Here is a 55,090-nt window from a genome sequence, read left to right as displayed (position 1 = left end):
CACTTGCAGCTCATCACGGTACTTGGCCAGCACCGGTTCGCGAGCGTCGATCACATACAGGCCGGCGTCCGAGGCCAGCAGTTGGCGCAGCACCTTGGCTTCCTGTTCAAAGCGCTGGCGGGCTTCGCTGCCTTCCAGGAACCGCGCCAGACGGGCCGGGCCGTCCAAGCGTTCACCGGGGCGATCCAGGCGTTCCAGGTAGTCGAGCAGGGCGATGGCATCTTCCAGGCCGGGGGTGTCATAGAGATCGAGCAAGGCTTCGCCGTCGACCGACAAGCGCGCGCCTTCGACATGCCGCGTGGTGCTGGGGCGATGGGAGACTTCACCGAACCCGACGTCACGGGTGAGGGTGCGCAGCAACGAGGTCTTGCCGACGTTGGTGTGGCCGACCACCGCGAGTTTCAGTGGCTTAGTCATGACCGGTCTCCAGCCAGTTCAACGGCGCGCAGTCGGCGAACGGCAGCTCCAGTTGTTGCAGCGCGCTGTGCCAGTCGCCCAGGCGCTCGGCATCCAGCGCCTGGCCGGGCGGGGCTTGCAGCAGCCAGACACGGGTGTCGGCGGCGCTGCGTGCAAGTTCGGCGATCAGTGCCAGGCTGCCACGGTCCGGCGAGCGGCGCGGGTCGCAGACGATGGCCAGGCGCGCGGGCGGGAAGCGGCTGAGTTGCTCCAGGAGCTTGTTGCGCGATTCGCGGCTGTCGAGGATGCCGGCGTTCTTAACCTTCGCCGGCAACTTGGGCGGCCAGGGATGTTGATCGTCCAGTTCGATGGCGACGAGCAAGGCGCCGTCGCTGTCCAGCTCACTGACGCCTCCGGTGACGTGGTGCAGTTGTTCCGGCGCGGCGTCGTTGACGCCAAGGCGCTCGCTGCTGGGCATCAGGCGTTCGCGCAGTGGGCTGTAGCCGGGCAGGTTGAGGTCTAGGTGCAGGGCGGCGCGCCCGCGTTTCCAGCGCCAGAGGCACAGCAGGGCGAGGATCAAGCGGGGCAGCAGGCCGTAGACCAGCAAGACGCCGACCAGCCAGGCGGCCCAGGCCTGGCGGGCGCTTTCGATGTTCAGGGCGGAATCGCCGCTGGCGCGGATCATCTCGACGGTCGGTACGTTGAAGCCCAGCAGGGCGGGCAGGGTGCCGAGGGCCTGGGTCACGGCGACGAAGGTGTCGGCGCCGAGGATGGTGGTTTCCCACACAAAGCCGTAACGGCGGGTGGCGAGCAGCGTCAGCAGAATCACCAGCGCGCTGAGCAGCGCCAGCAACCACAGGCTGTTGACCAGCACACCGACCGCCCAGCGATTGAGTTTCTGCCGTTGCAGCAACAGCAGCAACGCCGGGGCCAGTTGGGCAGCCTTGGCATCGCGCGCCAGTTTTTCACTGAGCCACAACCACAAGCGCCCGAGGCTGGCGCCGTGCTCGCCGGCAAACAACAGCCCCAACGCCCAGCTCAACAGCAGGATCAGGTTCAGGCCGAGCAGGCTGCCCAGGGCCCAGAACACATTCACCGGGGTCAAGCCGTTGCCCAGCGCAGCAAAGGCCAGGCCCGCGCCGCTGATGACGGCCACCACCGCCAGCAGCACCAGCGCCAGGCGTGCGCCTTGCAGCCAGCGCGTGAGGGCGGCGGTCAGGCCATCGCGCTCGGCCAGGTGCAGGGCGCGCTGCTGGATGCGCGTCGGCAGGTCGCCGCCCGCGGTGCGGGCGAGGCGATTGGCTTCCTGGTCTTCCAGGGGGCCGGCGTGTTCTTCACGCAGGCGCACGGTTTCCGTCAGCCAGAGTTTGTGCAGGGGGGTCAGTGCGGTCACGCGTCTTCCTGTCGTGCAAGTGAGCTTGGAGCATAACCGCTGGTTCGTGGCTCTGGTATTCTCGTCGCCATGAAAAAAACTCTCCCTTTAAGCCTGATCGCAGCCCTCGGTGAAAACCGCGTGATCGGCGTCGACAACAGCATGCCCTGGCATTTGCCGGGGGATTTCAAATACTTCAAGGCCACCACGCTCGGCAAGCCGATCATCATGGGGCGCAAGACCTGGGACTCCCTGGGCCGACCGCTGCCGGGGCGCTTGAACATTGTGGTCAGCCGTCAGACCGACCTGGCGCTGGAAGGTGCGGAAGTTTTTCCGTCACTCGATGCCGCCGTGGCGCGGGCTGAAGCCTGGGCGCTGGAGCAGGGCGCGGATGAGCTGATGCTGATCGGCGGTGCGCAGTTGTATGCGCAGGGGCTGGAACAGGCGGATCGCCTGTACCTGACACGCGTGGCGCTGAGCCCGGAAGGGGATGCGTGGTTTCCGGCGTTTGATGCGAGCCAGTGGAAGTTGGTTTCCAATCTGCCGAACCCAGCCGAAGGTGATAAGCCGGCTTACAACTTCGAAGTCTGGGAAAAAGCCTAAAAGCATCGGGGGCAAGCCCCCTCCCACATTGAAGTGCATTCCAACTGTGGGAGGGGGCTTGCCCCCGATGGCGGCCTATCAGGCCTGCGCTAACTCCGCATGCTCATCCGCATCCAACAACGCTTTATCCGTCTGCCCCATGATCTGGCTGGTAATTGCCCCCGCCGTCATCGAACCATTCACGTTCAGCGCCGTACGGCCCATGTCGATCAGCGGCTCCACGGAAATCAGCAGCGCCACCAGTGACACCGGCAACCCCATGGCCGGGAGCACGATCAACGCGGCAAAGGTCGCGCCGCCGCCCACGCCCGCCACACCGGCCGAACTCAGGGTCACAATCGCCACCAGGGTCGCGATCCACAGCGGGTCCAGCGGGTTTATGCCCACGGTCGGCGCCACCATCACCGCCAACATGGCAGGGTAGAGGCCGGCGCAGCCGTTCTGGCCGATGGTCGCGCCAAATGAGGCGGCGAAGCCGGCGATGGAGTGCGGGATACCCAGGCGGCGGGTCTGCGCCTCAATGCTCAGCGGGATGGCCGCCGCGCTGGAGCGGCTGGTGAAGGCAAAGGTCAGCACCGGCCAGACTTTGCGGAAGAGGCGCAGCGGGTTGATCCCGGCCAGGGACAGCAACAGGCCGTGCACCACAAACATCAGGCCCAGGGCCAGGTACGACACCACCACAAAACTGCCGAGCTTGATGATGTCCTGCAGGTTGGAACCGGCGACGACCTTGGTCATCAGCGCCAGCACACCGTACGGGGTCAGCTTCATCACCAGGCGCACCAGGCGCATCACCCAGGCTTGCAGGGTGTCGATGGCGTTGAGCACCTTCTGGCCTTTTTCCACGTCATCCTTGAGCAGTTGCAGCGCGGCAACCCCAAGGAAGGCGGCGAAAATCACCACGCTGATGATCGACGTCGGCTTGGCCCGGGCCAGGTCGGCGAACGGGTTGGCCGGCACGAACGAGAGCAGCAACTGCGGGATATTCAGGTCGGCGACCTTGCCGGCGTAATCGCTCTGGATCACTTGCAGGCGTGCCATTTCCTGGGTGCCGGCCACCAGGCCTTCGGCGGTGAGGCCGAACAGGTTGGTCAGGCCGATACCGATCAGCGCTGCAATCGCGGTGGTGAACAGCAGCGTACCGATGGTCAGGAAGCTGATCTTGCCCAGGGACGATGCGTTATGCAGGCGCGCCACGGCACTGAGGATCGAGGCGAATACCAGCGGGATCACGATCATTTGCAACAGTTGCACGTAGCCGTTGCCGACCAGGTCGAACCAGCCAATGGAGGCTTTGAGCACGGGGTTGCCGTCGCCGTAAATGGCGTGCAAGGCCGTACCGAACGCTACACCGAGGACCAGGGCGAACAGAACCTTCTTGGCGAGGCTCCAGTGGGTGCGACGGGTTTGTGCCAGGCCCAGCAACAGGGCCACGAACACCAGCAAGTTGAGAATCAGGGGCAGATTCATTGAAGCTCCGTTGAGAAGGCAGCCAATCGCGTGAGCCTGCGATTGCGAACCGGAAATCCTAACAGCTTGAAATATATTGATTTAATACCGATATGGAATGGCGACTGTCGTTTTTGGAATAAGCTGCTGACGCTCCGGCGTATGCCCGTGACGGAATCAGGACGCATACCGTCGTGCTCGCGTTGGGAACTGTCACAGGGATTTGTTAGCGTCCATGTCTTTCACTCAGGGAGACAACGCCTATGAAGCTCGCGCCGAAATTACTAGCCGCCGCATTCTGCCTCGGACTCGCCAGCCAGGCGTTCGCCGCCACCGAGTTGAAACACTGGCCGGCACCCGCCGCCAAACAACTGAACGAGATGATCGCCGCCAACGCCAACAAGGGTAACTTCGCGGTGTTCGACATGGACAACACCAGCTACCGCTACGACCTCGAAGAATCCCTGCTGCCCTACATGGAAAACAAGGGCCTGATCACCCGCGACAGCCTCGACCCGTCGCTCAAGCTGATGCCGTTCAAAGACACCGCCGACCATAAAGAAAGTCTGTTCAGTTACTACTACCGCCTTTGCGAAGTCGACGACATGGTCTGCTACCCGTGGGTTGCGCAGGTGTTTTCCGGCTTCACCCTCAAGGAACTCAAGGTCCAGGTGGATGAACTGATGGCCTCCGGCAAACCGGTGCCGGTCAGCTATTTCGAAGGCGACGTGGTCAAGCAGTCCGAGGTACAGCCGCCGAAGGTCTTCACCGGCCAGGCCGAGCTGTACAACAAGCTGATGGAAAACGGCATCGAGGTGTACGTGATGACAGCCGCGTCGGAAGAGCTGGTGCGCATGGTCGCCGCCGATCCGAAGTACGGCTACAACGTCAAACCCGAGAATGTCATTGGCGTAACGACCTTGCTCAAGGACCGCAACACGGGCGAACTGACCACCGCACGTAAACAGATCGCCGCCGGTAAATACGACGAAAAAGCCAACCTCGGCCTGGAGCTGACCCCCTACCTGTGGACCCCTGCCACCTGGATGGCCGGCAAGCACGCGGCGATCCTCACCTACATCGATGAATGGAAAAAACCGGTGATCGTCGGCGGCGATACGCCGACCAGCGACGGTTACATGCTGTTCCACGATGTGGACGTGGCCAAGGGCGGCATCCACCTGTGGATCAACCGCAAGGACAAATACATGACCCAACTCAACGGCATGATCGCCAAGCATGCCGCGGCGCAAGCCAAGGAAGGCTTGCCGGTGACGGCGGACAAGAACTGGGTGATCGTCAAGCCTGACGAGATTCAGTAACACCGGGTCGCCTGCATCCCAGGCAAGCCAGCTCCCACCTTTTAATGTGTTCACACATCAAAAGGTGGGAGGGGGCTTGCCCCCGATGGCGGACTCAAGGGCACTACAAAATCCAGCCTAAAATAGATATCAATTGCGAACAAATCTCATCCTCTGCTAGCGTGCGCACTTCCTGAACCCTCCGTTCTTCTCAAGGTAGTGCTGTGCCCTCCTGGAATTCGCAGATCGCGCGCCTGTTCGCGGAGCAGAAGAAAGCCCTCGAAGCCTTCGTCACTCGCCGCACCGGCAGCGCCCAGGTGGCCGCCGACCTGACTCAGGAGTCGTTCCTGCGCCTGGCTCGCATGGACTGCGGCGAAAAGATCGACAACCTTCCAGCCTTCCTCTTCACCATCGCCAGCAACCTGGTGCGCGATCACCAGCGCCAGGCCATCCGCCGTGAGCGCCTGGACGCGGGCGAGCCCAGCGAAGAGCTGCCGTGCAGCAATCCGGGTGCCGACGAGCAATTAGCCGCCTACCAACAGGAACAACTGATGCAGGATGCGATCCTGGCGTTGCCCCCAGCGACTCGGCAGATCTTCCTGCTTTATCATGTCGACGAACTTTCCTACCGCGAGATTGGCGAACGCCTGTCGATCACGGCACGCAGTGTGGAATACCAACTGCGTCGCGCCTTGATTGAATGCCGCGCGTACATCAAGACGCGGCTTGCCTGCGATGAACAAGGACGTCGCTCATGACCGCCACCTCCACTGCCGACGTGTTGTTTGACGAAGCGTCCGGCTGGTATTTCCGCCTGCAGGCCGAGGACGTGACGCCGGCCGACATGGACGCCTTTGCCGCCTGGCTGGGGCAAGGCCCGGCCCAGGATGACGCCTGGCAGGAAGTGCAGGCGATGCTCGGTGGACTGCGCGAACCTGCGCGGGTGATTCGCCGCGCCGAACAGGCCGCCTGGCGCAAACCGGCGCGAGCCTGGCAGCGTTGCGCGTGTGCTGCGGCGGTGTTGCTGGCCGTGGGGCTTACCGTGCAGAACACGCCATGGCTCGATCGCCTGCGCGCGGACTACGCCACCGGCACCGGCGAGTCGCGCAGCATCGAACTGGCCGACGGCTCGCACCTGCAACTCAACACCGACAGCGCGGTGCAGATCCGCTTGAGCGGGGGCGAACGGCAAATCCGTTTGCTGCGTGGCGAAGGCTTTTTCGACGTCACCAAGGATTCGACACGGCCGTTCGTGGTGCAGTCCGGCGACGGCTGGGTGAAGGTGGTCGGGACGCAGTTCAGCGTTGCGCGGCGCGATGCGCAGACGCGGGTGCAGGTGGCGCAGGGCAAGGTGCAGGTCAGTGCCGGCAGCGGTGAACCGGTGTACCTGGAGCCAGGGCGGGCCGTGGAATATCAAGGCCAGCGCCTGGCCGAGGTGCATGCTTTCGACCCGGCCAGCGGCTTTGCCTGGCGCCAACGGCAACTGGTGTTCCGCCAGCAGCCGCTGTCGGAAGTGGTGAGCGAGTTGAATCGCTATTGGCCCGGCAAGACTCTGGTGCTCGGTGATGCGCTGCGCAACCGCGTGGTGTCGGGTGTGTTTGAAATCGACAAACCCGAAGCCGTGATCAAAGCGCTGGAGTACACCCTTAACCTGCGTGCCGAGCACTACACCCCATATTTACTGGTGTTGCGCGAAGGCAAGGCATCGTAATCGCAACTTTTTGAAAAAACTTTCAGGGTTTCTCCCCAGGCACTCGTCCTTGATCACTGAGGCGTAAATAGTAAGCACTCTCAAGTAGTGCGGCGCCGATCACAGACTTTTTGCACCGGGGAGCACCATCCATGGCACATCGATTCGCCGCACGGTCCTTGTTGGCACTGGCCATTTCCATGGCCTGTGGCACTGCGCCGCTGTATTTGCAGGCCGCCGACACCACCCAGGCCCAGACCTACCGTTTCGATATTGCAGGGCAAAGCCTGGACGGTGCGCTGGCGGCGTTTTCCGCGGTGACGCGAGTTCAGGTGCTGGTGTCGGGTGAGTTGACCCAGGGCGTGCTGTCGCCGGGTGTCAAAGGCAGCCTCGGCCAGCGCGAAGCCTTGGGGCAACTGCTCGGCGGTACCGGGCTGAGTGCGGCGTTTATCAACGCGGACACCGTGACCCTGGAAAAGCGCATGGACACAGGCTCCGCCATCGAAGTCGGCGCCACCACCATCAGCGCCGAACACTTGGGCGCCACCACCGAAGGCAGCGGCTCCTACACCACCGGCGCAGTGACCCTGGGCAAGGGCGAACAGAAACTCAAGGACATCCCGCAATCGGTCAGCGTCATGACCCGCAAGCAGATGGACGACCAGAACACCACCAAGCTCTCCGAAGTGGTCAAGCGCACGCCCGGCCTGACCGCGACCAAATCCCCGGGCCCCGGCATGTTCATCTTCTCCCGTGGCTTCGAGATCGGCACCCTGCAATACGACGGCGTCGGCATCCCGCGTAACACCTACGCGCTGGGCAGCTACCTTACCGAAAACATGGCGATCTACGACCGCGTCGAAACCTTGCGCGGTCCGGCCGCTTTGCTGCAAGGCGCCAACAGCCCCGGCGGCACCATGAACCTGGTGCGCAAGCGCGGCCAGCAGGCGCCTACGGTGACCGTCACCGCCAAGGCCGGTTCGTGGGATCACTATGGCACCCAGGTGGATGCGGGGGGGCCGCTGAACGCCGAAGGCACGTTGCGCGGCCGCTTTGTGGCGGATTACGACACCACCGATTCCTTTGTCGACTATGCCGGCGGCTGGAATCAGACGGTCTACGGGGCGGTGGACTACGACTTCACGCCTGACACCACCGTGGGTGTTGGTATCAGCAACCAGAAAGGCCATTCACGCCCCAACTTCATGTCGCTGCCCCGTTACGCCAACGGCAACGATATTGGCCTGTCACGCTCCACCTTCGTCGGTGCCAGCTGGAACCGCGCCGTCAACAACCAGACCCAGGTGTTCGCCGACATCGAGCATCGCTTCAACGACGACTGGAAAGTGAAAGCCGCCCTCGTGGCGATGGACGAACATAACGACGCGACATACCAAGCGACGTGGGACGCCATCCCCAACCCCGGCGACACCGGTAACGTGCGCTATGTGGACTGGGTTACCGACTTCAATACCAAAAGTCGTGGTGCGGATGTGTATGTCAACGGCGAGTTTGAAGGCCTGGGTTTCCAACAGGAGATGGTGTTGGGCGCCAACTATTCCAAGCTCACCACAGACGACCAATGGGCCCGTGCGGCGACGGCTGGCGCCGATATTTTCAACATCGACCACAACCGTCCGCAGCGCGATAAGTACCAGCTGTTTCAGGCAGGAAATGCGTCGAGGAGCTGGTACGACATTCGTCAGAAAGGCATCTACGGCACCTGGCGCGTGAAAGTGCTCGATCCGCTGACCTTGATCGTTGGTGCACGTACCAGTTGGTATGACTATTCCTACATCGACCAGAGTGGTTCCAGGGGGGGGTACGGCAGTCCGTCCGGAAGCGCCACTCAGACGAATGGCAAGGTCACGCCGTATGCGGGCCTGGTATATGCCCTCAATGACCAATGGTCTGCCTATGCCAGTTACGCCGATGCGTTCGAACCACAAACCAACCGGACAACTTCCGGCTCCTTGCTCAAGCCTATCGAGGGCAAGAACTACGAGCTGGGTCTCAAGGGTGAGTTGGCGGATGGTCGTCTGAATACCTCGTTCGCGATCTTCCGTTATGATCAGGAAAATCGCGGCGTCCAAGACCTTCAAGGGCCGATGAACTGCGATGGCTGGTACTGCTCGGTCGCCTCGGGCAAGGTCCGAAGCCAAGGCTTGGAAGCCACATTGAGCGGCGAAGTGCTGCCGGGTTTGCAACTGGTCTCCAGTTACACCTACAACACCACCAAATTCCTCAAGGACGACACCTACGAAGGCAAGGTCTTCAGCACCTGGACGCCCAAGCACTTGCTCAAGGTCTGGGGCGATTACCAATTGCCGGGGGACTGGAATAAAGTCAGCGTCGGCGCCGGGGTGACCGCGCAAAGCAGTACCGTGGCCTACGACCGCACCTTCAGTGTGCCGGGCAATGCACTGTGGGATTCGCGGGTGGCCTACAAGATCAACCAGGAGTTCACCGTCGCGGCGAACCTGTACAACATGTTCGACAAGAAGTATTACATCCCTGCCTACAACGCGAACTGGGGCAGCAACTACTACGGTGATCCGCGTAATGTGATGTTTACGATGACCTACACGCCGCAGTTCTGATTACATCCGGATATAAAAATGCCCCGCATTTGGCGGGGCATTTTCATGTGTGGCGGTTAGCCCTTACAGCCCATCCAGCATTGCCTTGTTACGTACCGCACCCTTGTCGGCACTGGTCGCCAACAAGGCATAGGCCTTCAACGCGGTCGTGACTTTGCGCGGACGCTTCTCCACCGGCTTCCAACCTTTCTTGTCCTGCTCGACCCGGCGCGCTGCCAGCTCTTCATCGCTGATCAACAGGTTGATCGAGCGGTTCGGAATGTCGATCAGGACCTTGTCGCCGTCCTGCACCAGGCCAATCGCACCGCCGGCAGCGGCTTCAGGTGACGCGTGGCCGATGGACAGGCCCGAGGTGCCGCCGGAGAAACGGCCGTCGGTGAGCAGGGCGCAGGCTTTGCCCAGGCCCTTGGACTTCAGGTACGACGTCGGGTAGAGCATCTCTTGCATACCCGGGCCGCCTTTCGGGCCTTCGTAGCGGATGATCACGATGTCGCCTTCCTTGACTTCGTCGGCGAGGATGCCGCGTACCGAGCTGTCCTGGCTTTCGTAGATCTTGGCGCGGCCTTCGAAGACGTGGATGGATTCATCCACGCCGGCGGTTTTCACCACGCAGCCGTCGAGGGCAATGTTGCCGTACAGCACGGCCAGGCCGCCTTCCTTGGAGTAGGCGTGCTCGACACTGCGGATGCAGCCGTTTTCACGGTCGGCGTCCAGGGTGTCCCAACGGGTCGACTGGCTGAACGCGGTCTGGGTCGGGATACCGGCCGGGCCAGCCTTGAAGAAGGTGTGCACGGCTTCGTCGTCAGTCAGGGTGATGTCCCACTTGGCGATGCCTTCGGCCAGGGATTTGCTGTGCACGGTCGGCAGGTCGGTGTGCAGCAGGCCGCCACGGGCCAGGGAGCCTAAGATCGAGAAGATCCCGCCGGCGCGGTGCACGTCTTCCATGTGGTACTTCTGGATGTTCGGCGCGACCTTGCACAGTTGCGGCACATGGCGGGACAGGCGGTCGATGTCGCGCAGGTCGAAATCGATCTCGGCTTCCTGGGCCGCAGCCAGCAAGTGCAGGATGGTGTTGGTGGAACCGCCCATGGCGATGTCCAGGGTCATGGCGTTTTCGAACGCCTTGAAGTTGGCGATATTGCGCGGCAACACCGACTCATCGTTCTCGCCGTAGTAGCGCTTGCACAGCTCGACGATGGTGCGGCCGGCCTGCAGGAACAGCTGCTCGCGGTCGCTGTGGGTGGCCAGGGTCGAACCGTTGCCCGGTAATGCCAGGCCGAGGGCTTCGACCAGGCAGTTCATCGAGTTGGCGGTGAACATGCCGGAGCACGACCCGCAGGTCGGGCAGGCGCTGCGCTCGTATTCCGCGACCTTCTCGTCAGAAGCGCTGGAATCGGCGGCGATGACCATGGCGTCGACCAGGTCCAGGCCATGGGAGGCGAGTTTGGTCTTGCCGGCTTCCATCGGGCCGCCGGAGACGAAGATCACCGGGATGTTCAGGCGCAGGGCGGCCATCAGCATGCCGGGGGTGATCTTGTCGCAGTTCGAGATGCACACGATGGCGTCGGCGCAGTGGGCGTTGACCATGTACTCCACGGAGTCGGCGATGATCTCGCGGCTCGGCAGGGAATACAGCATGCCGTCATGGCCCATGGCGATGCCGTCGTCCACGGCGATGGTGTTGAATTCCTTGGCTACACCGCCGGCGCGCTCGATCTCGCGGGCGACCAGTTGGCCCAGGTCCTTGAGGTGCACGTGGCCGGGTACGAACTGGGTAAAGGAGTTGGCAATGGCGATGATCGGCTTCTTGAAGTCGTCATCTTTCATCCCCGTGGCACGCCACAGTGCGCGGGCGCCGGCCATGTTGCGGCCGTGGGTGGATGTTTTCGAGCGGTAATCTGGCATGGAGCACTCCGGGCGGCTAATCAGGTACTAAACAGGGGAGTGAGCTTCTATTGACGTCTGGAGCACTCAGAAATAGCCGTGTGTCCGGAGGTTGCCTCAAACGCTGCGGGATCGCCGCGCGCAGTGGCCTTGAGCTCATAAACCCGCCGGGGGATGACTGGCGATGAATAGGGCCGATTCTACACCGCTGGCGGCTGGAGGGAACGGGATACTCAGGGCCGCTGGCTTTGTTTAGACTGGCGGCCCTTTGCCCCTACCCCTCTCCAAAGGAATTGGAATGCCCGGTATCCATCGTTTTCTTGGGTTCTACCTGCTGATCGGTCTGATCCAGGGAATCGTCTTCTATTACTCCGATCAGCTCTATCGCTTGAGCGAAACCGTGTTTTTTGTCACCTACACCGTGGTGTTGGTGGGCGGTACCACCTTGCAACTGCTGGGGGAAAAAGCCCGACAGTGGCGGTCGTTGCTGCCTACGCTGGCATTCACCCTGTTGATGGGTGGCATGACGCTGTGGGTCTGCTACGGCCTCGACCATGTCGGCAATAACCGCTGGGCGATCAATTCCTGGTTTATCAGCGTGGTGGTGTTGAGCTATGTCTGTGCCACGTTTCTGTTCGCCTGGCCCGCCGAAAAAGGGCAACGCTGGCGTTATGAAGACCTGTTCCAGCAGGCCTGGAACAGCGTATTTATCGTGCTGTATGCCCTGATCCTGGTGGGGGTGTTCATGTTGCTGCTCAAGCTATGGGGCCGACTGTTCCTGATGCTGGGCATCGAATTTTTTGAGCGCCACTTCTGGAGCCAGCTATTCCTGTGCATCAGCTTGCCGTTGGTGTTCGCCTTGGGCATGTACCTGGCGGCGCGCAGCGAGAAAGTCATCGGCCAGATGCGCGGCATGCTGTTCAGCGCCTGTGGCTTGTTGTTGCCGTTGATCGCCCTGATCAGCCTGCTGTTTACCCTGACCTTGCCGTTCACCGGGCTCGGTCGGATTTGGGCGACGGGTTATTCCACGCCGATTCTGCTGGTGCTGGCGGGGGCGCAGCTGTTCTTGCTCAATGGTGTTTTTCAGGAGGGCGTTCAACCTCCACCGTACCCCAAATGGTTAACGCGGTTTATCGAATTGAGCCTGCTGTGCCTGCCGGTTCTCGCCGCCCTGGCGTTTTATTCGAGCTGGTTGCGGGTCGAGCAATATGCCTTATCGCCACAGCGCTTCATTGCACTGGCGGCGGCGTTACTCTGTGGTTTGTATGGCCTGGCGGCCGTGTGGGCGGTGGTGTTGCGTTCGCCGGTCTGGCTGGCCAACCTGCGTGTTACCAACCCGGCCTTGGCGCTGCTGTTTTGTGGGCTGGTGGTGTTGGTCAACACGCCGATCCTCGATCCGGTGCGCCTGAGCGTCGACGATCAGGTCCGGCGTTTGCTCGACGGGCGTACCAAGGCTGAAGCGTTTGACGCGCACTACCTGCGTTTTGGCCTGGAGAAGGCTGGGGAGGCGGCGTATGCCAAGTTGCAGGTCGACCTGGACCAGGAGCGCATTCTGGACCCGGAATCGCGCCGTGCCTTGCGTGAGCGGATGGAAGACACCTCGCTGAGTTTCAGTGAACAGTATGAAAAAGAGCGTGCCCGCCGGCCCAAGCCCGAGCTGGAATGGATCGGCCCCGAGCCCAAGGGCAGCGAGCAGTTTGCCGAGCTCAGCCTGAACACTGACTCTGGGTGCGAGCCCGGCTGTGTGTTGTGGGCGGTGGACTTCGATCAGGACGGGCAGCCTGAAGTGCTTGCGATACCCCGCACCAGTTATCGCCATGACTTCAAGCCGCCGCGCATTTTTGTCCTGGACGATAAGGGCGAATGGGACGATCGCGGCCCTCTCGTATGGACGCAACTGCCCGACGGCTATGTGGATACCGAGACCCTGATCCACGATATCCGTGAGGGCAAGATCTCGTTGGTCAAGCCTCGTTACCGGCAGTTGCAGTCCAGTGACATGTTGCTCACGCCGGTGGTTCGTGAGCCGTAGTCCGCCGATTGGTCACCAGCCCCCAGAGGCTGAATCCGATAAAACTGAGGGCGATGCTCATCAATAGATGATCGCCGGCCTGGGCCAGTGCCGCGCTGCCGACAGCGGCAGTGAGAAACATGATGCTATTGCCCGCCGACGCCGCCGTGCCCGCGCTGCTGGAGAACAACAGCATTGCTGCGGAAATCGCGGCGGGCCTGACCAGGGTGACGGCCAGGGCGCTGATCAGCATCGGGATCAACAAGGTCACAGTGGTCATGGCTTCAATGCTGACGATCAGCGTTAACAGCGCGCCTGCGACGAGCAGCAAGCCAAGACCGATATTGATTTGCCGGGACAGCGCCATGCGTTTTTGCAGGTACGAGGCAGCAACGCCGCCGAGCAGGTAGGCCAGGCCGTACACCATCAGCACCAGCGCATATTGGTATTCGGACAGCTTCAGCGCATCCATGAAAATCAGCGGCGTCACGCTGATCAGGGCGAAGTAGCAGGCAAATACCAGGGCGGCGATCCACCAATAGCGCAGGAAGTCCCGATTGCGCGCCACGGCCTTGAGTGTGCCGATGATGGATACCGGTTCGCGGTGCGGGCTGGAGGACTTCGACGGCAGGATACAGAGCGCCTGGATCAACAGGCCCGATGCCATCAGCGCAAACCCATAGAAGCTCCCTTGCCAGTCGAAGGTGGTTTGCAGCCAGGAGCCGATCAGCGGCGACAGCGCGACAAACGAGCCGCTCAGGGTCATGTAATAGAGGCGCACCCGGGCTCGGTCCTGTTCGTCGAACAGGTCTTCCACCAGTGCATGGCCCAATACGAAGAAGCCGCAGCCCATGGCCTGGACCGTGCGGAACAGCAGGAAGGTCAGGTAATCCGGCGCCATGGCGCAGCCTATCGCCCCGAGGATCGACAGCGTGATACAGCCGAGCAGGACTTCCTTGCGTCCCCATTTATCCGAAAGTGGACCGGCGAGCAGTTGGGAGATGGAAAAGACTAGGGTGAACAGGCTGATGGACAGCGCGATGTCTGCGCTGGGCGTGTCGAACCGGGCGGACAGGGCGGGGAACGACGGGAGCAGGATATTGATCGGGAAAAAGCTGATCAGTGAGATGCAGGTGATGAGGATGAAGCGGGAGAGGGTGGGCCCAGACATTGTTTTTGTTTTCCGGAGTAAAACCAGAAACCGATACTAGTCTGCGAAAAGTGGAATTCAATCAAAAGTGTTGAGAGAAACTTCCTGAATGGACGTGGCTTGCTTGGGTAGGAAAAGTTTTCACGGCAACCACAAAACAAATGTGGGAGGGGGCAAGCCCACTCCCACATTTTTATCTGTGCTTGGCTTTAGCTGTTTGGCAACAACCGGCACGTAATGCTCTTGATATACCGCGTCTCGACAATCGCCGGATGCACCGGATGATCCGGGCCCTGGCCGCCACGTTCCAGCATCTGGATATTGCGGTCCAGATGGCGGGCGCTGGTCAGCAGGATGTTCTGCAGGTCATCTTCCGGCAGGTGCATGGAGCACGAGGCGCTGACCAGGATGCCGTCCTTGCTGAGCAGGCGCATGGCTTGCTCGTTCAGGCGGCGATAGGCGCCTTCGCCGTTCTTCATGTCTTTCTTGCGTTTGATGAAGGCCGGTGGGTCGGCGACGATCACGTCGAAGCGTTCTTCGCTGGCTTTCAATTCCTTGAGGGCTTCGAAGACGTCGCCTTCGATGCAGGTCATCTTCTCGGCGACGCCATTCAGCGCGGCGTTGCGCTCCACGCCATCGAGGGCGAAGGCCGAGGCATCGACGCAGAACACTTCACTGGCGCCGAAGGCCGCGGCTTGCACGCCCCAGCCGCCGATGTAGCTGTACAGGTCGAGTACGCGTTTGCCTTTGGCATACGGGGCCAGGCGCGCGCGGTTCATGCGGTGGTCGTAGAACCAGCCGGTTTTCTGGCCCTGGATCACCGGGGCTTCGAATTTCACGCCGTTTTCTTCCAGCGCCACCCACTCCGGCACCAGGCCGAACACGGTTTCGACGTAGCGGTTGAGGCCTTCGGCGTCGCGCGCGGCGGAGTCGTTCTTGAACAGGATGCCGCTCGGCTTGAGCACTTGGGTCAGGGCGGCGATCACGTCGTCTTTATGGGCTTCCATGGTCGCCGAGGCGATCTGCACCACCAGGATATCGCCGAAACGGTCGACCACCAGGCCCGGCAGCAGGTCGGAATCGCCGTAGACCAGGCGGTAGAACGGCTTGTCGAACAGGCGATCACGCAGGGACAGGGCGACGTTCAGGCGGTGCACCAGCAGCGACTTGTCCAGTGGCAACTTGATGTCGCGCGACAGCAGGCGTGCGCAGATCAGGTTGTTCGGGCTCATGGCCACGATGCCCAGGGTCTTGCCGCCGGCCGCTTCCAGGATGGCCTGGTCGCCCGCCTGGAAGCCGTGCAGAGGGGTGGCGGCCACGTCGATTTCGTTGCTGTAGACCCACAGGTGGCCGTTGCGCAAACGACGATCGGCGTTGGCTTTGAGACGCAGGCTTGGCAGGGACATGACGTCGCTCCGGAAAAAAGAGCGGGAGTATACCTTGTTATGTAGGAAATGGCCGGGCTGCCGGATGTGCGGGGAGGTGTCAGCCGAGGGTTGATAAGGGTTAGAATCCCCACCTAGCCCAGAGTGTGTACTTATGTCCCAAGAGCTTTCCGCCGAACAGATCCAGCAGGCCCTCCAAGGCATCAGCGTGCCGCCCCAGCCGCAAATCATGGTGGATTTGCAGATGGAGCAGTACATGCCCGACCCGGACCTGGAAGTGATCGCGCGGTTGATCTCCCAGGACCCGGGCCTGTCCGGCGCGCTGCTGAAGATCGTCAACTCGTCCTATTACGGCCTGAGCAACAAGATCGCCTCGATCCAGCGCGCGGTGAACCTGCTGGGCAGCCGTTCGATCATCAACCTGATCAACGCCCTGTCGATCAGGGGCGAGATGAGCGACGACACCATCGTCACCCTCAACCGCTTCTGGGACACCGCCCAGGACGTGGCCATGACCTGCCTCACCCTGGCCAAGCGCACCGGCGCCCAGGCGGTGGACGAGGCCTATGCCCTGGGGCTGTTCCACGACTGCGGCGTGCCGCTGATGCTCAAGCGTTTCCCCAACTACATGACGGTGCTCGAAGAGGCCTACGCCAACGCCGGCCCCGACTGCCGCGTGGTCGACACCGAAAACAATGCGTTCAACACCAACCATGCGGTGGTCGGCTACTACACCGCCAAGTCCTGGCGCCTGCCGGAGCATGTGACCGACGCCATCGCCAACCACCACAATGCCCTGGCGATCTTCAGCGATGAGACGTCGCGCAATCCGCAGCTGAAAAACCTGCTGGCGATCCTGAAGATGGCCGAGCACATCTGCTCGTCCTGCCGCGTGCTGGGCAACCAGTCGGTGGACCATGAGTGGAATGCCATCGGCCACCTGGTGCTGGACTATGTGGGCCTGTCGGACTACGACTTCGAAAGCCTGAAGTTGTCGATCCGCGAACTGGGCGCGCACTGATCCCCCCCTCACGAGGTACACATGCCCGAGTTACCAGAAGTCGAAACCACCCGGCGTGGGATTGCGCCGCACCTGGAAGGCCAGCGGGTCAGCCGCGTGGTGGTGCGTGAGCGGCGCCTGCGCTGGCCGATCCCGGAAGACCTGGATGTGCGCCTGTCCGGCCAGCGCATCGTGCTGGTGGAGCGGCGCGCCAAGTATCTGTTGATCAATGCCGAAGTGGGCACTTTGATCAGCCACCTGGGCATGTCGGGCAACTTGCGCCTGGTCGAGGTCGGCATGCCGGCGGCCAAGCATGAACATGTGGATATCGAGTTGGAATCCGGCCTGGCCCTGCGCTACACCGACCCTCGGCGTTTCGGCGCGATGCTCTGGAGCCAGGACCCGCACAACCATGAACTGCTGATTCGCCTGGGGCCGGAGCCGTTGACCGAGCTGTTTGACGGTGAGCGGTTGTTCCAGCTGTCCCGCGGCAAGTCGATGGCGGTGAAACCGTTCATCATGGACAACGCGGTGGTGGTGGGCGTAGGTAACATCTATGCGACTGAGGCGTTGTTTGCGGCGGGGATTGATCCACGTCGCGCGGCCGGCGGCATTTCACGCGGGCGTTATTTGAAGCTGGCAGTCGAGATCAAGCGCATTCTGGCGGCGGCAATCGAGCGTGGCGGCACCACGTTGCGGGACTTTATCGGTGGCGATGGGCAGCCGGGGTATTTCCAGCAGGAGTTGTTCGTCTACGGCCGCGGTGGCGAGGCGTGCAAGGTCTGCGGGACTGAGCTGCGCAATATGGTGCTGGGGCAGCGGGCGAGTGTGTTTTGCCCCAGGTGCCAGAGCTGATTGCTGTGTAGTGGTTGATATCGCTATCGGGGGCAAGCCCCCTCCCACTTTTTGACTTGCGAATGAATTCAAATGTGGGAGGGGGCTTGCCCCCGATGAGGCCCTGATAGGCGCTGAAGAAGCTCAAGCCTTACCGGTAATCTTCCGGTACTTCTCCATCAACTGCTCTTCCGTCTCCGGATGGGCTTCATCCAGCGGAATGCAATCCACCGGACACACCTGCTGGCACTGCGGCTCGTCGTAGTGACCGACGCACTGGGTGCACAGGTTGGGGTCGATCACGTAGATCTCTTCGCCCTGGGAGATGGCGGCGTTCGGGCACTCGGGTTCGCAGACGTCGCAATTGATGCAATCGTCGGTGATGATCAGGGACATGGAAACTCCTGCCAGGGCTGTCAGCCAAGGCATCTGAAAACTAATGCGCGCAATTGTGCCGCATTGGCGCCCGCAGTGCGAGCTGTGGTGAGCGGGCTTGCCCCGCGTTGGGCAGCGAAGCGGCCCCAAAACCAGACGACCGGTTATTCACCTGAGGCGACGCGAGTCTTTATTAGGGCTGCTACGCAGCCGAACGCGGGGCAAGCCCGCTCACCACATTACTTCTTGAAGCGCAGCGTCAGCGCATCAGCCACGGCCGGATGCACGAACTTGGTGATATCCCCGCCCAAAGCGGCAATTTCACGGACCAACGTCGAGGAAATGAACGAATAACGTTCCGACGGCGTGAGGAACAGGCTTTCCACGTCCGGCGCCAGTTGGCGGTTCATGTTGGCCAGCTGGAATTCGTATTCGAAGTCCGACACCGCGCGCAGGCCACGCAGGAACACATTGGCGTTCTGCTCCTTGGCGAAATGCGCGAGCAACGTGGAAAAGCCCACCACTTCCACGTTGGGCAGGTGCTTGGTGACCTCACGCGCCAGCTCCACGCGCTGTTCCAGGGGAAACAGCGGGTTTTTCTTGGGGCTGGCCGCGACTGCGATGATCACATGGTCGAACAAACGAGAGGCGCGTTCGACCAGATCGCCATGGCCTTTGGTAATCGGGTCGAAGGTACCTGGGTACAACACTCGGTTCATCGCGTCGTCCTGGCGGAGTCCGTTGGGGAACCGGATGGTATCGCAGCCATCCCGGTCGGCCAAGTCAACTTATGCATAAGAAAGCCGTATAGACACCGTGAATAGCGTGTTTTTTCACGCTGTTTTCAGACGTTCGGCCAAGGCTGTCGCCAGTTGAGCGGTTAATCCGTACACCGATAATTGCGGGTTGGCCCCAATACTGGTGGGGAATAGCGAACCGTCGTGGATCGACAGGTTGCGCAATTGGTGATGGCGACCGAGGCTGTCAGCCACCGCATTTTTGGGATCTTCGCCCATGGCACAGCCGCCCATCACATGGGCGCTGCCCAGGGTTGTCCGGTGCAATTCCAGATTCAAACCCTCAATGACGCTGCGTGCCTCGGCCAAGGTGTTCACGAACCGTGCGTCATGGTGCATGGGCTTGACCGATTTGGCACCCGCCGCGAACTGGATTTCGGCCATGCTGTGGAAGGCCCGGCGCAGGCCGTCCCAGGCATAGGGTGAGACCTGATAGTCGAGCACCGGCGTACCGTCACCGCGTAAATCCACGCTGCCGCCCTGGCTGTCGGGGTGAAAGCCGTCACGCAACAGCGCGAGCATGGCGTGGGTATGGGGCAATTGGCCCATGTCCAGGGCGTTCTGCGTGCCATAGCCGCCGAACAAGGTGCTGGCCAATGCTGGATGCAAGGGCGGCGCTTCAAGCTTGTAGGACATTTTGCCGGTGGTGCCGTCCTGCCACTGGAAATGGTCGGAGTAGATCGACTGCGGCGCGCCGTAGAACGGGTTGATCACCTCGTCGAACAATGCGGCGGAGAAGTTCACCAAGTGCAAAAAGGTCCGCTTGCCCAGCCGCGAATGCGGGTCGGGGGCACCCGAGCGCATCAGCAGCGCCGGGCTATTGATGCCGCCGCCCGACAGCACGTAATGCTTGGCCTTCACTGTGATCTTGCGCCCGGTAGGCGCCACGCAGCGCGCGTCCATCGCTACGCATTCCAGGCTGCTGATGGTGTCGCCGCTGTATTTGAGCTGCTCGGCGCGGGCCAGGTACAGCAGCTCGCCGCCTTTTTCCAGGGTGGACGGGATGGTGGTCACCAGCATCGACTGCTTGGCGTTGACCGGGCAGCCCATGCCGCAATAACCCAGGTTGAAGCAGCCACGTACGTTGCGCGGGATCACATGCCAGCTGTAGCCGAGCTTTTCGCAGCCTTTGCGGATCACATCATTGTTGGCATTCGGGGGGATGGCCCATGGTGCGATGCCCAGGCGCTGCTCCATCTTTTCGAACCACGGTGCCATCTCTGCACTGCTGTGGCCTTTTACCGCGTACTCGCTGGCCCAATGGCTGAGGGTGGCGTCCGGGGTACGGAAGCTGGAGGTCCAGTTGATCAGCGTGGTACCGCCCACCGCGCGGCCTTGCAGGATGGTGATGGCGCCGTCCTTGCTCATGCGGCCGATGCCTTCCTGATACAGGCTGGCGTAGGCCTCGTCCTCCAGCAGCTTGAAGTCGCTGCTGGTCTTGAGCGGGCCTTCTTCGATCAACAGTACTTTGTAGCCGGCGGCGCTGAGGATCTCGGCAGTGGTGCCGCCACCGGCGCCGCTGCCGATGATGGCCACGTCGGCCTCCAGGGTCAGGTCGCGGTCGAGGGCGGCGCCATCGTGGGTTTTCCAGCCGCGGGCCAGGCCGTCGCGGAACAGATCGGGTACGGGCATCAGGGGCGTCTCTTGTTTTTATTGTGAGGGAGGCAAATCAGATCTTCGGCGGGCCGGGGTAGCCGCAATGCGCCCAGGCGGCGGGCCGGAAGTACCAGGCCATGATCACCAGCTTGAGCAGCGAGCCCTGGCCCATGCGCAGCAGGTTCAGGTAGCTGTTTTCCCAGCGGTGCAGGAAGTTGCGGATCTGCTCCGCGCTGGCGTTTTCCCAACTGCCCCAGATGCCGGTCAACGGGCCACGCGTAATGCCCATGCCGAGCACATCGAACAGCTGCTGGGTGAGCTTGAACATCTCCGGCGACAGGTGTTGCAGGCTGTAGTCGAGTTTTTTCAACGTGTCTTCAATCCCGGCGACCACATCCTGGGCGCTGGCCACGCCTTCGAGCAGCACCGGGATCACCGCGCGCAGGAACGGCAGGTCACTGCTGCGCAACATGGCAAAGCCGCTGGCCGGGGTGCTGCTGGAGCAGCCGCTGAGGCTGGCGCCCAGCCCGGCCGTGGCCAGGAAAGCGCTGGCACACAGACCGATTTTCAAGACGCCGCGCCGCGACAGCGCGGGTGAATCAATGAGGCTAGGGTTCATTGTTATTGTTATCCCGTGGGTGGCGGTGTCAGCGGACAAACAGCTTCTGGATCAGTTTCTGGATCGATTTGCCGTAGGGCGGGTAGATCAATTTCGCCGCGTTCAGGCGCTGTTTCACCAGCACACCCTTGGCCTTGCTGAACGTCAGGAACCCTTCATGGCCGTGGTAGTGGCCCATGCCCGAGGGGCCGATGCCGCCAAAGGGCATGTCGTCCTGGGCCACGTGCAGGAGGGTGTCGTTCAGGCAGACACCGCCGGAATGGGTCTCGTGGAGGACCCGGTCCTGCTCGCGCTTGTTGTAGCCGAAGTAATACAGGGCCAGCGGGCGAGGGCGCTGGTTGATGTAGGCAAAGGCTTGGTCGATGCCGCGATAAGGCACGATCGGCAGCACCGGGCCGAAGATTTCGTCCTGCATCACGGTCATGTCATCGCTGACATTCAGCAGCAGGCTATGGGCCATGCGCCGTGCCTGGCCCTGGTCGTACAGCGGGATCAGGGTGGCGCCCTTGTCGGTGGCGTCCTTGACGTAGGCATTGAGCCGGGCCAATTGACGCTCATTGATGATGGCGGTGTAGTCCGGGTTGTCGGCCAGCGTCGGATAAAACCCGCGAACCGCCTTGCTGTAGGCCTCGACGAAACCCTCCACGCGGTCCTCCGGCACCAGCACGTAGTCCGGGGCCACGCAGGTTTGCCCGGCGTTCAAGGCTTTACCGAAGGCGATGCGTTCGGCGGCGTCCTTGAGCGGTACGTCGGCGGAGACAATGGCCGGCGACTTGCCGCCCAGTTCCAGGGTGACCGGCGTGAGGTGTTCGGCAGCGGCGCGCATCACGTGCTTGCCAATACTGGTCGCGCCGGTAAACAGCAGGTGATCGAAGCGCAGCTTGGAAAACGCCATGCCCACCTCGGCCTCTCCGAGCACCACGCACACCAGGTCCTCGGGGAAAATCCTCGCCAGTAACGCCTTGAGCAGTTCGCCGGTAGCGGGCGTGGATTCGCTGAGCTTGAGCATCACCCGGTTGCCTGCGGCCAACGCACCGACCAGTGGGCCGATGGCCAGGTACAGCGGGTAGTTCCACGGCACGATCACGCCGACCACGCCCAGGGGTTGGTAAATGACTTTGGCTGACGCAGGTTGGAAGGCCAGGCCTACAGCGCGGCGGGAAGGTTTCATCCAGCCTTTTAGGTGTTTGCTGGCGTAGTGAATGCCATGCAGGCTGGGCATCAGTTCGGCGAACAGGGTTTCGTCGGCGCTGCGCTGGCTGAAATCCTGGCTGATCGCATGGATCAGTGCCTGGCGCTCGTCACTGAGCACATCCCGCAAGGCCTTCAGCCACTGTTGGCGCTGTGCAGCTGGCGGCATCGGGTTGGCGGCGTAGGCGCGGCGTTGGGCGTCGAACAGGTCCTGGAGTTGATCCAGCGCCTGGGCATCTTGCAGGTAGGCAACGTTGGCAGACATGGCGCAGCACCGATTGTTATTGGTCTGCGTGGATTTTTAGAGTCATTGCTCTAAATTGTCAAATGACATTGCAGCAACATGCAGATTTATCCTGGCAAGGATAGGCCGTAAGATGCCCTATCACGTGTACAGAAGCTGATTCCCCTATGGCACCACGAGTAAAGACCAGCGAGCGTATTGTGCAAACCAGCCTGGAGCTTTTTAACCAGCAGGGCGAGCGCAGTATCAGCACCAACCATATCGCCGCCCATATGGAAATTTCGCCGGGCAACCTGTACTACCACTTCCCCAACAAGCAAGCGATCATCTCCGTGCTGTTTCGCGAATATGAAGCGTTGGTGGACAGTTTCCTGCGTCCGCCCCAGGGGCGTGCAATGGTCGTGGAGGACAAGCGCTTTTATCTCCAGGCCGTACTGGCCGGCATGTGGCGCTACCGTTTTCTGCACCGCGACCTTGAACACCTGCTGGAGAGCGACCCGGAGCTGGCCACCGGCTATCGGCGTTTTTCCCAGCGTTGCCTGATCCAGGGCGGCGCCATCTACCAGGGGTTTGTCGATGCAGGCATCCTGAACATGGACCCGGTGCAAACCGAAGCCCTGACCCTCAATGCCTGGATCATCCTCACCTCCTGGGTGCGTTTCCTGTGCACCACCAATGAAAACTCCGCCCACCTGAGTGCCGAAGCCATCAAGCGCGGTGTGTATCAGGTGCTGGTGCTGGAGGCGGGTTTCGTTACGCCCCAGGCGAAAGAAGCGGTGGATGCACTGTTCAAAGAGTTTTACGTGCCGTTGAACCAGGCACTGGAAGACGTGAAGTAGGACCTTTCCCGAATCTGTTCACAGGAGTCCATCATGCCGCTTGCCCAACTGATCCGCCCCCAGCAATTGGCCGAGCGCCAGACGTCGGCGGGGCTGGTGATCCTGGATTGCCGTTTTGCCCTGGAAGACCCGGATTACGGGCGTTGCAGCTACGCCGAAGGGCATATCGAGGGTGCGCAATATGCCGACCTGGAGCGCCATCTCAGCGGGCCGGTGATCAAAGGTGTGACCGGTCGTCACCCGTTACCGGCGGCGGGCACCTTCGCCGAGCAACTGCGGACATGGGGCATCCATGCTGACACCGATATCGTGCTGTATGACGACGGCCCTGGCGCCTATGCGGCTCGTGCCTGGTGGCTGCTGGCCTGGCTGGGCAAGCGTGACGGTGTGTTTATCCTGGACGGCGGCCTCAAGGCCTTGCATGCCGCGGGTTTCCCGTTGAGCCTGGACGCGCCGGTAACCGAGCGTGGGACTTTCGATGGCGCGCCGGACAATCACCTGCTGCTGGATGCCGAACACCTGCAAAAACGCCTGGGCCAACCCGGCCTGACCCTGATCGATGCCCGCGCCCAACCGCGCTTTCGCGGTGAAGTTGAGCCCATTGATCCGATTGCCGGGCATATCCCCGGTGCGCAATGTGCGGCGTTCAACGAAAACCTGGGCAGTGACGGGCGTTTCCTCCCGGCCGAGCAACTCAAGCAGCGCTTCGCCGCGCAGTTGCAGGGGCGCTCGCCGGAGGAACTGGTGGCGTATTGCGGTTCGGGCGTGACGGCCTGCCACAACCTGTTCGCCCTGAGCCTGGCGGGTTACCCGTTGGGCAAGTTGTATGCGGGGTCGTGGAGCGAGTGGATTACCGATCCGACACGGGCAATTGCTACGGGTGACTGAGTTCCCGGCCCGGTAAGCCCAGTCCAAATGTGGGAGGGGCTTGCCCCTCCCAGGTGTTTAACCGTGTCGTGCCAATAACCATTGTGGGATGCGCCGCTCCAGGTAGTAGCCGGGCCGTTTCAGCGAGCCATCGACGAAGCCCACGTGCCCACCCTTGGTCGTCAGCTCAAACTCGGTGCACGCCGACAGCTCGCTGGCCTCGGGCAAGCTGTGGGCGAATACGAACGGGTCGTCGGCCGCCTGGATAATCAGCGTCGGCGTGCGGATCGCGCCCAGGTAGTAGCGACTCGACGCGCGACGGTAATAGTCCTCGGCACTCAAGAACCCATGCAGCGGCGCGGTAACCCGGCCGTCGAAGTCCCAGAAGGTGCGCATCTTCTCCAGCGAGCCAAGCGCTTCCAGGGTTTTCAGCCCGTCCGCGCGGCCATCCTGTAAAAAACGGCTTTGTTTGACGCGGATATACGCGAGCATTTCACTCATGAAGTGCTTTTGATAAATCCGCGAGAAACCTATCCCGATCCGGTCTGCACACTGATCCAGGCGAAATGGCACCGACACCGCCGCTGCGCCTTGCAGCCCGGACGCCTCGCCGGTTTCCCCCAGGTGCTTGAGCAGCACATTGCCCCCCAGCGAATAACCCACCGCATACAGCGGCGCCAACGGCCGCTTGGCGCGCAGGTGCGCAATCGCGGCGGCGAGGTCTTCGCTGGCGCCTGAGTGATAGCTTCGTGCCAACAGGTTGGGCTCGCCCGAACAGCCGCGCCAGTTCAAGGCCGCACTGGCCCAGCCTTGGGCGCCGAGGACTTTTTGCAGGCCGGCCACATAGGGGGAATTGGATGAGCCGGTCAGCCCATGCAGTACCAGCACCAACGGCGCCTGCGCGTCATGCGGGCCATGCCAGTCGAGGTCAAGAAAATCGCCGTCTTCCAGCCACAGGCGTTCGCGTTGGCGTTCGATATGGGTAGTCGGCCGCCACAGCGGCCCCCACAGCGTTTGCAGGTGAGGGTTGCCGAGGCCGAAGGCGGGGGTGAACAGGTCGGAGGACGGTGTCATGACACTCTCAGTTTTGAGCTGACTCACTGTCTGTGGTGAGCGGGCTTGCTCACCACAGATTTTAAGCGACGCTTTCGACCAATCGATGCCACAACGCGTAATACACACGACCGGATTTCTGCTCCCGGTGCAGGCGCCAGGCGCCCGGCAAGCCCAGGGTAGACGGCGCGGTCTCGCTTTCAGTGTAGATCCACGCGTCCGGTGCCAGCCATTGGCGCTCTTCGAGCAAGGCGCACACGGTCGGCAACAGGTTCTGGTTGAACGGTGGGTCGAGGAACACCACGTCGTAGGGGCTGGGCGCCTGGGTTTCCAGGTAGCGCAGGGCGTCGGCGGTCTGCACCTGGCCATTGGTGCAGCGCAGGGTGCCCAGGTGTTCCTTGAGGCTGGACACCGCGACATTGCTGGCATCCAGCGCCTGGGCCTGGGCCGCGCCACGGGACAGCGCCTCCAGGAACAGTGCGCCACTGCCAGCGAACGGGTCCAGCACCTTGGCGCCGGCAATGTACGGCGCCAGCCAGTTGAACAGGGTTTCACGTACGCGGTCCGGCGTCGGGCGCAGGCCCACGACGTCGGGGAAGCTCAGCTTGCGGCTACCCCATTCGCCGCCAATGATGCGCAGTTGGCCCACGCCGTTATGCACGTTGTGGACAGGTTTTTTCGGGCGAGATGAACTGGCCATTAATGCTCCGGAACCCCGAGCGGCTGCTCGGCAGGTTTATCAGTGGGGGGCGGTAGTGGCTTTTGCGCAGTCGTTGGGCCGGCGGTCACGATGACCATCTTGTCGGCGCTCAAGTGTTTGTTCAAGGCCGCCTTGACCTGCTCTACGGTCAGGGCCTGGGATTGTTTCATGAAATCTTCCAGATAGCTCAGCGGCAGGTTGTAGAAACCCATGGCGCCCAGCTGCCCGACGATATCGGCGTTGCTGGCGGTGGACAGCGGGAAGCTGCCGGCCAGCTCGCGCTTGGCGTCATCCAGTTCCTTTTGTGTCGGGCCGGTCTTGAGATAGTCGGCGAGCACGTCTTCGACCAGGCGCAGGGTGCCGCCGCTCATTTCGGCGCGGGTCTGCAGGTTGATCATGAACGGGCCACGCACTTGCATCGGCGAGAAACCGGAATACACCCCATAGGTCAGGCCACGTTTCTCGCGCACTTCGCTCATCAAACGGGTGCCGAAGCCGCCGCCGCCGAGGATCTGGTTGCCCAGGGACAGGGCGGCGTAGTCCGGGTCGGCGCGGTCGATGCCCAATTGGGCGAACAGCAGGTGAGTCTGTTTGGACGGAAACTCGATATGGCTCAGGCCGGCCTTGGGCTCGGTCGGCTGGGCGATCTTCGCCATGGCCGGGCCCTTGGGCAGCGAAGCGGACACTTTGGCCGTCATCGCTTCGGCTTCGGCGCGGGTCAAGTCGCCGACCACGGCAATCACCGCATTACCCGCCGCATAAGCCTTGGCGTGGAACGCCTGCAGCTGCGCGAGGGTAATCTTCGGAACGCTTTCCGGCGTGCCTTCGCTCGGGTGAGCGTAGGGGTGATCGCCGTACAGGCGCTTGAACAGCTCCAGGCTCGCCAGCTTGCCGGGGTTCTGCTTCTGGTATTCAAAGCCGGCGAGGATCTGGTTCTTGATCCGCGCCAGGGAATCGGCGGGGAAGGTCGGCTTGCCGATCACCTCGTCAAACAGCGCCAGGGCGGCCTCGCGTTTAGCGCTGTCGCTGAGGCTGCGCAGGGACACCAGCGCCATATCGCGATAAGCGCCATTGCCAAAGTCGGCGCCCAGGCCTTCAAAACCACTGGCAATCTGGCTCACATCCTTGCCCGGTACACCTTCGTTGAGCATGGCGTTGGTCATCAGCGCCAGGCCCGGCACGTTGCCGTCCTGGCTGCTGCCGGCGGCGAACAGGATGCGCATGTCGAACATCGGCAGTTCATGGGCTTCGACAAACAGCACCTTGGCGCCTTCGGCGGTGGTCCAGGTTTGCACGTCGAGCTTGCGGTTGGTCGGCGCCTTGCCGTCCAGCTCCGCCAGGGATTGCAGTTTGTTGGCCGATTGAGCCTTGTCCAGCGCCTGGCTGGCAACGGACTCACTCGGGCGCAGGAAATACACGGCACTCGCCGCGACCAGGGTGACGGCGATCAGGCCCGTCAGGATCAGGCGGCTGCTTTTGCGATCACTCATGAGCGGTCTCCTCAGGCAAAACATGGGCGACGCTCAGACGTTCGCGGGTGAAATAGGTGCGCGCGGCCTTCTGGATATCTTCCGGGGTCACGCTTTGCAGGTCGGCCAGTTCGGTGTCCATGAGTTTCCAGGACAGGCCCACGGTTTCCAGGGAGCCAATGGCCGTGGCCTGGCTGGTGATGGAATCGCGTTGGTACACCAGGCCGGCGATGACCTGGGCACGGATGCGTTCCAGTTCTTCGGCGGTCGGTGGCTTGGCCTTCAGCTCTTCCAGCAGGCGCCACAGGCCGGCTTCGGCTTGGGCAACGGTCTTTTTCTTCTGCTGGTTCGGGGTGGCCGAGAGGGTGAACAGGCTGTCGCCCCGGGTGTAGGCGTCGTAGTTGGTGGACGCAGCGGATACCAGCTCTTCACCCCGCTCCAGTTGCTCGGAGATCCGTGCGCTGTAGCCACCGTCCAGCAGGGCCGAGATCAGGCGCAGGGCCTGGACCGAACGCTTGTCTTCGGCGGTGGCCAGGCCAGGTACGTTGAAGCCCAGGATCACGCTCGGCAATTGGGTCTGCACATGCATCGTCAGCAGGCGCTCGCCGGGCTCGGCCAGCTCCATCGGAACCTTGGCGGGCGGTACGTCACGCTTGGGGATCGGGCCGAAGTAGCGCTGGGCCAGGTTTTTTACCTCGTCCGGGGTGACGTCGCCGACCACCACCAACGTGGCGTTGTTCGGTACATACCAGGACTGGTACCAGTGGCGCAGTTCCTCGACCTTCATGCGGTCGAGGTCGGCCATCCAGCCGATGGTCGGGGTGTGATAGCCGCTGGCCGGGAAGGCCATCGCCTTGAAGCGCTCGAAGGCCTTGGACATGGGGTTGTCGTCGGTGCGCAGGCGGCGTTCTTCCTTGATCACCTCGATTTCGCGGCTGAACTCGTCGGCCGGCAGGCGCAGGCTGGCCATGCGGTCGGCCTCCAACTCAAAGGCAACGCCCAGGCGGTCACGGGCCAGCACCTGGTAGTAGGCGGTGTAGTCATCGCTGGTGAAGGCGTTTTCTTCGGCGCCCAGGTCACGCAGGATCAGCGAGGCTTCGCCGGGGCCGACCTTGGCGCTGCCCTTGAACATCATGTGCTCCAGAGCGTGGGACAAACCGGTCTGGCCCGGGGTTTCGTAGCTCGAACCGACCTTGTACCAGACCTGGGAAACCACCACCGGCGCGCGATGGTCTTCGCGCACGACCACCTTGAGGCCGTTATCCAGGGTGAATTCATGGGTGGGTTGTGGGTCGGCAGCCAAGGCTGAAAGGGGCAGACAAACTGTGCTGAACAGCAGGCCTGCGGCGTGGCGGGCTAGAGCATTCATTCGTTTTTAAACCTGTTGAGCTGCCCGCTTGGTCTTAGCGTCGGCGGGCGAGGAGGTGCTAGGATACTGATCCGACCTAGGGACGGCCACTATGGCTGTCTTGTTAAGGCCCTATTTAGGCCTTACAAAATGTTGCGCATGAACGAGCTGGCTAAAAAACAGTCTGTTACGCATCGAATTTTATTTACCGATGCGCCCCTTGGCGCGTCGCTACCTTGAGATAGCCGTCTCCATGTTTGGTTCCAACGACGACAAGAAGACCCCAGCTGCGGCTGGCGAGAAGAAAGGCCTGTTCGGATGGCTGCGCAAAAAGCCGCAGGAAACCGTCGCTGAACTGCCACAGGTTCAAGCTGAGCCGATCCCCGAGCCTATAGTAGAAGCCGAGCCCGTTGCCGAAGCGCCGGCGCCGGTGGTGTTGCCGATGGCTGAGCCGGTGTTGCAGCCGGTGGCCGAGGTGGAGCCTGAGCCCGAACACAAGCCGTGGCCTGAGCTGCCGGTGCCCGAAGAGCCTGTGGCGCTGGTTGAAGATGTGCAGGCCGAGCATGTGGTGCCGCCGATTCCGGTGACCGTTGAGCCGCAGCCGGTCGTTGTCGAAGCTCCCGCCCCCGTGCCTGCGCTCGTCGAGCCGATGGTTGCCGCTCCCGCCGTCATCGAAGCGCCCGTCGCCCCCACCGAAACCAGCAAGACCGGCTTCTTCGCCCGCCTCAAGCAAGGCCTGAGCAAGACCAGCGCCAGCATCGGCGAAGGCATGGCCAGCCTGTTCCTCGGCAAGAAAGTCATCGACGATGAGCTGCTGGAAGACATCGAAACCCGCCTGCTGACCGCCGACGTGGGCGTCGAAGCCACCGCTGTGATCATCCAGAGCCTGACCCAGAAGGTCGCGCGCAAGCAGTTGACCGATGCCGACGCCCTCTACAAATCCTTGCAGGCCGAGCTGGCTGCGATGCTCAAGCCCGTTGAGGCGCCGCTGGTGATCACCCCGAACAAGCCGTTCGTGATCCTGGTCGTGGGCGTCAACGGCGCCGGCAAGACCACCACCATCGGCAAACTGGCCAAGAAGCTGCAGTCGGAAGGCAAGAAAGTCATGCTCGCCGCCGGCGACACCTTCCGCGCCGCTGCCGTCGAGCAATTGCAGGTCTGGGGTGAGCGCAACAAGATCCCGGTCATCGCCCAGCACACCGGTGCCGATTCCGCCTCGGTGATCTTTGACGCTGTGCAAGCCGCCAAGGCTCGTAACATCGACGTGCTGATCGCGGATACCGCCGGTCGCCTGCACACCAAAGACAACCTGATGGAAGAGCTGAAGAAAGTCCGCCGCGTGATCGGCAAGCTCGACGCAGACGCCCCGCACGAAGTGCTGCTGGTGCTGGACGCCGGTACCGGGCAGAACGCCATCAGCCAGGCCAAGCAATTCAACCAAACGGTCCAGCTGACCGGCCTGGCCTTGACTAAGCTCGACGGCACGGCCAAAGGTGGCGTGATCTTCGCCCTGGCCAAGCAGTTCGGGTTGCCGATTCGTTATATCGGCGTCGGTGAAGGCATCGACGACCTGCGCACCTTTGAAGCCGAACCCTTTGTCCAGGCACTGTTTGCCGAGCGGGAGCGTTCATGATTCGATTCGAACAGGTCGGTAAACGCTATGCCAACGGGCATGTGGGCTTGCATGAGCTGAGCTTTCGAGTGCGTCGCGGCGAGTTCTTGTTTGTCACCGGGCACTCGGGGGCCGGCAAAAGCACGCTGTTGCGCCTGTTGTTGGCCATGGAACGCCCGACCACGGGCAAGTTGCTGCTGGCGGGCCAGGACCTGGCCACCATCAGCAATGCGCAGATCCCGTTCCTGCGCCGCCAGATCGGCGTGGTGTTCCAGAACCACCAGTTGCTGTTCGATCGCACGGTGTTCAACAACATTGCCCTGCCGTTGCAGATTCTTGGGCTGTCCAAGGCCGAAATCGTCAAGCGCGTGGATTCGGCCCTGGAGCGCGTGGCGCTGTCGGACAAGACCGACCTCTACCCCGGCGACCTGTCCACCGGCCAGCAACAGCGCGTCGGCATTGCCCGCGCCATCGTCCACCGCCCGGCCTTGCTGCTGGCGGACGAACCCACCGGTAACCTCGACCCGCGCCTGGCGGCCGAGATCATGGGCGTATTCGAAGACATCAACCGTCTGGGCACCAGCGTACTGATCGCCAGCCATGACCTGGCGCTGATCGCCCGCATGCGCCATCGCATGCTGACCTTGCAACGCGGTCGCCTGATCGGTGACGGGGAGGCTGGCGTATGAGTGCGACACGTAGCCCCAAGGTTTCCGAGCGCGTGGCGCCGAAACCGGCCGATCCGCAACCGAAAAAGAAAAAACACGACGACGACGACGGCCCCGACTTCAGCACCCTGCTGCGCGCCTGGATCGAAAGCCATCGCGCCAGCCTGCTGGACAGCCTGCGTCGCCTGGGCAAACAGCCGATCGGCAGCTTTTTTACCTGCCTGGTGATGGCTGTGGCCCTGAGCCTGCCGATGGGCTTGTCGCTGCTGCTTAATAATGTCGAGCGCCTGGGCGGTTCCTGGCAGCGTGCGGCGCAGATTTCGCTGTACCTGAACCTGGATGCCAGCACCAAGGAAGGCGAAGCGCTACGGGACGATATCAAGAACATGCCGGGCGTCGCGGACGCCGAGTACGTCAGTCGCGACCAGGCCCTCGAGGAGTTCCAGCAACAGTCCGGCCTGGGCGAGGCGCTTAAAGAGCTGCCGCAGAACCCGTTGCCAGGTGTTGTCCTGGTGACGCCGAATGAAGTCGACAAGGCGGGCCTTGAAGCCCTGCGACAAAAACTCGCAGAGATGCCCAAGGTGCAACAGGCGCAACTTGATCTAGTCTGGGTAGAGCGCCTGGCGGCGATCCTCAAGCTGGGCGACCGCTTTGTGTTCGGCCTGACGGTGCTGCTGGTGTCTGCATTACTTTTGGTGATAGGTAATACCATTCGTCTTCATATTGAAAACCGTCGCACCGAGATAGAAGTGATTAAACTGGTCGGCGGCACGGACAGCTATGTGCGTCGGCCTTTTCTGTACATGGGCGCGCTTTATGGCCTGGGTGCGGGGATTTTGTCCTGGGGCGTGCTGGCGTTCGGCCTGAACTGGCTGAACGACGCAGTCGTTGGGCTTGCCGGCTTGTACGGCAGTGATTTTGCCTTGGCCGGGGTACCGGTGGCCGATGGTCTGTCGCTCTTGCTTGGCGCGGTATTGTTGGGTTATATCGGTGCCTGGATTGCGGTCGCACGGCATTTACGTGAGCTGGCACCGAAGTAGTTAATGTCAGATTAATGTGGTTTCGTTTGTATTGACCGTATCAGTGGTTTAGGGAACTTGTCCTACGGTTCCCGGTCAATTTTCGCAGTGCTGAACTGCACGAGTTATGTGAGTCGGAGGTTTTTTCGTATGACCACTTCTTTGCAACCTGCTTATGCCTTGGTCCCGGGTGCGAACCTGGAAGCCTATGTGCACACGGTTAACAGCATTCCATTGCTGACGCCCGAGCAGGAGCGTGAACTGGCCGAGAGTCTCTACTATGAGCAGGATTTGGGGGCGGCTCGGCAGATGGTGCTCGCCCACCTGCGATTTGTCGTACATATCGCCCGTAGCTATAGCGGCTACGGCTTGGCCCAGGCTGACCTGATCCAGGAAGGCAACGTCGGCCTGATGAAGGCTGTGAAGCGCTTCAACCCTGAGATGGGCGTGCGCCTGGTGTCGTTTGCCGTGCACTGGATCAAGGCGGAAATCCACGAGTTCATCCTGCGCAACTGGCGCATCGTGAAAGTCGCGACCACCAAGGCCCAGCGCAAGCTGTTCTTCAACCTGCGCAGCCAGAAAAAACGCCTGGCATGGCTGAACAACGAGGAAGTCCACCGCGTGGCCGAAAGCCTCGGCGTGGAGCCTCGTGAAGTGCGCGAGATGGAAAGCCGCCTGACCGGCCATGACATGGCCTTCGACCCGGCCGCCGAAGCGGACGACGACAGCGCTTTCCAATCGCCGGCCAACTACCTGGAAGACCACCGGTACGACCCGGCGCGTCAACTGGAAGACGCCGACTGGAGCGACAACTCCAACCACAACCTGCACGAAGCGCTGGAAGTGCTGGACGACCGCAGCCGTGACATCCTCTACCAGCGCTGGCTGGCGGAAGAAAAAGCCACGCTGCACGACCTGGCGCAGAAGTACAACGTGTCGGCCGAGCGCATTCGCCAGCTTGAGAAAAGCGCGATGAACAAGCTGAAGTTGTCGATCGCCGCCTGAACATGTGGGAGGGGTAAGCCCCTCCCACATTTGTTTTGTGTTGTATCAGTCGGACCAAGGCGCTTTGCGGGAATTGTTCAGTTCCACCAGATAACCATCCCCACCCAACTGGCTCATCTGCTGGCGAATCCACGCCGCTCGCCGCGCCACATACGCGGTCGGATGACTGGCACTCCACACCCGTGGATTAGGCAACACCGCCGCCAGATAGCTGGCCTGCTGCCGGGACAGTCCCTTGGCGCTCACCCCAAAGTGATGCCGCGCCGCCGCTTCCGCGCCAAACACGCCTTCATCCCATTCCACGCTGTTGAGGTACACCTCAAGAATCCGCTGTTTGGGCCACAACACCTCGATCAGCCCGGTAAACCAGGCCTCCAGGCCTTTGCGCAAATAACTGCGACCCGCCCACAGGAACAGGTTTTTCGACACCTGCTGGCTCAGTGTGCTCGCGCCACGGATTGACCCGCCGCGCTCGTTGTGCAGGAGCGCTGCCTGGATCGCGCCGAAATCAAAGCCCCAATGCTGCGGGAAGCGCTGGTCTTCACCGGCCATCACCGCCACTTTCAGGTCGTCGGAGATCTCGTCCCACGGCACCCAGGTGCGTTGCAGGTCAATGGGCTCGCCGTCGAACCAGGATTCGACCTTGCGCTCCACCATCAGCGCGGTGAAGGGTGGCGGGACGACACGGAACAGCAGCACCAGCAGAACACTGCCAATGGCAAACCATTTCACGACGGTGAGAAAGCGTTTGAAGAGGACACGCAGCATAGAGATGGCTTGGCCGAACCCGTTGAGCGGGCCATTATACAGACCCTGCCCAATGAGTCTGACTGGAGTTCCTCATGCTGCGTAGCTTTCTGATGCTGGCTGCCTTTTTCGGCTTCACCGGTGTCGCCCTCGGTGCGTTCGCCGCCCATGGCCTGAAAAGCCGCCTGAGCGCCGAGTACCTGGCAATCTTTCACACCGGCGTGACCTATCAGTTGGTGCACACCCTGGCGCTGTTCGGCGTGGCGCTGCTGCTGGCGCACATCCCGGGGCGCCTGGTGACGTGGGCGGGCGTGTCCTTTGTCGTCGGTATCCTGCTGTTCTCCGGCAGCCTGTACGTGCTGACCACCACGGGGATCAGCAAACTCGGCATCATCACGCCCTTCGGCGGGTTGGCGTTCCTGCTGGGTTGGTTCTTCCTGGGCCTGGCGGCCTGGCGCATGCAACTGACCGCTTGACGCTTGGAGCTGACCTTCAGGTGCCAATCGAGCTAGAATGCTGGCCCCTAAAAACGATGGCGGCCCGTGGCATGCGCATTCAGTTGAACGGCGAATCCCTTGAACTGCCCGACGGTGAAACCGTTGCGGCCCTGCTGACCCGCCTGGACCTGACCGGGCGTCGCGTCGCAGTGGAACTCAACCTGGATATCGTCCCGCGTAGCCAGCACGCCGAGACCACGCTCACCGAGGGTGACCAGGTCGAGGTGGTCCACGCCATCGGCGGCGGCTAGTCCCGCGCTTTTATGTAGCCCCGGATTCTGCAGAACCTCACCCCATTTCGAGGATTTCCCATGAGCATCGTTCGCAACGACAAGCCCTTCGTCCTGGCCGGTCGTACCTACCAGTCCCGTCTGCTGGTCGGCACCGGCAAGTACCGCGACATGGAAGAAACCCGCCAGGCCATCGAAGCCTCGGGCGCCGAGATCGTGACCTTCGCCGTGCGCCGCACCAACCTCGGCCAGATCGAAGGCGAGCCGAACCTGCTTGACGTGCTGTCGCCGGATCGCTACACCTTCCTGCCGAACACCGCCGGTTGCTACGACGCTATCGAAGCCGTGCGTACCTGCCGCCTGGCCCGTGAACTGCTCGACGGCCACAACCTGGTCAAGCTGGAAGTGCTGGCTGACCAGAAAACCCTGTTCCCCAACGTGATCGAAACCCTCAAGGCCGCCGAAACCCTGGTCAAGGAAGGTTTTGACGTGATGGTCTACACCAGCGATGACCCGATCATCGCCCGCCAACTGGCCGAAATCGGCTGTATCGCCGTGATGCCGCTGGCCGGCCTGATCGGTTCCGGGCTGGGTATCTGCAATCCGTACAACCTGCAGATCATCCTCGAAGAAGCCAAGATCCCGGTCTTGGTGGACGCCGGTGTCGGTACCGCCTCCGACGCCACCATCGCCATGGAACTGGGCTGTGACGCGGTGCTGATGAACTCGGCCATCGCCCACGCCCAGCAACCGATCATGATGGCCGAAGCCATGAAACACGCCATCGTCGCCGGCCGCCTGGCCTACCTCGCCGGGCGCATGCCAAAAAAACTCTACGCCAGCGCCTCTTCGCCGCTGGATGGTCTGATCAAGTAAGAGCCATTGATGACTGAATCAAACGAAACGCCGAACACTGTGGAAGAAGGCGACGAGTCCAAGCACCGCCGCATCAAGAGTTTTGTGATGCGCGCCGGCCGCATGACCGAGGGCCAGCAAAAGGGCCTGGAGCAAGGTACGCCGCTGTTCGTCCTGCCCCTGGCCGACGCGCCGGTGGACTATGACCAGGTGTTTGGCCGTTCGGCCCCGCGTTCCCTGGAAATCGGTTTCGGCATGGGTCACTCCCTGCTGGAAATGGCCGCAGCCTCGCCGGAACAGGATTTCATCGGTGTGGAAGTCCACCGCCCAGGTGTCGGTGCGCTGCTTAATGGCGTGCTGACTCAAGGCCTGACCAACCTGCGGGTCTATGACTGCGACGCGATCGAAGTGCTCAACCGCTGCATCGCCGACAACAGCCTCGACCGCCTGATGCTGTTTTTCCCGGACCCTTGGCACAAGAGCCGTCACCACAAGCGCCGCATCGTCCAGGCTTCCTTCGCGGAACTGGTGCGCAGCAAGCTGAAAGTCGGCGGTATCCTGCATATGGCTACCGACTGGGAACCCTATGCCGAATACATGCTGGAAGTGATGGACGTTGCCCCTGGCTACCGCAACCTGGCGCAAGACGGCAAATGCGTACCACGCCCGGCCGAACGCCCGATCACCAAGTTCGAGCGGCGTGGTGAGCGGCTGGGGCATGGGGTTTGGGATTTGAAGTTCGAGAAGCTGGCGTAACTCGCCACTGACTTGAAATGCAATTCAATGTGGGAGGGGGCTTGCCCCCGATAGCGGTGGATCAGTCACTTTGATGTCGACTGACCCTCAGCTATCGGGGATAAGCCCCCTCCCACAGTTGTTTTGTGTTGGATTTGAGGTCAGCGGCGATCGGCGACGACGCCAATCAACACCAGCACCACCACCAGCACCGGCGCCAGGCTGTAGTTATTGAACTGGCTCAAGCCACGCACAATCCACGGCGTCGCATAGATCAGCGCCGCACCACTGCCGATCATGCACAGCAGGGCCATCAACGGTACGCGCAACGCGCCGGCAACGCTGCCCAGGCGTGCTTCGACCCAGCCCTTGATGTCGGCGCCAAACAGCACCAGCAAACAGCCCACAAGGGCCAGGGAGATTTCCGACAGGTTGCTGCGGCTCCAGCGGGATACGGTGGCGAGCAGGTCGAGTACCAGATCCATTCGATTTCCTTAGAGCGATCAGCTCAAAAACTTCTGCAACAGGTCATTGAGAAAGAGTTGCCCGCGATCGGTGGCCGCCAGGCGTGACGGTTCGACCTGCATTAAGCCACTTTGTTCTGCCTCGCGCCGCGCCTCGTCGAGGCTCGCCAGGTCGAGGCCGGTGCGTTCGGCGTAGAGCGTGGCGTCGACGCCCTCGGTGAGGCGCAGGGCGTTCATCAGGAACTCGAACGGCAACTCTTCGTTGGTCAGCGCCTTCGCCCCGGCCTGGAAGCTTTTGGCCGGGTTGAGGTAGTCCTTCGGCGCGCGGGTCTTCCAGGTGCGCACAATGCGCCCGTCCGGATGGCTGAGCTTGCCGTGGGCGCCGGCGCCGATGCCGATAAAGTCGCCGAAACTCCAGTAGTTGAGGTTATGCCGCGCCGGGCGCCCGGGCTGGGCGTAGGCCGACACTTCGTATTGTGCGTAACCGTGCTCGGCCAGCAGCGCCTGGCCCGCTTCCTGGATGTCCCACAGGGTATCGTCTTCCGGCAGCGCGGGCGGCTGGTTCCAGAACACGGTGTTGGGTTCCAGGGTCAACTGGTACCAGGACAGGTGTGTGGGTTTGAGCGCGATGGCCTGGCGCAGGTCACTCAACGCATCGTCCAGGGACTGATCGGGCAGGCCGTGCATCAGGTCCAGGTTGAAGTTGTCGAATCCGGCCTGGCGCGCCATCCCGGCGGCGCGTACGGCTTCGTCGCCGTTGTGGATGCGGCCCAGGGCCTCAAGCTTTGCCTGCTGGAAGCTCTGGATGCCGATGGACAGCCGGTTGATCCCCAGCGCGCGGTAGGCGATGAACTTCTCTTGCTCGAACGTGCCGGGGTTGGCTTCCAGGGTGATCTCGATGTCACCGGCAAACGGGATGCGTGCTTCCACGCCTTTGAGCAATCGGCCCAGCGCCGCAGCGCTGAACAGGCTTGGCGTGCCGCCGCCGAAGAAGATAGAACTCAGTTCGCGCCCATACACCGCGTGCAGGTCCTGATCGAGGTCGGCCAGCAAGGCGTCCACATACTCTTCTTCCGGCAGCACCTTGCTGGCGGTGTGGGAGTTGAAGTCGCAATAAGGGCATTTGCGCACGCACCACGGGATGTGGATGTACAGCGCCAAGGGCGGCAGCACCGGTAGCGCCGCCCGAGGTGTTTGCGCGCCACCGTGGATCAGCGGCTGCGCGGAGGTGTTCCGGGTCATTTCAAGCCCAGGCGCTGGCGCAGCAAATCCATTGCGCGGGCGCGGTGGCTGATCTGGTTCTTGTCGGCCGGGCTCAATTCGGCGCTGGAGACATTGCGCTCCGGCACCCAGAACAGCGGGTCATAGCCAAAACCGTGCTCACCGCTGGCAGCGTGCAGGATGCGCCCGTGCCACAGGCCTTCGCAGAGGATCGGCAGCGGGTCATCGGCATGCCGCACCAAGGCCAGCACACAGACGAACTGCGCGCCGCGCATCGCGTCCGGCACGTCCTTGAGCGCGTCCAGCAGCTTGGCGTTGTTGGCCGCGTCGCCCTTGCCATCGGCATAACGCGCCGAGTAGATACCCGGCGCGCCGCCGAGGAAGTCCACCGCCAGGCCAGAGTCGTCCGCCAGCGCCGGGAGGCCCGAGATCCGTGCGGCATTGCGCGCCTTGAGGATGGCGTTCTCGACGAACGACAGGCCGGTCTCTTCCGGCTCCACCTGGCTGAACTCGCCGATCGAGCGCAGCTGCACGGATTCGCCGAGCATGGCCTGGAGTTCTTTGAGCTTGCCGGCGTTATGGCTGGCCAATACGAGTTGAGTAAGGTTCATCATTCCGCCGGAAACAGTTCCTGGTTGAATTGGAAGCTATGGGCTTTGCCGCCGGTTTCCACATTGATGGTAAACGTCTTGTATTCCCGCTGCGTCACGGAGTACGGCGCGAGGTAATTGATCCCGCCTTTCTCGTCGATTTGCTTGAACGTCAGGATCTCGCTCTTGCCGCCCAGGTCCTTGATGGTGCCTGTCACCTGCGCTGCCACCGGGGTTACGCCCTTGATCACGGTCACATTGATCAAGCCCTTCTCCTTGCTGCGCACCACGCCGACTTTCTGGGCGGTTTCCGGCTGCAGGAAGCTGGAGGTGAAGGTGTTGTAATGAACGGTGATATCACCGAAGTCTTTCTTGCGATTAGCGTCGATAGTGTCCGCCGCCATGGCGCTGGCGCCCAGGCATGCAGTCAGTAGAAAAATAGCCAAGCGACTCATGATCGTCCCTCTTGAAAATGATTAGACGGCAATCTTGTGATCCGTCAGGCCAGGGCTGCTGACCCGGTAGATACCAATTTCGCCCAACAGATTGGGCCATAGCTTGCTTGCCCAGCCGTGACGATGCTGTTGATCGACGGCCAGGCGGTTGATCACCTTGGCTTCACGCTCGCCACACAGGGCTTCGAAGTCTTCGAAGGTGCAGAAGTGGATGTTCGGCGTGTTGTACCAGGTGTACGGCAGGAAATCCGAGACTGGCATGCGGCCCTTGGTCGCCAGGTACCAGCGGCAGCGCCAGTGCCCGAAGTTGGGGAAGGTGATGATGCACTGGCGGCCCACGCGCAGCATTTCGTCGAGGATGCGGTCCGGGTAGTGCACCGCTTGCAGGGCCTGGGTCATCACCACGATATCGAAGCTGTTGCTGGCGAAGTTGCCCAGGCCCTTGTCCAGGTCCTGCTCGATCACGTTGATGCCCTTGGCCACGCACTGGGCGATGTTGTCCGGGTCGTTTTCCAGGCCGTAGCCGGTGACTTGCTTGTTGTCGCGCAGCCAGCTCAGCAGTTCGCCATCGCCGCAGCCCAGGTCGAGCACGCGGCTGCCGGCGGGGATCCAGTCTTGGATGATGTCCAGGTCGGCTCTCATGGCGTTCTCACAAAGTAATGCGGTTCATGTAGTTGCTGAAAGCCTGGAGGTAGCGCGGGATCGGAATCAGGAAGGCGTCATGGCCTTGCGGTGCATCGATCTCCAGGTAGCAGACGTCTTTCTTGGCGGCCATCAGCGCATCCACCAGCTCTCGGGAGCGGGCCGGCGAGAAGCGCCAGTCGGTGGTGAACGACATGACGCAGAACTTCGCCGTGGCGCCCTCGAAGGTTTTCGCCAGGTCATCGTCGTGGTTGGCTGCCGGGTCGAAGTAGTCCAGGGCCTTGGTCATCAGCAGGTAGGTGTTGGCGTCGAAACGCCCGGAGAACTCCTCGCCCTGATAACGCAGGTAGCTTTCCACCTGGAACTCGACGCTGTGGAAGTCGTAGTTGAGCTTCTCGCTCTTGAGGCCACGGCCGAATTTCTCGCCCATGGAGTCATCGGACAGGTAGGTGATGTGTCCGACCATTCGCGCCAGCATCAAGCCGCGCTTGGGGATCACACCGGCTTCCTGGAACGAACCGCCGTGGAACTCGGGGTCGGTGAGGATGGCCTGGCGTGCTACTTCGTTGAAGGCGATGTTCTGCGCCGACAATTTGGGCGCCGAGGCGATGGCCAGGCAATGGCGCACGCGATCCGGATACGTGATGGTCCATTGCAGGGCCTGCATGCCGCCCAGGCTGCCGCCGATCACCGCGGCCCATTGCCGGATGCCCAACAGGTCGGCGAGGCGCGCCTGGCTGTGCACCCAGTCTTCCACGGTGAGCACCGGGAAGTCGGCGCCGAACGGCTTGCCGGTTTCCGGGTTGAGGCTGCTGGGACCGGTGGAGCCGTTGCAGCCGCCGAGGTTGTTCAGGCTGACGACAAAGAACTTGTTGGTGTCGATGGGCTTGCCGGGGCCGATGCAACTGTCCCACCAGCCAGGCTTGCGCTCGTCAACGCTGTGGAAGCCAGCGGCGTGATGATGGCCGGAGAGGGCGTGGCAGATCAGCACGGCGTTGCTCGCCGTGGCGTTCAGTTGGCCGTAGGTTTCATAAATCAGGTCATAGGCAGGCAGCGAACGACCACAGGCCAGGGCCAGTGGTTCGCTGAAGTGCGCCACTTGGGGCACGACCAGTCCAACAGAATCGGGGGGGAAGGCAGTTGGCATCGACCCTGCTCTCGTTTAAATGAGGCGTAAGTCTAAAGACCGATGCACCCAGCGGCAAGCAAAGGCCAAATGTGGGAGGGGCAAGTCGAATCGTCGCCCCGCCCCTCCTGCATTTGCTCTGCCTGTCAGATCAGTCCGAACAGTTCCTTCGGCATGTTCGCGAAGTCAGCCAGGTACGGGATGCCCCAGCCTTGTATCAGCTGGATCGCGATAAACGCGAAGATCGGCGAAATATCCAGGCCGCCCAGGTTGGGCACCCAGCGGCGGAACGGCGCGAGCACCGGCTCGGTGATCTGAGACACCAGCTCGGCACCTGGGCTGCGGCTACCCGGCGCGACCCAGGACAGGATCACGCTGATGATCATCGACCAGAAGATGATCTTCAAAAACAACGAGAAGATCCCGATCAGTGCCCACGGCAACAGGAGCACGGTGTAAGGCAGGTAGCCCTTGAGCATCAGGACCAGCGCGAACAGCAGGATCTGCAGCAGCAATGCCAGCACCAGCGACGACATGTCCAGGCCGAACATGCTCGGGACCACCCGGCGCAGGGGCTTGAGCAGCGGTTGGGTGGCCTTCACCACGAATTGGCACAGCGGGTTGTAGAAGTTCGCCCGCACCAGTTGCAGGATAAAACGCATCAGCACGATCAGCAGGTACAGGCTGCCCAAGGTCTGGATGATGAAGATGACGGCGTCATTGAGTCCAAGCATCATTTATTCCTTCGTAGGGGGACGACTATTTGCCCAGCTGCTCGGCCATTTCAGCCGAACGATGTGCTGCGGCACCCAGTGCTTTTTCCACCAGGGCTTCAAAGCCCCCGGCCTGGAACGATTCGATGGCAGCCTGCGTGGTGCCGCCGGGGGAAGTGACGCGGCGGCGCAACTCGGCAGCGTCCACCTCACTGGAGACAGCCATTTTCGCGGCGCCCAGGGCGGTTTGCTCGGCCAGTTGCTCGGCGACTTGCTGCGGCAGGCCCAGTTTCACGCCGGCGGCGGTCATGGCCTCGATCAGCAGGAAGAAGTAAGCCGGGCCGCTGCCCGACACGGCGGTGACTGCGTCCAGTTGCTGCTCCTGTTCCAGCCACAGGGCGATGCCCACGGCGGACAGCAGTTCCTGGGCCTGGTCACGTTGCTCGGCGGTCACCTCGTGGGTGGCGTACAGACCGCTCACACCCTGGCGCAGCAGCGCCGGGGTGTTGGGCATGCAACGCACGATCGGTTGCGCGCCGAGCCAGTTGTTCATGCTGGCGCAGGTGATGCCGGCGGCGATCGACACCACCAGTTGGTGCGGCTGCAGGCTTGGGCGCAGGCTTTCGCACACGGCCTTCATGGCCTGTGGCTTGACCGCCAGCACGATCACATCGACACCTTGGATGGCTTCGGCGTTATCGGCGAAGGTTTCGATACCGTGCTCGGCGCTGACGCGGGCACGGGTCTCGGCGCCCGGATCGCTGGCGCGGATCTGCGCCGCTTCCAGGCCCTTGGCCCGCAGGCCGCCGATCAGGCTGGCCGCCATGTTGCCGGCGCCGATAAAGGCAATACGCGTGTTGCTCATGACAGGTCCTTACTTAGATGGATGTCAGCCATTTCATGGCTGGCCGTAGTCGCGGGCGCCAAACAGGGCGGTACCGATCCGCACCCAGGTGGCGCCCTGGGCGATGGCCGACTCAAGGTCGTGGCTCATGCCCATGGAAAGTGTGTCGAGCGGCAGGTTCAGGCTGTTTTGCAGGTCGCGCACGCTGGAAAACGCGGCGTCTTGTTCGGCCCGATCGTCCGTCGGCTCGGGAATCGCCATCAGGCCCCGCAGCTTCAAGCGCGGCAGGGCGCTGATGGCGTTGGCCAGCGCCGGCAGGTCGGCGGAGGTGCAGCCGGACTTGCTGGCCTCGCCACTGACATTGACCTGGATGCAGATATTCAGCGGTGGCAGGTCGGCCGGGCGTTGCTCGGACAGGCGTTGTGCAATTTTGAGACGGTCCACGGAATGCACCCAAGCGAAATTCTCGGCGATGGCGCGAGTCTTGTTCGATTGAATGGGGCCGATGAAGTGCCAACTCAAGGGCAGGTCGGTTAATTCGGCCTGCTTGCCCAGGGCTTCCTGCAGGTAGTTTTCGCCAAAATCACGCACCCCGGCGGCATAGGCTTCACGCACGGCTTGGGCGGGTTTGGTCTTGCTCACGGCCAGCAGGTGGATGCTGTTTGCGTCACGTTGCACGGCGTCGGCTGCGGCGCGGATGCGCTGGCTAACCTGGCCGATGTTGTCTGCTATCGTCGACATTCAAGATGCGCCCGTGGATATGGAGTCCGCGGCATTCTACTGGAAATGGAAAGCCCTATGGATATCACTGAATTACTGGAGGCCGGCGTGCGTCGCGGCGCTTCCGACCTGCATCTGTCGGCCGGTATGGCGCCCATGCTGCGTATTGATGGTGAGGTCTGGCCGTTGGATTGGCCGGTGCTTTCACCCCCGCAAGTAGCGGATTTATTGAGCCCGTTGCTCAACCGCTACCAACAAAAGGATTTCGAAACATCTCTTGAAACGGATTTTGCCTTCGAGTTGCCGGGCGTGGCGCGGTTCCGGGCGAACGTATTCCAGCAGGATCGCGGCATGGGCGCGGTGTTTCGCACCATCCCGGCCGAGGTCCAGAGCCTGGAAAACCTCGGCCTGGGGGAAGTGTTCCAGCGTATCGCCCAGCTTGCGCGCGGCCTGGTGCTGGTGACGGGCCCCACCGGCTCCGGCAAGTCCACTACCCTGGCGGCGATGATCGATTACCTCAACCAGCATCGGCGCCAGCACATCCTCACGCTGGAAGACCCCATCGAGTTTATCCACACGCCGAAAACCGCCCTGATCAACCAGCGCCAGGTGCATCGCGACACCCACAGTTTCTCGCTGGCCTTGCGTTCGGCGCTGCGCGAAGACCCTGATGTGATCCTGGTGGGCGAACTGCGCGACCTGGAAACCATCCGCCTGGCCCTGACGGCGGCTGAGACCGGGCATCTGGTATTTGGCACCCTGCACACCACCTCGGCGGCAAAGACCGTGGACAGGCTGGTGGACGTGTTCCCGGCGGGGGAAAAGGCCATGGTCCGCTCGATGCTGTCGGAATCGTTGCAGGCGGTAGTGTCCCAGGTGCTGGTCAAGAAGGTTGGCGGCGGGCGGGTGGCGGCCCATGAAATCATGCTGGGCACGCCGGCTATTCGTAACTTGATCCGCGAGGACAAGGTGGCGCAGATCGTCTCGGCGATTCAGACCGGCGGTGCGCTGGGTATGAAAACGCTGGATATGAGCTTGAAGGCGTTGGTCACGGAAGGCGTGATCAGCCGGGAAGAGGCGCGGGAGAAGGCGAGGGTGCCTGGGGATATCTGAGGGGTTGTGAACGACACACATCAAATGTGGGAGGGGGCTTGCCCCGATAGCGGTGGATCAGTCAGCTTATCTGTACCTGGCCCACTGCTATCGGGAGCAAGCCCCCTCCCACATGTACTACTGCATTCCAGCTTCAGATCAGCGTTGTACTACCCGCAAGGTGTTCTGCTCTTTCGGCAGAACCCGCTTGGCAATCACGTAGTTCTTGTCCCAGAACGGCTTTTTCAGCGTGTCGATGCTGACCGACTTGCCACGACGCGGTGCGTGGATGAAGCGGTCGTTGCCCAGGTAGATGGCTACGTGGTTCACCTGGCGGCTCTTCAGTTTGAAGAACAACAGGTCACCCGGTTTCAGGTCCTTGCGCTCAACCTTCTGCCCATGACCGGCGGCCATGGCGTTGGAGGTGCGCGGCAGATCCACGGCCGCTACGTCGTTAAACGCATATTTCACCAGGCCGCTGCAGTCAAACCCTTTACTTGGGCTGCTGCCGCCCCAACGATAAGGCGTACCGAGCACGTTTACGGCGCGGCTGAGGACGGTGCTGCTTTGCCTGGTGTTGACTGCCATCAGGCCTGGAACTGCTTTACCGTGGGCCTTGCTCAGTTGAGTCGGGCGGCTGACGGTTGGCTTTGCCGATTTGGCAGTGCTGGGCGCGCTGTGGACTTTAGGGGTGAAACCGTTGACGTTCGGAAGTCGTTGCTCACGATTGGTGGCGTGGGCGGCCAGTGGCATTAATAGGCAAATGGTTAGCCATGTCTTTAAAAATGGTCGCATCAGGCGTGGCTCTTATGGGTTTGCGCGCAACTTTATAACAGCTTTTTGTGTCGTTCTCAGGCCGTTTGTCGACTGAACCTTGGGGGCAAACTCAGGAAAAACGCGACGATTCGCCGCGATTGTCCTACACAAGTCAGGTGGCATAAGGCTTTCAGGGGAGGGAAGATACCATTTGCCGTACGTCGGGCGCCTGTAAAAAAGTCACAAAGAAAGTGAAAAAATTTATCTATCGAAGCAAAAGAGGTACGCCATGAACACCTATCAACAGGTTGGTCCGCAGCAAGACACCCACAGCAAGGTGATCGGTTACCTGCTCTGGATTTTCGGGTTTACCGGGGCCCATCGTTTCTATTACGGCAAACCGGTCACTGGAACGATCTGGTTTTTCACCCTCGGCTTGCTGGGGATCGGCTGGCTGATCGACCTGTTCCTGATTCCGGCCATGGACCGTGAAGCGGACCTGCGTTTTACCGCTGGGCCAATCGAATACAACGTGGCGTGGATTCTGTTGGCGTTCCTGGGGGTGTTCGGCGTGCACCGCATGTACCAGGGCAAATGGATCACCGGCCTGATCTACCTGCTGACCGGCGGCTTATTCCTGGTGGGGGTGCTGTATGACTTCTGGACCTTGAATACCCAGGTTTCGATCCGCAATGCCGAGCGCAACGGCGGCCGGTAGATCATAAATAACCTGTAGGAGCGAGCTTGCTCGCTCCTACAGGTTTTAATGGCTCAAGCCTGGTAGCTGATGCGCCCATCCACCAAGGTGTAGCGCACGCTCGCCGGCAGGCTATGGCCGATGAACGGGCAGTTCTCACCCTTGGACAGCCAGTGCTCGCCCGCAACCGTGGAGCCGGCCGGGTCAAACAGCACCAGATCCGCCGCCGACCCCACCGCCAGCTTGCCCGCCGGCAGGCGCAAGGCCTCGGCCGGGCCTGCGCTCAGGCGCGCCAGCAGTGTCGGCAGGTCCAGCAAACCGTCTTCCACCAACGTCATCGCCAGCGGCAGCAACAGCTCCACGCTGCTGATGCCCGGCTCCGTCGCGCCGAACGGCGCCAGCTTGGCATCGCGCTCATGGGGCTGGTGGTGGCTGGAAATCGCCGAGATCACACCGGATTTGACTGCCGCACGCAAACCGTCACGATCGGCCAGTGTGCGCAGCGGCGGTTGCACGTGGTAAAGGCTGGAGAAGTCGATCAGCGCCTCATCCGTCAGCAGCAACTGATACAACGCCACGTCTGCCGTCACCGGCAGGCCACGGGCCTGGGCCTGGGCGATCAGGGCCACGCCCCGGGCACTGGTCAACTGGCTGAAGTGCGCACGCACGCCGCTTTGTTCCACCAGCAGCAGGTCACGGGCCAGGGCTACGGTTTCAGCGGTTTCCGGAATACCCGGCAAGCCGAGGAAGCTGGCGACCGCACCTTCATGGGCCAGGCCGCCTTCGGCCAGGTCGCGGTCCTGGGAGTGGAAGATCACCGTCAAGTCGAAGGTGGCCGCGTATTCCAGGGCGCGGCACAGGGTGCGGGTGCTGCGGAAACTCTCCAGGCCGTTGCCGAACGCCACGCAACCGGCATCGCGCAGGGCGATCAGTTCGGCGAGTTGTTCGCCTTCCAGGCCTTTGCTCAGGGCGCCGATGGGGAACACTTTGCAATTGCCGGCTTCACGGGCACGGTCGAGGATCAGCTCGGTCACGGCCGACGTGTCGAGCACCGGCTTGGTGTGCGGTGGGCAGCACAGGCTGGTGACGCCACCGGCTGCGGCCGCTCGGGTCTCGCTGGTGATATTGCCTTTGCGGCTGAAGCCCGGCTCGCGCAGGGCGACGTTCAGGTCAACCAGGCCGGGCGCGGCCACCAGGCCTTTGGCGTCGATGGTCTCGCTGGGGCTGAAAGCACCGGGCGCGGCACCGATGGCGATGATCCGGCCGGCCTCCAGGTGCAGATCGGTAACGTGATCCAGGCCACTGGCCGGATCGATGACTCGGGCGCCGAGAATGCTGAGCTTCACTGGGCCTTCTCCTGCTCGAATTGACGTTGCGCGGTTTGTCCGCTCATGGCCATGGACAACACCGCCATGCGCACGGCGATGCCATACGTGACCTGGTTGAGAATCACCGACTGGCTGCCGTCGGCCACCGCCGACTCAATCTCCACGCCTCGGTTGATCGGCCCCGGGTGCATCACGATGGCGTCCGGCTTGGCGCCGGCCAGGCGTGCGGTGGTCAGGCCGAACAGACGGTAGAACTCGCCTTCGCTCGGCAGCAGGCCACCCGACATGCGTTCGCGTTGCAGGCGCAGCATGATCACCACGTCCACATCCTTGAGGCCTTCGGTCATGTCGGTGTAGACCTTCACGCCGTATTGCTCGATGCCGATGGGCAGCAGGGTTTTCGGTGCGATCACGCGGATGTCCGGGCAACCCAGGGTTTTCAGGGCCAGCATGTTCGAGCGTGCCACCCGCGAGTGCAGGATGTCGCCGACGATGGCCACCGAGAGGTTTTCAAAGCTGCCCTTGTGCCGGCGTATGGTGAGCATGTCGAGCATGCCCTGGGTCGGGTGGGCGTGACGGCCGTCGCCGCCGTTGATGATCGCCACCTGCGGGCACACGTGCTCGGCAATGAAGTGGGCGGCCCCGGAGTCGCCGTGGCGCACCACGAACATATCGGCGGCCATTGCTTCCAGGTTGCGCAGGGTGTCGAGCAGGGTCTCGCCCTTGCTCGCCGACGAGGTGGACACGTTCAGCGTGATCACGTCGGCCGACAGCCGTTGGGCCGCCAGTTCAAAGGTGGTCCGTGTACGGGTGGAGTTCTCGAAGAACACGTTGCAGATGGTCTTGCCGCGCAGCAGCGGGACTTTCTTCACCGCCCGGCCGCCAACCTCGAGGAACGAGTCGGCGGTGTCGAGGATTTCGGTGAGCAGTTCGCGGGGCAAACCGTCGAGGGACAAGAAGTGTTGCAACTGGCCCTGAGCATTGAGCTGCAGCGGGCGCTTGGCATCTAGAGGCGTCATCGCGGGGACTCTTTACAAGGCGGTTTAAAGGGCAAGGTCTTGCAGTTCGAGTTCGAGCGGCGTGGGACCGGACAATTTTACTCGCTGGCTGGCCTCAAGGGACAGCGTGGCGCCAACCACGTCCGGGCTGATGGGCAGTTCGCCTGCCTCCAGGTCCAGCAGGCAGGCCAGGGTGATGCTGGCCGGGCGCCCGTAATCGAACAATTCATTCATGGCGGCGCGGATGGTACGGCCGCTCATCAGTACATCGTCGATCAGCACCAGGTGCTGGCCTTCAATCTCGAACGGCAGGGCGGACGGGCGCACTTGCGGGTGCAGGCCGTTCTGGCTGAAGTCGTCGCGGTAGAAGGACACGTCCAGGGTACCCAAGGGTGAGTCGCTGCCCAGTTCGTCCAGCAACGCCTGGGCGACCCACACACCACCGGTGCGAATGCCGATAAAGCGCGGTTCGCTGATGCCACGGTGTTCCAGGTGCGTCTTGAGGCTAACCGCCATCTGGCGGATCAGTTCGGCGGGGTTTGGCAGGCTCATGGTGGCTCCTTCAAGGCCTTGCGCGGCGGGGGCGACGACAAGGTCCGGGCTCAAACGTAAGAAGACGCGGCAAGCCGCGTCAGTCAGGATTCAAATAAAGCAGTGTTTTCGTCCAGCCAGCCCTGTAACAGCAAGGCGGCGGCGATGGCGTCCACCGGGTTGTCGCGGTAGCTGCCTTTCTGGCCGCCACGGTCACGGCGCTCGCCCTTGGCTTCAAAGGTGGTCAGGCGTTCATCGTGGGTATAGAAGGGCAGGTTGTAGCGGCCATTAAGACGGCGGGCGAACTTTTCGGCGCGCAGGCACATGTCGCTGGGGGTGCCGTCCATGTTCAGGGGCAGGCCGACCACTACGGCATCGGGCTTCCACTCTTTGATCAGGGCTTCGACCTGGTTCCAGTCCGGTATGCCGTTCTGGGCCTTGAGGGTGCACAGCTCGCGGGCCTGGCCGGTGATGACCTGGCCGACCGCTACGCCGATCTGCTTGGTGCCGTAGTCAAAGCCGAGGATCAGACGCAAGGCCATCAGGCGTGCCCCGCCTGGCTGGTCAGCAGGCTGAGGTTGACCCGCAGCTTGGCCGCGGCGGCTTCCAGGCGCAATTCGCTTGCGGTGTTGAACAGGATGTCGGCATCGAACGGGCAGGTCAGCCAGGCATTGCTGGCCAGTTCGGCTTCCAGCTGCCCGGCTTCCCAGCCGGCGTAACCCAGGGTGATCACACTTTGCTCAGGGCCCACGCCGTCGGCGATGGCGAACAACACGTCCTGGGAGGTGGACAGCGAGACTCCGTCCAGGTCAACCGTGGCCTGGAACTTCGGCCCGGTGGGGTGCAGCACAAAGCCGCGATCGGTCTGCACCGGCCCGCCGATGTAGATCGGCACGCCCTGGCAACGGGCCGGCGGGTCGACCTCCGGACGCAGTTGTTCAAGGATATCGGCCAGGTTCAGCGCCTGCGGGCGGTTCACCACCAACCCCATGGCACCATTGGCCGTGTGCTCGACGATGTAGGTCAAGGTCTGCGCAAAGTTCGGGTCGGCCATATGGGGCATGGCGATCAGGAATTGGTGCTTGAGGTAGGTCGGGCTGACATTTTTCATGTCCGCTAGTGTGGCGTTGGAGGGGCGAACTGACAAGCTGGACGTGACCCGAATACAGTGCTGTCGGCTTTTCTGTAGGACGGCGCGTTCAGTTGCTGGAAAGGCGATCACCCTTGGCAAACTTCCAGGTGCGGATGATTTCCAGGCGGTCCACATCGTTCAAGTCCCCGGTAAACGGGGCAAAGGGCGCGGCCAGGCGCACGATGCGTTGGGCCGCCTGGTCCAGCAGCGGCTGACCGGACGATTCCAGCACCTGCACTTCATATAAGGTGCCGTCGCGGTTGATCGACACCAAAAGACGCAAATTGCCGTAGATCTGCTGGCGCCGTGCCTCTTCCGGGTAGTTGAGGTTACCGATGCGCTCGACCTTCTTACGCCACTCGTCCTTATACCAGGCGCCCTTGTCGCGCATGGTCGAGGCGGCGTTCAGGCGGTAAATGCGTGGGCGCTTGGCGTACAGCTGTTGTTCATGGGCCAGTTCGGCTTCCAGGCTGGAGATTTCGTCGGACAGTGTCGAGCTGTCGAACGTCGGTGCCGGCTTCACGGGCTCGGGTTGCGGCTCGGTCTTGGTTTTCTCGCGCTGGACTGGGGCTTTTTGCGGCTTGGGTGCGACGGTGGTCACCGTGGGCTTGGGCGTGGCCTGTTTGACTTCAGGCTTGGGCGCCGGCGGCGGTGTGACCTTATTGACCTTGTTGTCCTGGAAGGGCGCCACTTCGGTGGTCTTGGGGATCGCCTTCTTGTCCAGGGTGCCACTGCCCTGCTGGTTGTCCTGGGCGAGAAAGTCGGCCTTCTCGGGCTTCTTTTCGCTCTTGAACGTGGCGAGGGTGATTTCCAGGGTCTTGGTGATCTGCTTGGGCTCGACCATGGTGAAACCCACGCCGAGGATCAAGGCCAGGTGAATCAATGCCGCGAGAAACAGGGTAAATCCGAGCCGATCAGCCGGGCGCACGCCGCTGTGGGAGAGTTCGGAGGGCAGATCGGACGGGAGTGTCATGACAAGAAAACCAACATCGCGCGTTTCACAGGTCGGGCATGATAGCGCAATGTTGGTATGTGTCCGGCTGTTCTATATCAGTTGGCCTGCAGCTTGCGTTCGATGGCGGCCATCAACATTTCGCCGATGTTCGTGCCAAATGCGTTATCGATCTCGCGAATGCAGGTCGGGCTGGTGACATTGATTTCGGTAAGATTTTCCCCAATTACGTCAAGGCCTACAAACAGCAAACCCTTTTCCCGCAGGGTCGGGCCAACCTGGCTGGCGATCCAGCGGTCCTTGTCGGACAACGGCCGCGCTTCGCCTCGACCGCCTGCTGCCAGGTTGCCACGGGTCTCGCCTGCCGCCGGAATACGCGCCAGGCAGTAATCCACCGGCTCGCCGTCGATCATCAGGATGCGTTTGTCGCCGTCCTTGATCGCCGGCAGGTAGGCCTGGCCCATGATCTGCTGGGTGCCCAGGGCGGTCAGGGTTTCGAGGATCACCGACAGGTTCGGGTCGCCGGCGCGGTGACGGAAGATCGAGGTGCCTCCCATGCCGTCCAGCGGCTTGAGGATCACATCACCGTGTTTGGCGGCAAATTCACGCAGCACGTCGGCACGACGGCTGACCACGGTGGGCGGCGTGCACTGCGGGAACAACGTGGCGAACAGCTTTTCATTGCAGTCGCGCAGGCTTTGCGGCTTGTTGACGATCAGCACGCCGGCACGCTCGGCCTGCTCCAGCAGGTAGGTGGAGTAGACGAACTCCATGTCGAACGGCGGGTCCTTGCGCATCAGGATCACGTCGAGGTCGCTCAGGGGGCTGTCGATTTCGTCCTGCAGTTCGAACCACTTCTCGGGGTTGGCAAACACCTGCAGCGGGCGCATGCGTGCACGGGCCTCGCCGTCGCCCTGGTAAAGGTCGCGCTGCTCCATATAGAACAGGCTCCAGCCGCGGGCCTGGGCGGCCAGGAGCATGGCCAGCGAGCTGTCCTTTTTATAGGAAATGCTGGCGATAGGGTCCATGACAATGCCGACGCGAACGCTCATGGGGGATTTCCTCTAGCAAAATTGGGGCGCATAAAAGTGGCGTCAGAGTGGCGCTGCGGCTGTTGTGGGTCAAGGAAAAACCACCGGGCGGGTGCCTCGATAGATTGCTCCCCGAGACTGTGCTAAAAAGACTGCCACGGCGCAGCAGCCCTTGAATTCCAAGGCCTGCGGCGCTCATCCTGTGCAACATCAGGCAGTACACACCGAAAACCGATTCGCTGTGGCGATGGTAGAGCAGATATGGAACAGCATTCCAACGCCTTGAGAGTGATGGTGATCGACGATTCGAAGACGATCCGCCGCACCGCCGAGACGCTGTTGAAGAACGTGGGCTGCGATGTCATCACGGCCATCGACGGTTTCGATGCCCTGGCCCGGATTGTGGATCATCACCCGCACATTATCTTTGTCGACATCATGATGCCGCGCCTGGATGGCTATCAGACCTGCGCCCTGGTGAAGAACAACCCGGTGTTCAAGTCGATCCCGGTGATCATGCTGTCCTCCAAGGACGGCCTGTTCGACAAGGCCAAGGGGCGCATCGTGGGTGTCGATCAGTTTTTGACCAAGCCTTTCAGCAAGGAAGAACTGCTGAGTGCGATCAAGGCCTATGTGCCCGGGTTCGCCGCAGTGGAACAAGCACACTGACGCCGCCTCACAAGGGCCGGCGCCGACCAATGTAGTGGGGAAAACCATGGCACGTGTTCTGATCGTCGACGATTCGCCGACCGAAATGTACAAACTGACCGGCATGCTGGAAAAGCACGGCCACCAGGTCCTCAAGGCCGAGAACGGCGCCGACGGCGTGGCCCTGGCCCGCCAGGAAAAGCCCGACGCCGTGCTGATGGACATCGTGATGCCGGGCCTCAATGGCTTCCAGGCCACCCGCCAGCTGTCCAAGGAGCCGGAAACCAACGGCATCCCGATCATCATCATCACCACCAAGGATCAGGAGACCGACAAGATCTGGGGCGCACGCCAGGGTGCCAAGGATTACCTGACCAAGCCTGTGGACGAGGAAACCCTGATCGCCACCCTGAACAAGGTGCTGGCCGGCTGACGGCACGCCATCATGACCGAGTCGCAAACCGCCTTCGAGTTGCTGCTGGACATCGACCGCCGCTGCCGCCTGCTGGCCGCCGATCTGCCATCCCAGGAAACCCGCCTGCAACGCTGGAGCGGGATTGGCTTTCGCCTGGGGCAGCATTGGTATGTCGCGCCCATGGGCGAAGTCGCCGAAGTCCTGCATGAGCCGCGTTGCACTTTAATGCCCGGGGTCAAGGCCTGGGTCAAGGGTGTTGCTAACCTGCGCGGGCGTTTGCTGCCGGTGATGGACCTCGGCGGCTTCCTTGGGCTTGAGCTGTCCAAGGCGCGCAAGCAACGGCGGGTGCTGGTGGTGGAATACAACGATCTGTTTGTCGGGCTGCTGGTAGACGAGGTGGTGGGGATGCAGCATTTTGCACAAGACGCCTTGCTGGTGAGCCCCAGCCCCGGCGCGCCATTTATCCAGGGCCAATTCGACGGCGAGCCGCTGTGGCAGGTCTTCAGCCCCTTCGCCCTGGCCCAGGCCCCTGGCTTCATGGATGTCGCCGCATGACCACCGCTACTACGCCCAAACCCCAGGCCGGCTCACGCAGCCGTTCACAGATCATCGTGCTGTTTATCGCGCTGATCGTATTCATCATGCTGCTGTTCGCCAACTTCGCTTACCTCAACACCCAGTCCACCTATGACAAGCAGTACATCGGCCACGCCGGTGAATTGCGCGTGCTGTCCCAACGCATTGCCAAGAACGCTACCGAAGCCGCCGCCGGCAAGGCCGCCGCATTCAAGCTGTTGGGCGATGCACGCAACGACTTTGCCCGACGCTGGGGCTACCTGAAAAAAGGCGACCCGGAAACCGGCCTGCCCGCTGCGCCCAGTGCGGTCCGTGCCGAAATGCGCGCGGTGCAGACCGACTGGGAGGCGCTGCTGAAAAACACCGACGCGATCCTCGCCAGCGAACAGACCGTGCTGTCCCTGCACCAAGTGGCCGCGACCCTCGCCGAAACCGTACCGCAATTGCAGATGGAGTCGGAAAAGGTCGTCGACATCCTGCTGCAACGCGGCGCGCCGGCCAGCCAGGTGGCCTTGGCCCAGCGCCAGTCGCTGCTGGCCGAGCGTATCCTGGGCGCGGTCAACACGGTGCTGGCCGGTGACGAAACCGCCGTCCAGGCCGCCGACACCTTTGGCCGCGATGCCAATCGCTTCGGGCAGGTGCTCAATGGCATGCTCAACGGCAACCCCGGGCTGCGCATCACTCAGGTAGAAGACCGCGATGCCCGCGCGCGGCTGGCGGAAATCGCCGAGCTGTTCGAGTTTGTCTCCGGCTCCGTGGATGAAATTCTCGAAACCTCGCCCCAGCTGTTCCAGGTCCGCGCCTCGGCGAGCAATATTTTCAACCTGTCGCAAACCCTGCTCGATGAAGCCTCGCACCTGGCCACCGGTTTTGAAAACCTCGCCAGCGGACGCAGCTTCGACACCATCGGCGGCTATGTGCTGGGCCTGTTGGCGCTGGCCTCGATCATCCTGATCGGCCTGGTGATGGTGCGCGAAACCAACCGCCAACTGCACGAGACCGCCGAGAAGAACGAGCGCAACCAGAACGCGATCATGCGCCTGCTCGATGAAATCGAAGACCTGGCCGACGGCGACCTCACCGTGACCGCCTCGGTGACTGAAGACTTCACCGGCACCATCGCCGACTCCATCAACTATTCCGTGGACCAGCTGCGCGACCTGGTGGCCACCATCAATCTCACCGCCGGGCAAGTGGCGGGCGCCGTGCAAGAGACCCAGGCCACCGCCATGCACCTGGCCCAGGCCTCCGAGCATCAGGCCCAGCAGATCGCCGAAGCCTCCACCGCGATCAACCAGATGGCCCAGTCCATCGACCAGGTGTCGGCCAACGCGGCCGAGTCCTCGGCGGTGGCGGAACGTTCGGTGGAAATCGCCAACAAAGGCAACGAGGTGGTGCACAACACCATCCACGGCATGGACAACATCCGCGAACAGATCCAGGACACCGCCAAGCGCATCAAGCGCCTGGGCGAGTCGTCCCAGGAGATTGGCGACATCGTCAGCCTGATCGACGACATTGCCGACCAGACCAACATCCTCGCCCTCAACGCCGCGATCCAGGCGAGCATGGCCGGGGATGCCGGACGCGGCTTTGCGGTGGTGGCCGATGAAGTGCAGCGGCTGGCCGAACGTTCGTCGGCGGCCACCCGGCAGATTGAAACCCTGGTGCGCGCGATCCAGGCCGACACCAACGAAGCCGTCATCTCCATGGAACAGACCACCACCGAAGTGGTGCGCGGTGCACGGTTGGCCCAGGACGCCGGGGTGGCGCTGGAAGAGATCGAAGGCGTATCAAAAACCCTGGCCGCGCTGATCCAGAGCATCTCCAACGCGGCGCAGCAACAGACCTCATCGGCGGGACAGATCTCCCTGACCATGAACGTGATCCAGCAGATCACCACGCAGACGTCATCGGGCTCCACCGCTACCGCCGAAAGCATCGGCAACTTGGCGAAGATGGCCAGCCAGTTGCGCAGGTCGGTGTCGGGTTTCACCTTGCCTGCGGCCAAACAGGTT

The 55,090-nt window shown here is 62.1% G+C and carries 57 protein-coding genes (2 of these 57 cut by a window edge); 24 read left to right on the top strand and 33 right to left on the bottom strand.

The window, feature by feature from the left end; all coding sequences use genetic code 11:
- Together BLQ09_RS05390 and BLQ09_RS05385 are read right to left on the bottom strand one after the other, a co-directional pair.
- Window positions 1-417, bottom strand: the 5' end (the start) of a protein-coding gene (locus BLQ09_RS05390) for a DUF3482 domain-containing protein (RefSeq protein WP_027606126.1). Its footprint begins 951 nt before the window's first position; 417 of the gene's 1,368 nt are visible here — the first part of the coding sequence; the start codon lies at window positions 415-417; its stop codon lies beyond the left edge, outside the window.
- A complete protein-coding gene (locus tag BLQ09_RS05385; RefSeq protein WP_027606125.1) occupies window positions 410-1,789 on the bottom strand; it encodes a DUF2868 domain-containing protein in 1,380 nt (459 codons plus the stop codon). Before BLQ09_RS05385 ends, BLQ09_RS05390 begins: the two co-directional genes overlap by 8 nt.
- Before the next feature lie 69 nt (window positions 1,790-1,858).
- Here BLQ09_RS05385 and BLQ09_RS05380 point away from each other — a divergent pair, with 69 nt between their 5' ends.
- Entirely contained in the window at window positions 1,859-2,371 is a 513-nt protein-coding gene (locus BLQ09_RS05380; protein ID WP_027606124.1) for a dihydrofolate reductase, read from the top strand.
- A 78-nt stretch (window positions 2,372-2,449) separates the two neighbouring features.
- Here the strand turns inward: BLQ09_RS05380 and BLQ09_RS05375 are convergent, their stop codons facing one another.
- The gene (locus BLQ09_RS05375; protein ID WP_092355724.1) at window positions 2,450-3,841 is read right to left on the bottom strand and encodes an L-cystine transporter; all 1,392 of its coding nucleotides are present in this window, start codon (window positions 3,839-3,841) and stop codon (window positions 2,450-2,452) included.
- 242 nt (window positions 3,842-4,083) lie between these two features.
- On the opposite strand from BLQ09_RS05375, the gene BLQ09_RS05370 reads away from it, so the two are divergent.
- From BLQ09_RS05370 to BLQ09_RS05355, 4 genes are all read left to right on the top strand, one after another.
- The gene (locus tag BLQ09_RS05370) at window positions 4,084-5,142 is read left to right on the top strand and encodes an HAD family hydrolase (protein ID WP_027606122.1); all 1,059 of its coding nucleotides are present in this window, start codon (window positions 4,084-4,086) and stop codon (window positions 5,140-5,142) included.
- A gap of 203 nt (window positions 5,143-5,345) precedes the next feature.
- Entirely contained in the window at window positions 5,346-5,879 is a 534-nt protein-coding gene (locus BLQ09_RS05365) for an RNA polymerase sigma factor (protein WP_092355721.1), read from the top strand.
- Window positions 5,876-6,832, top strand: coding sequence for a FecR family protein (locus tag BLQ09_RS05360; protein WP_092355719.1), 957 nt, complete (start codon window positions 5,876-5,878; stop codon window positions 6,830-6,832). The genes BLQ09_RS05365 and BLQ09_RS05360 overlap by 4 nt, the downstream gene beginning before the upstream one ends.
- 131 nt (window positions 6,833-6,963) lie before the next feature.
- Window positions 6,964-9,411, top strand: coding sequence for a TonB-dependent siderophore receptor (locus BLQ09_RS05355; RefSeq protein ID WP_092355716.1), 2,448 nt, complete (start codon window positions 6,964-6,966; stop codon window positions 9,409-9,411).
- A 63-nt stretch (window positions 9,412-9,474) separates the two neighbouring features.
- On the opposite strand, the gene ilvD is transcribed toward BLQ09_RS05355, so the two are convergent.
- Entirely contained in the window at window positions 9,475-11,316 is a 1,842-nt protein-coding gene (ilvD, locus tag BLQ09_RS05350; protein WP_027606118.1) for a dihydroxy-acid dehydratase, read from the bottom strand.
- Window positions 11,317-11,593: 277 nt separating this feature from the next.
- Between ilvD and BLQ09_RS05345 the strand changes: the two genes are divergently transcribed.
- Window positions 11,594-13,327 (top strand): DUF4153 domain-containing protein, encoded by a 1,734-nt coding sequence (locus BLQ09_RS05345; protein ID WP_092355713.1) that lies wholly within the window; start codon window positions 11,594-11,596, stop codon window positions 13,325-13,327.
- Here BLQ09_RS05345 and BLQ09_RS05340 read toward each other — a convergent pair.
- Window positions 13,302-14,477: an MFS transporter gene (locus BLQ09_RS05340; protein WP_092355710.1), complete on the bottom strand. Its 1,176-nt coding sequence runs from the start codon at window positions 14,475-14,477 to the stop codon at window positions 13,302-13,304. The two genes, BLQ09_RS05345 and BLQ09_RS05340, sit on opposite strands and share 26 nt — an antisense overlap.
- Window positions 14,478-14,665: 188 nt before the next feature.
- Complete coding sequence (locus tag BLQ09_RS05335; RefSeq protein ID WP_015373227.1) at window positions 14,666-15,862, bottom strand: class I SAM-dependent rRNA methyltransferase; 1,197 nt, start codon at window positions 15,860-15,862, stop codon at window positions 14,666-14,668.
- A gap of 187 nt (window positions 15,863-16,049) precedes the next feature.
- On the opposite strand from BLQ09_RS05335, the gene BLQ09_RS05330 reads away from it, so the two are divergent.
- Window positions 16,050-16,862: an HDOD domain-containing protein gene (locus BLQ09_RS05330; protein ID WP_169898796.1), complete on the top strand. Its 813-nt coding sequence runs from the start codon at window positions 16,050-16,052 to the stop codon at window positions 16,860-16,862.
- Window positions 16,863-16,883: 21 nt separating this feature from the next.
- On the top strand, window positions 16,884-17,696 hold the full coding sequence (gene mutM / locus BLQ09_RS05325; RefSeq protein ID WP_027606114.1) for a bifunctional DNA-formamidopyrimidine glycosylase/DNA-(apurinic or apyrimidinic site) lyase: 813 nt from the start codon (window positions 16,884-16,886) through the stop codon (window positions 17,694-17,696).
- 123 nt (window positions 17,697-17,819) lie between these two features.
- Here the strand turns inward: mutM and BLQ09_RS05320 are convergent, their stop codons facing one another.
- From BLQ09_RS05320 to BLQ09_RS05300, 5 genes are all read right to left on the bottom strand, one after another.
- A complete protein-coding gene (locus tag BLQ09_RS05320; RefSeq protein WP_003195146.1) occupies window positions 17,820-18,071 on the bottom strand; it encodes a YfhL family 4Fe-4S dicluster ferredoxin in 252 nt (83 codons plus the stop codon).
- A 218-nt stretch (window positions 18,072-18,289) separates the two neighbouring features.
- Complete coding sequence (coaD, locus tag BLQ09_RS05315; protein WP_003176711.1) at window positions 18,290-18,769, bottom strand: pantetheine-phosphate adenylyltransferase; 480 nt, start codon at window positions 18,767-18,769, stop codon at window positions 18,290-18,292.
- 114 nt (window positions 18,770-18,883) lie between these two features.
- Window positions 18,884-20,479, bottom strand: a complete 1,596-nt coding sequence (locus tag BLQ09_RS05310) for a GMC family oxidoreductase (RefSeq protein ID WP_027606113.1) — start codon at window positions 20,477-20,479, stop codon at window positions 18,884-18,886.
- Between the two features lie 37 nt (window positions 20,480-20,516).
- Window positions 20,517-21,062: a twin-arginine translocation pathway signal protein gene (locus tag BLQ09_RS05305; RefSeq protein ID WP_092355707.1), complete on the bottom strand. Its 546-nt coding sequence runs from the start codon at window positions 21,060-21,062 to the stop codon at window positions 20,517-20,519.
- A 28-nt stretch (window positions 21,063-21,090) separates the two neighbouring features.
- On the bottom strand, window positions 21,091-22,518 hold the full coding sequence (locus BLQ09_RS05300) for a coniferyl aldehyde dehydrogenase (RefSeq protein WP_027606111.1): 1,428 nt from the start codon (window positions 22,516-22,518) through the stop codon (window positions 21,091-21,093).
- Window positions 22,519-22,664: 146 nt separating this feature from the next.
- Between BLQ09_RS05300 and BLQ09_RS05295 the strand changes: the two genes are divergently transcribed.
- Window positions 22,665-23,336: a TetR/AcrR family transcriptional regulator gene (locus BLQ09_RS05295; RefSeq protein WP_027606110.1), complete on the top strand. Its 672-nt coding sequence runs from the start codon at window positions 22,665-22,667 to the stop codon at window positions 23,334-23,336.
- A gap of 33 nt (window positions 23,337-23,369) precedes the next feature.
- Window positions 23,370-24,224 carry a sulfurtransferase gene (locus tag BLQ09_RS05290; protein ID WP_092355704.1) on the top strand — a complete coding sequence of 285 codons (855 nt, stop codon included), beginning with the start codon at window positions 23,370-23,372 and terminating at the stop codon, window positions 24,222-24,224.
- Window positions 24,225-24,281: 57 nt separating this feature from the next.
- Here the strand turns inward: BLQ09_RS05290 and BLQ09_RS05285 are convergent, their stop codons facing one another.
- The 4 genes from BLQ09_RS05285 to BLQ09_RS05270 form a co-directional block, all read right to left on the bottom strand.
- Window positions 24,282-25,277 (bottom strand): hydrolase, encoded by a 996-nt coding sequence (locus BLQ09_RS05285; RefSeq protein ID WP_092355701.1) that lies wholly within the window; start codon window positions 25,275-25,277, stop codon window positions 24,282-24,284.
- Window positions 25,278-25,338: 61 nt separating this feature from the next.
- Window positions 25,339-25,956, bottom strand: a complete 618-nt coding sequence (rsmD, locus tag BLQ09_RS05280; RefSeq protein WP_092355698.1) for a 16S rRNA (guanine(966)-N(2))-methyltransferase RsmD — start codon at window positions 25,954-25,956, stop codon at window positions 25,339-25,341.
- On the bottom strand, window positions 25,956-27,446 hold the full coding sequence (locus BLQ09_RS05275) for a M16 family metallopeptidase (RefSeq protein WP_092355695.1): 1,491 nt from the start codon (window positions 27,444-27,446) through the stop codon (window positions 25,956-25,958). The genes rsmD and BLQ09_RS05275 overlap by 1 nt, the downstream gene beginning before the upstream one ends.
- On the bottom strand, window positions 27,439-28,794 hold the full coding sequence (locus BLQ09_RS05270) for a M16 family metallopeptidase (protein ID WP_027606105.1): 1,356 nt from the start codon (window positions 28,792-28,794) through the stop codon (window positions 27,439-27,441). The genes BLQ09_RS05275 and BLQ09_RS05270 overlap by 8 nt, the downstream gene beginning before the upstream one ends.
- A 232-nt stretch (window positions 28,795-29,026) precedes the next feature.
- Between BLQ09_RS05270 and ftsY the strand changes: the two genes are divergently transcribed.
- The 4 genes from ftsY to rpoH all read left to right on the top strand — a co-directional run bounded on the left by ftsY (window position 29,027) and on the right by rpoH (window position 33,077).
- Window positions 29,027-30,406, top strand: a complete 1,380-nt coding sequence (gene ftsY, locus BLQ09_RS05265) for a signal recognition particle-docking protein FtsY (protein ID WP_092355692.1) — start codon at window positions 29,027-29,029, stop codon at window positions 30,404-30,406.
- On the top strand, window positions 30,403-31,074 hold the full coding sequence (gene ftsE, locus BLQ09_RS05260) for a cell division ATP-binding protein FtsE (RefSeq protein ID WP_003213784.1): 672 nt from the start codon (window positions 30,403-30,405) through the stop codon (window positions 31,072-31,074). The genes ftsY and ftsE overlap by 4 nt, the downstream gene beginning before the upstream one ends.
- Window positions 31,071-32,093, top strand: a complete 1,023-nt coding sequence (gene ftsX / locus BLQ09_RS05255) for a permease-like cell division protein FtsX (protein WP_065923857.1) — start codon at window positions 31,071-31,073, stop codon at window positions 32,091-32,093. Before ftsE ends, ftsX begins: the two co-directional genes overlap by 4 nt.
- Window positions 32,094-32,222: 129 nt before the next feature.
- Window positions 32,223-33,077 carry an RNA polymerase sigma factor RpoH gene (gene rpoH, locus BLQ09_RS05250; RefSeq protein ID WP_003176698.1) on the top strand — a complete coding sequence of 285 codons (855 nt, stop codon included), beginning with the start codon at window positions 32,223-32,225 and terminating at the stop codon, window positions 33,075-33,077.
- Between the two features lie 45 nt (window positions 33,078-33,122).
- On the opposite strand, the gene mtgA is transcribed toward rpoH, so the two are convergent.
- Window positions 33,123-33,845, bottom strand: coding sequence for a monofunctional biosynthetic peptidoglycan transglycosylase (mtgA, locus tag BLQ09_RS05245; protein ID WP_092355689.1), 723 nt, complete (start codon window positions 33,843-33,845; stop codon window positions 33,123-33,125).
- Window positions 33,846-33,919: 74 nt separating this feature from the next.
- Here mtgA and BLQ09_RS05240 point away from each other — a divergent pair, with 74 nt between their 5' ends.
- The 4 genes from BLQ09_RS05240 to trmB all read left to right on the top strand — a co-directional run bounded on the left by BLQ09_RS05240 (window position 33,920) and on the right by trmB (window position 36,162).
- The gene (locus BLQ09_RS05240; RefSeq protein WP_065938111.1) at window positions 33,920-34,300 is read left to right on the top strand and encodes a DUF423 domain-containing protein; all 381 of its coding nucleotides are present in this window, start codon (window positions 33,920-33,922) and stop codon (window positions 34,298-34,300) included.
- Between the two features lie 71 nt (window positions 34,301-34,371).
- A complete protein-coding gene (thiS, locus tag BLQ09_RS05235) occupies window positions 34,372-34,572 on the top strand; it encodes a sulfur carrier protein ThiS (protein ID WP_049711100.1) in 201 nt (66 codons plus the stop codon).
- Window positions 34,573-34,632: 60 nt separating this feature from the next.
- Window positions 34,633-35,427, top strand: a complete 795-nt coding sequence (locus BLQ09_RS05230) for a thiazole synthase (RefSeq protein ID WP_092355686.1) — start codon at window positions 34,633-34,635, stop codon at window positions 35,425-35,427.
- Window positions 35,428-35,436: 9 nt separating this feature from the next.
- Window positions 35,437-36,162 (top strand): tRNA (guanosine(46)-N7)-methyltransferase TrmB, encoded by a 726-nt coding sequence (gene trmB, locus BLQ09_RS05225; RefSeq protein WP_027606098.1) that lies wholly within the window; start codon window positions 35,437-35,439, stop codon window positions 36,160-36,162.
- A gap of 140 nt (window positions 36,163-36,302) precedes the next feature.
- Here trmB and BLQ09_RS05220 read toward each other — a convergent pair whose 3' ends face one another.
- The 9 genes from BLQ09_RS05220 to BLQ09_RS05180 form a co-directional block, all read right to left on the bottom strand.
- Window positions 36,303-36,626 carry a DUF3392 domain-containing protein gene (locus BLQ09_RS05220; RefSeq protein WP_010207241.1) on the bottom strand — a complete coding sequence of 108 codons (324 nt, stop codon included), beginning with the start codon at window positions 36,624-36,626 and terminating at the stop codon, window positions 36,303-36,305.
- 18 nt (window positions 36,627-36,644) lie between these two features.
- A complete protein-coding gene (hemW, locus tag BLQ09_RS05215; protein WP_092355683.1) occupies window positions 36,645-37,847 on the bottom strand; it encodes a radical SAM family heme chaperone HemW in 1,203 nt (400 codons plus the stop codon).
- Window positions 37,844-38,440: an RdgB/HAM1 family non-canonical purine NTP pyrophosphatase gene (rdgB, locus tag BLQ09_RS05210; RefSeq protein WP_027606096.1), complete on the bottom strand. Its 597-nt coding sequence runs from the start codon at window positions 38,438-38,440 to the stop codon at window positions 37,844-37,846. Before rdgB ends, hemW begins: the two co-directional genes overlap by 4 nt.
- Window positions 38,437-38,871 carry a DUF4426 domain-containing protein gene (locus tag BLQ09_RS05205; RefSeq protein ID WP_027606095.1) on the bottom strand — a complete coding sequence of 145 codons (435 nt, stop codon included), beginning with the start codon at window positions 38,869-38,871 and terminating at the stop codon, window positions 38,437-38,439. The genes rdgB and BLQ09_RS05205 overlap by 4 nt, the downstream gene beginning before the upstream one ends.
- A gap of 21 nt (window positions 38,872-38,892) precedes the next feature.
- Window positions 38,893-39,513: a methionine biosynthesis protein MetW gene (metW, locus tag BLQ09_RS05200; RefSeq protein ID WP_017735309.1), complete on the bottom strand. Its 621-nt coding sequence runs from the start codon at window positions 39,511-39,513 to the stop codon at window positions 38,893-38,895.
- Between the two features lie 7 nt (window positions 39,514-39,520).
- Complete coding sequence (locus BLQ09_RS05195; RefSeq protein WP_092355680.1) at window positions 39,521-40,660, bottom strand: homoserine O-succinyltransferase MetX; 1,140 nt, start codon at window positions 40,658-40,660, stop codon at window positions 39,521-39,523.
- Window positions 40,661-40,785: 125 nt separating this feature from the next.
- Window positions 40,786-41,373 (bottom strand): YggT family protein, encoded by a 588-nt coding sequence (locus BLQ09_RS05190; RefSeq protein WP_027606093.1) that lies wholly within the window; start codon window positions 41,371-41,373, stop codon window positions 40,786-40,788.
- Between the two features lie 25 nt (window positions 41,374-41,398).
- Entirely contained in the window at window positions 41,399-42,217 is an 819-nt protein-coding gene (gene proC / locus BLQ09_RS05185; protein WP_027606092.1) for a pyrroline-5-carboxylate reductase, read from the bottom strand.
- A gap of 33 nt (window positions 42,218-42,250) precedes the next feature.
- Window positions 42,251-42,937 (bottom strand): YggS family pyridoxal phosphate-dependent enzyme, encoded by a 687-nt coding sequence (locus tag BLQ09_RS05180; RefSeq protein ID WP_027606091.1) that lies wholly within the window; start codon window positions 42,935-42,937, stop codon window positions 42,251-42,253.
- A 57-nt stretch (window positions 42,938-42,994) separates the two neighbouring features.
- Between BLQ09_RS05180 and BLQ09_RS05175 the strand changes: the two genes are divergently transcribed.
- Entirely contained in the window at window positions 42,995-44,029 is a 1,035-nt protein-coding gene (locus BLQ09_RS05175) for a type IV pilus twitching motility protein PilT (RefSeq protein WP_092355676.1), read from the top strand.
- Window positions 44,030-44,167: 138 nt separating this feature from the next.
- On the opposite strand, the gene BLQ09_RS05170 is transcribed toward BLQ09_RS05175, so the two are convergent.
- The gene (locus BLQ09_RS05170) at window positions 44,168-44,803 is read right to left on the bottom strand and encodes a C40 family peptidase (RefSeq protein ID WP_027606089.1); all 636 of its coding nucleotides are present in this window, start codon (window positions 44,801-44,803) and stop codon (window positions 44,168-44,170) included.
- A gap of 250 nt (window positions 44,804-45,053) precedes the next feature.
- Between BLQ09_RS05170 and BLQ09_RS05165 the strand changes: the two genes are divergently transcribed.
- Complete coding sequence (locus tag BLQ09_RS05165) at window positions 45,054-45,482, top strand: NINE protein (protein ID WP_027606088.1); 429 nt, start codon at window positions 45,054-45,056, stop codon at window positions 45,480-45,482.
- Window positions 45,483-45,535: 53 nt separating this feature from the next.
- Here the strand turns inward: BLQ09_RS05165 and BLQ09_RS05160 are convergent, their stop codons facing one another.
- The 7 genes from BLQ09_RS05160 to gshB all read right to left on the bottom strand — a co-directional run bounded on the left by BLQ09_RS05160 (window position 45,536) and on the right by gshB (window position 51,454).
- Window positions 45,536-46,807 carry a dihydroorotase gene (locus BLQ09_RS05160; protein ID WP_027606087.1) on the bottom strand — a complete coding sequence of 424 codons (1,272 nt, stop codon included), beginning with the start codon at window positions 46,805-46,807 and terminating at the stop codon, window positions 45,536-45,538.
- On the bottom strand, window positions 46,804-47,808 hold the full coding sequence (locus tag BLQ09_RS05155) for an aspartate carbamoyltransferase catalytic subunit (RefSeq protein WP_027606086.1): 1,005 nt from the start codon (window positions 47,806-47,808) through the stop codon (window positions 46,804-46,806). The genes BLQ09_RS05160 and BLQ09_RS05155 overlap by 4 nt, the downstream gene beginning before the upstream one ends.
- Window positions 47,809-47,832: 24 nt before the next feature.
- Window positions 47,833-48,339 (bottom strand): bifunctional pyr operon transcriptional regulator/uracil phosphoribosyltransferase PyrR, encoded by a 507-nt coding sequence (pyrR, locus tag BLQ09_RS05150; RefSeq protein ID WP_092355673.1) that lies wholly within the window; start codon window positions 48,337-48,339, stop codon window positions 47,833-47,835.
- A gap of 83 nt (window positions 48,340-48,422) precedes the next feature.
- Window positions 48,423-48,860 carry a Holliday junction resolvase RuvX gene (ruvX, locus tag BLQ09_RS05145; RefSeq protein ID WP_005792259.1) on the bottom strand — a complete coding sequence of 146 codons (438 nt, stop codon included), beginning with the start codon at window positions 48,858-48,860 and terminating at the stop codon, window positions 48,423-48,425.
- The gene (locus BLQ09_RS05140; RefSeq protein WP_027606084.1) at window positions 48,860-49,429 is read right to left on the bottom strand and encodes a YqgE/AlgH family protein; all 570 of its coding nucleotides are present in this window, start codon (window positions 49,427-49,429) and stop codon (window positions 48,860-48,862) included. Before BLQ09_RS05140 ends, ruvX begins: the two co-directional genes overlap by 1 nt.
- 88 nt (window positions 49,430-49,517) lie before the next feature.
- The gene (locus tag BLQ09_RS05135) at window positions 49,518-50,423 is read right to left on the bottom strand and encodes an energy transducer TonB (RefSeq protein ID WP_027606083.1); all 906 of its coding nucleotides are present in this window, start codon (window positions 50,421-50,423) and stop codon (window positions 49,518-49,520) included.
- Between the two features lie 77 nt (window positions 50,424-50,500).
- Window positions 50,501-51,454: a glutathione synthase gene (gene gshB, locus BLQ09_RS05130; protein ID WP_027606082.1), complete on the bottom strand. Its 954-nt coding sequence runs from the start codon at window positions 51,452-51,454 to the stop codon at window positions 50,501-50,503.
- 240 nt (window positions 51,455-51,694) lie between these two features.
- On the opposite strand from gshB, the gene pilG reads away from it, so the two are divergent.
- The 4 genes in view from pilG to BLQ09_RS05110 are tightly spaced (at most 46 nt apart) and all read left to right on the top strand, a layout consistent with a single transcriptional unit that may run on beyond the window.
- Complete coding sequence (gene pilG / locus BLQ09_RS05125; RefSeq protein ID WP_027606081.1) at window positions 51,695-52,102, top strand: twitching motility response regulator PilG; 408 nt, start codon at window positions 51,695-51,697, stop codon at window positions 52,100-52,102.
- A 46-nt stretch (window positions 52,103-52,148) separates the two neighbouring features.
- Complete coding sequence (pilH, locus tag BLQ09_RS05120; protein WP_014720320.1) at window positions 52,149-52,514, top strand: twitching motility response regulator PilH; 366 nt, start codon at window positions 52,149-52,151, stop codon at window positions 52,512-52,514.
- A gap of 12 nt (window positions 52,515-52,526) precedes the next feature.
- Complete coding sequence (locus BLQ09_RS05115; protein ID WP_027606080.1) at window positions 52,527-53,051, top strand: chemotaxis protein CheW; 525 nt, start codon at window positions 52,527-52,529, stop codon at window positions 53,049-53,051.
- Window positions 53,048-55,090: the 5' portion of a methyl-accepting chemotaxis protein gene (locus tag BLQ09_RS05110; RefSeq protein ID WP_027606079.1), read on the top strand. The gene runs 9 nt beyond the window's last position; 2,043 of the gene's 2,052 nt are visible here — the first part of the coding sequence; it begins with the start codon at window positions 53,048-53,050; its stop codon lies off the right edge, out of view. Before BLQ09_RS05115 ends, BLQ09_RS05110 begins: the two co-directional genes overlap by 4 nt.

The sequence above is a fragment of the Pseudomonas sp. NFACC25 genome (assembly GCF_900100935.1).
Lineage (GTDB): Bacteria > Pseudomonadota > Gammaproteobacteria > Pseudomonadales > Pseudomonadaceae > Aquipseudomonas > Aquipseudomonas marginalis.
This window is presented reverse-complemented; position numbering and strand designations above follow the sequence as displayed.

Coding starts and splice junctions, on each gene's coding strand:
- BLQ09_RS05380 (WP_027606124.1), top strand. CDS start 1,859: ATGAAAAAAACTCTCCCTTTAAGCCTGATCGCAGCCCTCGGTGAAAAC.
- BLQ09_RS05375 (WP_092355724.1), bottom strand. CDS start 3,841: ATGAATCTGCCCCTGATTCTCAACTTGCTGGTGTTCGTGGCCCTGTTG.
- BLQ09_RS05370 (WP_027606122.1), top strand. CDS start 4,084: ATGAAGCTCGCGCCGAAATTACTAGCCGCCGCATTCTGCCTCGGACTC.
- BLQ09_RS05360 (WP_092355719.1), top strand. CDS start 5,876: ATGACCGCCACCTCCACTGCCGACGTGTTGTTTGACGAAGCGTCCGGC.
- BLQ09_RS05355 (WP_092355716.1), top strand. CDS start 6,964: ATGGCACATCGATTCGCCGCACGGTCCTTGTTGGCACTGGCCATTTCC.
- ilvD (WP_027606118.1), bottom strand. CDS start 11,316: ATGCCAGATTACCGCTCGAAAACATCCACCCACGGCCGCAACATGGCC.
- BLQ09_RS05345 (WP_092355713.1), top strand. CDS start 11,594: ATGCCCGGTATCCATCGTTTTCTTGGGTTCTACCTGCTGATCGGTCTG.
- BLQ09_RS05340 (WP_092355710.1), bottom strand. CDS start 14,477: ATGTCTGGGCCCACCCTCTCCCGCTTCATCCTCATCACCTGCATCTCA.
- BLQ09_RS05335 (WP_015373227.1), bottom strand. CDS start 15,862: ATGTCCCTGCCAAGCCTGCGTCTCAAAGCCAACGCCGATCGTCGTTTG.
- mutM (WP_027606114.1), top strand. CDS start 16,884: ATGCCCGAGTTACCAGAAGTCGAAACCACCCGGCGTGGGATTGCGCCG.
- BLQ09_RS05320 (WP_003195146.1), bottom strand. CDS start 18,071: ATGTCCCTGATCATCACCGACGATTGCATCAATTGCGACGTCTGCGAA.
- coaD (WP_003176711.1), bottom strand. CDS start 18,769: ATGAACCGAGTGTTGTACCCAGGTACCTTCGACCCGATTACCAAAGGC.
- BLQ09_RS05310 (WP_027606113.1), bottom strand. CDS start 20,479: ATGCCCGTACCCGATCTGTTCCGCGACGGCCTGGCCCGCGGCTGGAAA.
- BLQ09_RS05305 (WP_092355707.1), bottom strand. CDS start 21,062: ATGAACCCTAGCCTCATTGATTCACCCGCGCTGTCGCGGCGCGGCGTC.
- BLQ09_RS05300 (WP_027606111.1), bottom strand. CDS start 22,518: ATGTCTGCCAACGTTGCCTACCTGCAAGATGCCCAGGCGCTGGATCAA.
- BLQ09_RS05295 (WP_027606110.1), top strand. CDS start 22,665: ATGGCACCACGAGTAAAGACCAGCGAGCGTATTGTGCAAACCAGCCTG.
- BLQ09_RS05290 (WP_092355704.1), top strand. CDS start 23,370: ATGCCGCTTGCCCAACTGATCCGCCCCCAGCAATTGGCCGAGCGCCAG.
- BLQ09_RS05285 (WP_092355701.1), bottom strand. CDS start 25,277: ATGACACCGTCCTCCGACCTGTTCACCCCCGCCTTCGGCCTCGGCAAC.
- rsmD (WP_092355698.1), bottom strand. CDS start 25,956: ATGGCCAGTTCATCTCGCCCGAAAAAACCTGTCCACAACGTGCATAAC.
- BLQ09_RS05275 (WP_092355695.1), bottom strand. CDS start 27,446: ATGAGTGATCGCAAAAGCAGCCGCCTGATCCTGACGGGCCTGATCGCC.
- BLQ09_RS05270 (WP_027606105.1), bottom strand. CDS start 28,794: ATGAATGCTCTAGCCCGCCACGCCGCAGGCCTGCTGTTCAGCACAGTT.
- ftsY (WP_092355692.1), top strand. CDS start 29,027: ATGTTTGGTTCCAACGACGACAAGAAGACCCCAGCTGCGGCTGGCGAG.
- ftsE (WP_003213784.1), top strand. CDS start 30,403: ATGATTCGATTCGAACAGGTCGGTAAACGCTATGCCAACGGGCATGTG.
- ftsX (WP_065923857.1), top strand. CDS start 31,071: ATGAGTGCGACACGTAGCCCCAAGGTTTCCGAGCGCGTGGCGCCGAAA.
- rpoH (WP_003176698.1), top strand. CDS start 32,223: ATGACCACTTCTTTGCAACCTGCTTATGCCTTGGTCCCGGGTGCGAAC.
- mtgA (WP_092355689.1), bottom strand. CDS start 33,845: ATGCTGCGTGTCCTCTTCAAACGCTTTCTCACCGTCGTGAAATGGTTT.
- BLQ09_RS05240 (WP_065938111.1), top strand. CDS start 33,920: ATGCTGCGTAGCTTTCTGATGCTGGCTGCCTTTTTCGGCTTCACCGGT.
- thiS (WP_049711100.1), top strand. CDS start 34,372: ATGCGCATTCAGTTGAACGGCGAATCCCTTGAACTGCCCGACGGTGAA.
- BLQ09_RS05230 (WP_092355686.1), top strand. CDS start 34,633: ATGAGCATCGTTCGCAACGACAAGCCCTTCGTCCTGGCCGGTCGTACC.
- trmB (WP_027606098.1), top strand. CDS start 35,437: ATGACTGAATCAAACGAAACGCCGAACACTGTGGAAGAAGGCGACGAG.
- BLQ09_RS05220 (WP_010207241.1), bottom strand. CDS start 36,626: ATGGATCTGGTACTCGACCTGCTCGCCACCGTATCCCGCTGGAGCCGC.
- hemW (WP_092355683.1), bottom strand. CDS start 37,847: ATGACCCGGAACACCTCCGCGCAGCCGCTGATCCACGGTGGCGCGCAA.
- rdgB (WP_027606096.1), bottom strand. CDS start 38,440: ATGATGAACCTTACTCAACTCGTATTGGCCAGCCATAACGCCGGCAAG.
- BLQ09_RS05205 (WP_027606095.1), bottom strand. CDS start 38,871: ATGAGTCGCTTGGCTATTTTTCTACTGACTGCATGCCTGGGCGCCAGC.
- metW (WP_017735309.1), bottom strand. CDS start 39,513: ATGAGAGCCGACCTGGACATCATCCAAGACTGGATCCCCGCCGGCAGC.
- BLQ09_RS05195 (WP_092355680.1), bottom strand. CDS start 40,660: ATGCCAACTGCCTTCCCCCCCGATTCTGTTGGACTGGTCGTGCCCCAA.
- BLQ09_RS05190 (WP_027606093.1), bottom strand. CDS start 41,373: ATGCTTGGACTCAATGACGCCGTCATCTTCATCATCCAGACCTTGGGC.
- proC (WP_027606092.1), bottom strand. CDS start 42,217: ATGAGCAACACGCGTATTGCCTTTATCGGCGCCGGCAACATGGCGGCC.
- BLQ09_RS05180 (WP_027606091.1), bottom strand. CDS start 42,937: ATGTCGACGATAGCAGACAACATCGGCCAGGTTAGCCAGCGCATCCGC.
- BLQ09_RS05175 (WP_092355676.1), top strand. CDS start 42,995: ATGGATATCACTGAATTACTGGAGGCCGGCGTGCGTCGCGGCGCTTCC.
- BLQ09_RS05170 (WP_027606089.1), bottom strand. CDS start 44,803: ATGCGACCATTTTTAAAGACATGGCTAACCATTTGCCTATTAATGCCA.
- BLQ09_RS05165 (WP_027606088.1), top strand. CDS start 45,054: ATGAACACCTATCAACAGGTTGGTCCGCAGCAAGACACCCACAGCAAG.
- BLQ09_RS05155 (WP_027606086.1), bottom strand. CDS start 47,808: ATGACGCCTCTAGATGCCAAGCGCCCGCTGCAGCTCAATGCTCAGGGC.
- pyrR (WP_092355673.1), bottom strand. CDS start 48,339: ATGAGCCTGCCAAACCCCGCCGAACTGATCCGCCAGATGGCGGTTAGC.
- ruvX (WP_005792259.1), bottom strand. CDS start 48,860: ATGGCCTTGCGTCTGATCCTCGGCTTTGACTACGGCACCAAGCAGATC.
- BLQ09_RS05140 (WP_027606084.1), bottom strand. CDS start 49,429: ATGAAAAATGTCAGCCCGACCTACCTCAAGCACCAATTCCTGATCGCC.
- BLQ09_RS05135 (WP_027606083.1), bottom strand. CDS start 50,423: ATGACACTCCCGTCCGATCTGCCCTCCGAACTCTCCCACAGCGGCGTG.
- gshB (WP_027606082.1), bottom strand. CDS start 51,454: ATGAGCGTTCGCGTCGGCATTGTCATGGACCCTATCGCCAGCATTTCC.
- pilG (WP_027606081.1), top strand. CDS start 51,695: ATGGAACAGCATTCCAACGCCTTGAGAGTGATGGTGATCGACGATTCG.
- pilH (WP_014720320.1), top strand. CDS start 52,149: ATGGCACGTGTTCTGATCGTCGACGATTCGCCGACCGAAATGTACAAA.
- BLQ09_RS05115 (WP_027606080.1), top strand. CDS start 52,527: ATGACCGAGTCGCAAACCGCCTTCGAGTTGCTGCTGGACATCGACCGC.